At 64.4% G+C, this 57,671-nt stretch carries 49 protein-coding genes (2 of these 49 cut by a window edge); 19 read left to right on the top strand and 30 right to left on the bottom strand.

Features of this window, described 5'->3' with window-relative positions; all coding sequences use genetic code 11:
* Positions 1-457, bottom strand: partial view of a hypothetical protein gene (locus GVM20_RS03520; protein ID WP_234031827.1) — the 5' end (the start) only. 536 nt of this gene lie to the left of the window's left edge; only the first 457 of its 993 coding nucleotides appear in the window; the start codon lies at positions 455-457; the stop codon falls past the left edge of the window.
* Between the two features lie 90 nt (positions 458-547).
* Entirely contained in the window at positions 548-2,269 is a 1,722-nt protein-coding gene (locus GVM20_RS16495; RefSeq protein ID WP_166545925.1) for an alpha/beta fold hydrolase, read from the bottom strand.
* 155 nt (positions 2,270-2,424) lie between these two features.
* Here GVM20_RS16495 and GVM20_RS03510 point away from each other — a divergent pair, with 155 nt between their 5' ends.
* From GVM20_RS03510 to GVM20_RS03495, 4 genes are all read left to right on the top strand, one after another.
* A complete protein-coding gene (locus GVM20_RS03510) occupies positions 2,425-4,548 on the top strand; it encodes a PAS domain-containing hybrid sensor histidine kinase/response regulator family protein (protein ID WP_166545924.1) in 2,124 nt (707 codons plus the stop codon).
* A gap of 314 nt (positions 4,549-4,862) precedes the next feature.
* A complete protein-coding gene (locus tag GVM20_RS03505; RefSeq protein WP_166546061.1) occupies positions 4,863-6,017 on the top strand; it encodes an efflux RND transporter periplasmic adaptor subunit in 1,155 nt (384 codons plus the stop codon).
* Positions 6,018-6,026: 9 nt separating this feature from the next.
* The gene (locus GVM20_RS03500; RefSeq protein WP_166545923.1) at positions 6,027-9,230 is read left to right on the top strand and encodes a multidrug efflux RND transporter permease subunit; all 3,204 of its coding nucleotides are present in this window, start codon (positions 6,027-6,029) and stop codon (positions 9,228-9,230) included.
* Entirely contained in the window at positions 9,227-10,681 is a 1,455-nt protein-coding gene (locus GVM20_RS03495) for an efflux transporter outer membrane subunit (RefSeq protein WP_166545922.1), read from the top strand. The genes GVM20_RS03500 and GVM20_RS03495 overlap by 4 nt, the downstream gene beginning before the upstream one ends.
* Before the next feature lie 46 nt (positions 10,682-10,727).
* Here the strand turns inward: GVM20_RS03495 and katG are convergent, their stop codons facing one another.
* The 15 genes from katG to pepN form a co-directional block, all read right to left on the bottom strand.
* On the bottom strand, positions 10,728-12,977 hold the full coding sequence (gene katG / locus GVM20_RS03490; RefSeq protein ID WP_502706184.1) for a catalase/peroxidase HPI: 2,250 nt from the start codon (positions 12,975-12,977) through the stop codon (positions 10,728-10,730).
* A gap of 237 nt (positions 12,978-13,214) precedes the next feature.
* Entirely contained in the window at positions 13,215-15,902 is a 2,688-nt protein-coding gene (locus GVM20_RS03485; RefSeq protein WP_234031826.1) for a PAS domain-containing hybrid sensor histidine kinase/response regulator, read from the bottom strand.
* A 125-nt stretch (positions 15,903-16,027) separates the two neighbouring features.
* Positions 16,028-17,833: a glycoside hydrolase family 15 protein gene (locus GVM20_RS03480; protein WP_166545919.1), complete on the bottom strand. Its 1,806-nt coding sequence runs from the start codon at positions 17,831-17,833 to the stop codon at positions 16,028-16,030.
* A gap of 212 nt (positions 17,834-18,045) precedes the next feature.
* Positions 18,046-18,471, bottom strand: a complete 426-nt coding sequence (locus tag GVM20_RS03475; protein ID WP_166545918.1) for a Na+/H+ antiporter subunit G — start codon at positions 18,469-18,471, stop codon at positions 18,046-18,048.
* Positions 18,468-18,749 (bottom strand): K+/H+ antiporter subunit F, encoded by a 282-nt coding sequence (locus GVM20_RS03470; protein ID WP_166545917.1) that lies wholly within the window; start codon positions 18,747-18,749, stop codon positions 18,468-18,470. The genes GVM20_RS03475 and GVM20_RS03470 overlap by 4 nt, the downstream gene beginning before the upstream one ends.
* The gene (locus tag GVM20_RS03465) at positions 18,746-19,234 is read right to left on the bottom strand and encodes a Na+/H+ antiporter subunit E (protein ID WP_166545916.1); all 489 of its coding nucleotides are present in this window, start codon (positions 19,232-19,234) and stop codon (positions 18,746-18,748) included. Before GVM20_RS03465 ends, GVM20_RS03470 begins: the two co-directional genes overlap by 4 nt.
* Positions 19,231-20,751 (bottom strand): monovalent cation/H+ antiporter subunit D, encoded by a 1,521-nt coding sequence (locus tag GVM20_RS03460; protein ID WP_166545915.1) that lies wholly within the window; start codon positions 20,749-20,751, stop codon positions 19,231-19,233. The genes GVM20_RS03465 and GVM20_RS03460 overlap by 4 nt, the downstream gene beginning before the upstream one ends.
* Positions 20,748-21,143: a Na+/H+ antiporter subunit C gene (locus GVM20_RS03455; protein ID WP_166545914.1), complete on the bottom strand. Its 396-nt coding sequence runs from the start codon at positions 21,141-21,143 to the stop codon at positions 20,748-20,750. The genes GVM20_RS03460 and GVM20_RS03455 overlap by 4 nt, the downstream gene beginning before the upstream one ends.
* A complete protein-coding gene (locus GVM20_RS03450; protein ID WP_166545913.1) occupies positions 21,140-23,977 on the bottom strand; it encodes a monovalent cation/H+ antiporter subunit A in 2,838 nt (945 codons plus the stop codon). Before GVM20_RS03450 ends, GVM20_RS03455 begins: the two co-directional genes overlap by 4 nt.
* Before the next feature lie 142 nt (positions 23,978-24,119).
* Positions 24,120-24,671, bottom strand: coding sequence for an adenine phosphoribosyltransferase (locus GVM20_RS03445; protein WP_166545912.1), 552 nt, complete (start codon positions 24,669-24,671; stop codon positions 24,120-24,122).
* 91 nt (positions 24,672-24,762) lie between these two features.
* Positions 24,763-25,620, bottom strand: a complete 858-nt coding sequence (locus tag GVM20_RS03440; protein WP_166545911.1) for a cytochrome c1 — start codon at positions 25,618-25,620, stop codon at positions 24,763-24,765.
* 53 nt (positions 25,621-25,673) lie between these two features.
* Positions 25,674-27,035, bottom strand: a complete 1,362-nt coding sequence (locus GVM20_RS03435) for a cytochrome b (RefSeq protein WP_166545910.1) — start codon at positions 27,033-27,035, stop codon at positions 25,674-25,676.
* 67 nt (positions 27,036-27,102) lie between these two features.
* On the bottom strand, positions 27,103-27,666 hold the full coding sequence (gene petA / locus GVM20_RS03430; protein WP_166545909.1) for a ubiquinol-cytochrome c reductase iron-sulfur subunit: 564 nt from the start codon (positions 27,664-27,666) through the stop codon (positions 27,103-27,105).
* A 229-nt stretch (positions 27,667-27,895) separates the two neighbouring features.
* A complete protein-coding gene (pgeF, locus tag GVM20_RS03425) occupies positions 27,896-28,648 on the bottom strand; it encodes a peptidoglycan editing factor PgeF (protein WP_166545908.1) in 753 nt (250 codons plus the stop codon).
* Between the two features lies 1 nt (position 28,649).
* Positions 28,650-31,313: an aminopeptidase N gene (gene pepN / locus GVM20_RS03420; protein ID WP_166545907.1), complete on the bottom strand. Its 2,664-nt coding sequence runs from the start codon at positions 31,311-31,313 to the stop codon at positions 28,650-28,652.
* A gap of 115 nt (positions 31,314-31,428) precedes the next feature.
* Between pepN and GVM20_RS03415 the strand changes: the two genes are divergently transcribed.
* Positions 31,429-32,223: a Rossmann-fold NAD(P)-binding domain-containing protein gene (locus tag GVM20_RS03415; RefSeq protein ID WP_166545906.1), complete on the top strand. Its 795-nt coding sequence runs from the start codon at positions 31,429-31,431 to the stop codon at positions 32,221-32,223.
* 108 nt (positions 32,224-32,331) lie between these two features.
* On the opposite strand, the gene GVM20_RS03410 is transcribed toward GVM20_RS03415, so the two are convergent.
* Both GVM20_RS03410 and GVM20_RS03405 read right to left on the bottom strand, forming a co-directional pair.
* Positions 32,332-33,246 (bottom strand): DMT family transporter, encoded by a 915-nt coding sequence (locus tag GVM20_RS03410; protein ID WP_234031825.1) that lies wholly within the window; start codon positions 33,244-33,246, stop codon positions 32,332-32,334.
* Positions 33,243-34,277 carry a threonine aldolase family protein gene (locus GVM20_RS03405; protein ID WP_166545905.1) on the bottom strand — a complete coding sequence of 345 codons (1,035 nt, stop codon included), beginning with the start codon at positions 34,275-34,277 and terminating at the stop codon, positions 33,243-33,245. Before GVM20_RS03405 ends, GVM20_RS03410 begins: the two co-directional genes overlap by 4 nt.
* A gap of 52 nt (positions 34,278-34,329) precedes the next feature.
* Here GVM20_RS03405 and GVM20_RS03400 point away from each other — a divergent pair, with 52 nt between their 5' ends.
* Positions 34,330-34,647, top strand: coding sequence for a GNAT family N-acetyltransferase (locus GVM20_RS03400; RefSeq protein ID WP_166545904.1), 318 nt, complete (start codon positions 34,330-34,332; stop codon positions 34,645-34,647).
* Here GVM20_RS03400 and GVM20_RS03395 read toward each other — a convergent pair.
* Positions 34,593-36,152: a PH domain-containing protein gene (locus GVM20_RS03395; RefSeq protein ID WP_166545903.1), complete on the bottom strand. Its 1,560-nt coding sequence runs from the start codon at positions 36,150-36,152 to the stop codon at positions 34,593-34,595. The two genes, GVM20_RS03400 and GVM20_RS03395, sit on opposite strands and share 55 nt — an antisense overlap.
* Positions 36,149-36,667, bottom strand: a complete 519-nt coding sequence (locus GVM20_RS03390) for a PH domain-containing protein (RefSeq protein ID WP_166545902.1) — start codon at positions 36,665-36,667, stop codon at positions 36,149-36,151. The genes GVM20_RS03395 and GVM20_RS03390 overlap by 4 nt, the downstream gene beginning before the upstream one ends.
* A 109-nt stretch (positions 36,668-36,776) precedes the next feature.
* Here GVM20_RS03390 and GVM20_RS03385 point away from each other — a divergent pair, with 109 nt between their 5' ends.
* Both GVM20_RS03385 and GVM20_RS03380 read left to right on the top strand, forming a co-directional pair.
* Positions 36,777-37,424, top strand: coding sequence for a glutathione S-transferase family protein (locus GVM20_RS03385; protein WP_166545901.1), 648 nt, complete (start codon positions 36,777-36,779; stop codon positions 37,422-37,424).
* Positions 37,424-38,203, top strand: coding sequence for an SDR family NAD(P)-dependent oxidoreductase (locus tag GVM20_RS03380; RefSeq protein WP_166545900.1), 780 nt, complete (start codon positions 37,424-37,426; stop codon positions 38,201-38,203). The genes GVM20_RS03385 and GVM20_RS03380 overlap by 1 nt, the downstream gene beginning before the upstream one ends.
* Here GVM20_RS03380 and GVM20_RS03375 read toward each other — a convergent pair whose 3' ends face one another.
* Both GVM20_RS03375 and GVM20_RS03370 read right to left on the bottom strand, forming a co-directional pair.
* A complete protein-coding gene (locus GVM20_RS03375) occupies positions 38,204-39,538 on the bottom strand; it encodes a spinster family MFS transporter (RefSeq protein ID WP_166545899.1) in 1,335 nt (444 codons plus the stop codon).
* Positions 39,510-40,289, bottom strand: a complete 780-nt coding sequence (locus GVM20_RS03370; protein ID WP_166545898.1) for an SDR family NAD(P)-dependent oxidoreductase — start codon at positions 40,287-40,289, stop codon at positions 39,510-39,512. Before GVM20_RS03370 ends, GVM20_RS03375 begins: the two co-directional genes overlap by 29 nt.
* Before the next feature lie 130 nt (positions 40,290-40,419).
* On the opposite strand from GVM20_RS03370, the gene GVM20_RS03365 reads away from it, so the two are divergent.
* The 4 genes from GVM20_RS03365 to GVM20_RS03350 all read left to right on the top strand — a co-directional run bounded on the left by GVM20_RS03365 (position 40,420) and on the right by GVM20_RS03350 (position 46,365).
* Entirely contained in the window at positions 40,420-41,745 is a 1,326-nt protein-coding gene (locus GVM20_RS03365) for an aromatic ring-hydroxylating oxygenase subunit alpha (protein WP_234031824.1), read from the top strand.
* Between the two features lie 212 nt (positions 41,746-41,957).
* Positions 41,958-44,405: a TonB-dependent receptor gene (locus tag GVM20_RS03360; protein WP_166545897.1), complete on the top strand. Its 2,448-nt coding sequence runs from the start codon at positions 41,958-41,960 to the stop codon at positions 44,403-44,405.
* Between the two features lie 150 nt (positions 44,406-44,555).
* The gene (locus tag GVM20_RS03355) at positions 44,556-45,785 is read left to right on the top strand and encodes an aromatic ring-hydroxylating oxygenase subunit alpha (RefSeq protein WP_166545896.1); all 1,230 of its coding nucleotides are present in this window, start codon (positions 44,556-44,558) and stop codon (positions 45,783-45,785) included.
* Between the two features lie 268 nt (positions 45,786-46,053).
* Complete coding sequence (locus GVM20_RS03350; RefSeq protein ID WP_166545895.1) at positions 46,054-46,365, top strand: GIY-YIG nuclease family protein; 312 nt, start codon at positions 46,054-46,056, stop codon at positions 46,363-46,365.
* 725 nt (positions 46,366-47,090) lie between these two features.
* Here the strand turns inward: GVM20_RS03350 and GVM20_RS03345 are convergent.
* The gene (locus GVM20_RS03345) at positions 47,091-48,038 is read right to left on the bottom strand and encodes an SDR family oxidoreductase (RefSeq protein WP_166545894.1); all 948 of its coding nucleotides are present in this window, start codon (positions 48,036-48,038) and stop codon (positions 47,091-47,093) included.
* A gap of 145 nt (positions 48,039-48,183) precedes the next feature.
* Here GVM20_RS03345 and GVM20_RS03340 point away from each other — a divergent pair, with 145 nt between their 5' ends.
* Positions 48,184-49,185: an NADP-dependent oxidoreductase gene (locus GVM20_RS03340; RefSeq protein ID WP_166545893.1), complete on the top strand. Its 1,002-nt coding sequence runs from the start codon at positions 48,184-48,186 to the stop codon at positions 49,183-49,185.
* On the top strand, positions 49,182-49,721 hold the full coding sequence (locus GVM20_RS03335; protein WP_166545892.1) for a nuclear transport factor 2 family protein: 540 nt from the start codon (positions 49,182-49,184) through the stop codon (positions 49,719-49,721). Before GVM20_RS03340 ends, GVM20_RS03335 begins: the two co-directional genes overlap by 4 nt.
* A 217-nt stretch (positions 49,722-49,938) precedes the next feature.
* On the opposite strand, the gene GVM20_RS03330 is transcribed toward GVM20_RS03335, so the two are convergent.
* Complete coding sequence (locus tag GVM20_RS03330) at positions 49,939-50,343, bottom strand: PaaI family thioesterase (RefSeq protein ID WP_166545891.1); 405 nt, start codon at positions 50,341-50,343, stop codon at positions 49,939-49,941.
* Between the two features lie 85 nt (positions 50,344-50,428).
* Here GVM20_RS03330 and GVM20_RS03325 point away from each other — a divergent pair, with 85 nt between their 5' ends.
* Together GVM20_RS03325 and GVM20_RS03320 are read left to right on the top strand one after the other, a co-directional pair.
* Complete coding sequence (locus tag GVM20_RS03325; RefSeq protein WP_166545890.1) at positions 50,429-52,021, top strand: fatty acid--CoA ligase; 1,593 nt, start codon at positions 50,429-50,431, stop codon at positions 52,019-52,021.
* A 1-nt stretch (position 52,022) separates the two neighbouring features.
* Entirely contained in the window at positions 52,023-52,541 is a 519-nt protein-coding gene (locus GVM20_RS03320) for a VOC family protein (protein WP_166545889.1), read from the top strand.
* Positions 52,542-52,656: 115 nt separating this feature from the next.
* Here the strand turns inward: GVM20_RS03320 and GVM20_RS03315 are convergent, their stop codons facing one another.
* Both GVM20_RS03315 and GVM20_RS03310 read right to left on the bottom strand, forming a co-directional pair.
* Positions 52,657-53,025: a hypothetical protein gene (locus GVM20_RS03315; RefSeq protein ID WP_166545888.1), complete on the bottom strand. Its 369-nt coding sequence runs from the start codon at positions 53,023-53,025 to the stop codon at positions 52,657-52,659.
* Positions 53,022-53,555 (bottom strand): carboxymuconolactone decarboxylase family protein, encoded by a 534-nt coding sequence (locus tag GVM20_RS03310; RefSeq protein WP_166545887.1) that lies wholly within the window; start codon positions 53,553-53,555, stop codon positions 53,022-53,024. The genes GVM20_RS03315 and GVM20_RS03310 overlap by 4 nt, the downstream gene beginning before the upstream one ends.
* A 123-nt stretch (positions 53,556-53,678) precedes the next feature.
* Between GVM20_RS03310 and GVM20_RS03305 the strand changes: the two genes are divergently transcribed.
* Positions 53,679-54,032 carry a nuclear transport factor 2 family protein gene (locus GVM20_RS03305; RefSeq protein ID WP_166545886.1) on the top strand — a complete coding sequence of 118 codons (354 nt, stop codon included), beginning with the start codon at positions 53,679-53,681 and terminating at the stop codon, positions 54,030-54,032.
* A 150-nt stretch (positions 54,033-54,182) separates the two neighbouring features.
* Here the strand turns inward: GVM20_RS03305 and GVM20_RS03300 are convergent, their stop codons facing one another.
* Genes GVM20_RS03300 through GVM20_RS03290 form a run of 3 tightly spaced genes read right to left on the bottom strand, consistent with a single transcriptional unit; the run spans position 54,183 to position 56,427 of the window.
* A complete protein-coding gene (locus tag GVM20_RS03300; RefSeq protein WP_166545885.1) occupies positions 54,183-54,704 on the bottom strand; it encodes a nuclear transport factor 2 family protein in 522 nt (173 codons plus the stop codon).
* Positions 54,701-55,102 (bottom strand): putative quinol monooxygenase, encoded by a 402-nt coding sequence (locus GVM20_RS03295; protein ID WP_166545884.1) that lies wholly within the window; start codon positions 55,100-55,102, stop codon positions 54,701-54,703. Before GVM20_RS03295 ends, GVM20_RS03300 begins: the two co-directional genes overlap by 4 nt.
* Positions 55,103-55,116: 14 nt before the next feature.
* Positions 55,117-56,427, bottom strand: a complete 1,311-nt coding sequence (locus GVM20_RS03290) for a cytochrome P450 (protein ID WP_166545883.1) — start codon at positions 56,425-56,427, stop codon at positions 55,117-55,119.
* A 128-nt stretch (positions 56,428-56,555) separates the two neighbouring features.
* Here GVM20_RS03290 and GVM20_RS03285 point away from each other — a divergent pair, with 128 nt between their 5' ends.
* Entirely contained in the window at positions 56,556-57,143 is a 588-nt protein-coding gene (locus GVM20_RS03285) for a carboxymuconolactone decarboxylase family protein (RefSeq protein WP_166545882.1), read from the top strand.
* On the top strand, positions 57,143-57,671 hold the 5' end (the start) of the coding sequence (locus GVM20_RS03280) for a cytochrome P450 (protein WP_166545881.1). 737 nt of this gene lie beyond the right edge of the window; only the first 529 of its 1,266 coding nucleotides appear in the window; its start codon is at positions 57,143-57,145; the stop codon falls past the right edge of the window. The genes GVM20_RS03285 and GVM20_RS03280 overlap by 1 nt, the downstream gene beginning before the upstream one ends.

The raw sequence follows: 57,671 nt of genomic DNA, 5'->3' as shown, positions 1-57,671 counted from the left end.
CAAACAGCCGGGCCTCGGCTTTGGAATCGCGGCCAAGGATGAGGTCCTTTTCTGCGCCATTCTCCTGAGCCTTGGCGCCGCCTTCAGTGACTGCGGCCAGCACCTGTGCGCGATCCGCGACAGTGTAGCCCGCCGCCGTTATCTGCCGTTCGAAATCGGCGTAGGCCGCATCGGTCGCGGCCTGAAAGTCGGCGTCAGTCAGTCCGGCCAAGGTGCTGCGGGCCGAAGATTTGCCCCCGAAACCCGAGCCCAGTAACCCGCCGCCAGCTTTGGCGCTGTCTCGCCGTTCAATGAGGAAGGCGACCACAAAGCTGCCGACCACCACCTGCTTCGACGCATTCATTGCGGCAGGCTTGTCGATCTTGATGGCCGGCTTGGGGTCCGCACCTTGGGCTGGCAGCGCCAAAGGCCCCGCTACCATGATGGCCAATACTGCGATTGCTAGATACCGTTTCATTCCATTCCCCATTCGACAATCCTGCGCATAGCGCCGGACGTTAATCAGGCGCGAAAGCGGCGGCATATCCGTTTGGGGGGATTGGGGCGGTTAAACCGCGGATTGCCGGATGGCTGGCTGGCGGCTGAGCGCCCTGACGACCAGTTCGGGGTGACTGAAGCTCATGAAACGCCCTGCACCGGGTACCATTGCGATGTGCGCGTCGGGTAGAACCTTTCGCCAATATCGCATTGTTTCATGCGGATCGTGGATGCTGTCCTGATCGCCCACCAGCAGCGTCAGCCGTTGGGTCCCGCGCAGCGGTTGCGGCATGCCCACGGTCGCCAGAGCCGTCTGTTCACGCACGAAGCCATCGAGCTTGCCTTCGCGGAAGGCCGTGACGCCCCGATAATAGTCTTGCATGTGCAAAGGATCGGCCATGATCTTTTCATCGGCCGGACAGCCCGCGGCCGAGCGCAGGACGTTGTCGCGCACCCGTGCGAAGGTCAGCGATTGCACAGCCCAGCGCGACATCATCCCGGCCGCCCATGGCCGCCGCACAAAGTTGCGCTTCATCGCAGCCAGAAAGCCGCTTCGCTTGGAGCTCGACATGGCATCGGGATCGGGATTCATGATCACGGCCGCTGCGATCAATTCGGGGCATAGCCGATGCAGTGCGACGATGATCTGCGCCGCCCCGCGCGACACCAGTTTGATGTGCGCCCAGCCCTTGGCTTCGCAGACATCGACGATGTCGCGTGCGGCGAGGTTGAAATAGTCGTCACCCCGGCAGTCCTCCGGCGCTGCATCGGTTCCGCCAAAGCCGGGCCGGTCGATGGCAATCGGCCGATAGCCATTGTTCTGCAGCGCTTCCACCAGCGCGCGATTGACCGGGCGATTGGTCATGCTGGAATGCAGCACCAAGAGCGGCTCGCCCGAGCGCGGGCCATAGTCGCTCGCCATGATCACCCGGCCATCGCGCGCGGTGAGGGTGAGAACGTGGTGAACCGCCTCGGGGAAAGGGTCGTGTCCGTCATGAAGGTTGGTCGCGATCGCGAGCAGCCGGAACTCCACCATCGTGCGCGCCAGGGCCGCCGCATTGGTGACATCGACGGCGGCGAAGATATGCGCGAGCTCTTTCTTCACCAGGGCTTCGGACACCCCCAGCGTGCGCGCCACTGCCTGCCGCGCAGCGCCATTGGCGATCAGGCCCGCGATCTGGGTCTGCCTTTCGGACAAGCCGTACGCGTAGGCGAGCAAAGCGTCGCTTTCTTCCGCATTTCTCCCGGTTCGGGCGATCCCCAGACCGATGAGCGTGATGAGATTCTGAAGGTTCGTCGCGCCCACCATCTGGCGCGCTGCGCCGAGATATTCGCGCGCGGTTTCATAGGCCAGCCCCGCGCGTGCCGCCGCCGCCCGGACATCGCCCGACTGGAACAAGGCCACGACCAGCCGGGTGACCGATGGCGACATCCCGAAATCCTGGGTGAAGCCGTGCAATTGTGCCTCGATCAGATTCCAGTCTGGCCGCAACACGCAGAGGCTACCTGCCGGCACTGGATCGGTCATCAATGCGGGATCGAAAATGATCCGACGCATTGCCGGGCTGTCTCCGACAATGACGATCGACGGCCCGAAGCGCTTGTCGTCGTAGGTTTCGAACCAGAACCCCTCGGTCTGCGCTTCAAGCCGTGCGAACTGCACCTGCAACCAGCCGTCGTCAGAGCCAATCGCGTCGGGGCCGCCCGTGAATTGATCCGGAAGGATGACATCGACCTTATGCACTGCGTTGCCGCCCTCTGGTGGAACGATGTGGGTGATAGGCTTGCGCACCGCCACGCGACATCCCCCTAAATGGGTTAAATCAACCGGGCAGTATCATGCTAACCAGTAAGCGGCCCGGCGGGCAAAAGGCGCTGAGACGCACGAAAATTTTAGGCCAATGCGTTATTCTGTAAATTCGGCATCACCCTGAAGGCAGCCCGGGCATGAACGATACGGATATCAGCCGCTTCAGTTACCGCCGCAGGCAAGCGCAGAACTCGGTCAGATTATCGCTGATCATTGCATTTGTCGGGGCAATGCTGGGGACGGTTGTTGCCGTCGGCCTCGGCAACATATCCGGTCCGGAGTCCTGGGTGCTGGGCATTGCTGCCGTCGTAACCGGCAGCCTGTTGGTCGCAATGTCGATCCGGCCAGCGATGGCGACAGGTGTGATCACGGGATGCCTCACAATCTATTACTGTGTGCACCTCAACGCAGGGGCGATCATCGCCTACGCCACCACTGATCAGATTTCCCGGACCCTGCCTTACATGGCCTGGTTCTTCCCGTTGGTTGTGTTCCACCACTTCACCAATTTTGGCTTTTACAAACGCCCGATCGGACTTCTGGTAAACATCGGCCCCGCGCCGATGATCGTGTTCATGATGGCCGATCTGACGGACGCGGTCGGCATTGCCACCGTCTTGGCTTACACGATCAGCTACTTTGCTTTTGTGGCTTTCATCGGCTTGTTCACGGAACACCGCGATCAGGAGATCAGACGTGCTGCGCTTGCCGAGGAGACTGAACGGAGCGCCGCTGCGCTCCGCGTGAGCGAGGAACGCTTCCGCTTGCTCAGCCTCGCGACCAATGATCTTGTCTGCGACATTGACCTTGTCGAAGGCACGGTGTGGTGGAACGAAAAGCTCTTAGACAGCTACGGCTATGACCCGCGCGAATTCGCGACAGATCCGCAGGCCCGCGAGAACTGGATCCATCCCGACGACCGCGAGCGTGTCGTCAAAAGCCTGCGGGCAGCCATCGCAAACGGCCAAGGGACATGGCTGTGCAAGTTCCGGTTTGTTTGCGCCGATGGCGAAGTTGTCGACATGGTCGAACGCGCCATGATCCTGCATGATGCCGAAGGAAAGCCCACCCGGATTATCGGCAGTTCCACCGATGTGTCGGAATTCAATGCTCTGGAAAAGAAGTTGCGTCAGGCCCACAAGATGGAAGCTGTGGGCCAGCTGACAGGCGGGTTGGCGCATGATTTCAACAATCTGCTTACGATCATACTCGGCAATGCGGAGGAGCTCGCGCAAATCCATGCTGCGGACGCGGATTCGCGCTGGCTGGCGGAAACCACGATGCAGGCAGCAGAGCGCGGAGCCATGCTCACGAGCAGATTGCTCTCCTTCGCGCGGCTTCAGACCTTGTCTCCCACCAAGCTTCATCTCAGCGGATTGTTCGCAGGCATCGAAACGCTGGTCCGCCGGACCATTCCTGAAAACATCACGATATCGCTGACAGCTGATCCCGATGTCTGGTCGGTCGAGGTTGATCCGGGCCAGTTGGAGAATGCCATTCTGAACCTCGTGATCAATGCGCGCGATGCCATGCCCAATGGCGGTGAAATCATCATCACGGCATCGAACATCATCATTGGTGCGGATGATCCGCGGCGCCATGAAGACTGCGTTGGTGACCGCTATGTCATGATCACTGTCGCGGATGATGGCTGCGGGATGCCGCCACAGGATATCGAACGTGCGTTCGAACCATTCTTCACGACCAAGGAGGTGGGCCAGGGATCAGGTCTTGGCCTCTCGATGGTGTGGGGGTTTGTGCGTCAGTCGCACGGGTTCGCCGAGATCGCTTCGGAGCTCATGAATGGCACCACGATCAGCCTCTATTTCCCTGCAACCGATGATGATGAAATCCAGCTTGCCCCACCCGAAGCGCAGCAGGTCCCAACGGGCCGGGCGGAGCGCATTCTGGTGGTCGAGGATGATGTTCTGGTTCGGCAGAGCCTTGTCGTCCAGCTGGAACGGCTCAGCTACACCATCGTGGCCGCAGGATCGGCCGCAGACGCGTTGCAGATCATATCGGAAAGCCCGCCCTTCGATCTGCTTTTCACAGACGTCGTCATGCCCGGCGAGATGAACGGCAGGCAGTTGGTGGAGGTTGCCCTGGAACAACAACCGGGACTGAAGGTGCTACTGGCATCAGGCTACAGCGAAGACCCGCTGATGCGGGAACGACGCCTGCAAAACCCATTGAGCGTCTTGAGCAAGCCCTTCCGCCGGACAGAATTGGCCGAAACCATTCGCAAGCTTCTGGATCAATAGCGGCTCAATGCATGCGCCTCTGACGGACACAGCGGCAGAGTGGCGGGATAAGAGGCGCTCACCGGGAATCGTGGGGTCAAAAGCAAACGGCTCGTCGCAGAAAACGATAGGTTTGCATATTTGCATGCTGGCCACCGGGCGTTTCAGGTGCAAGGAAGCTTCGTGGTGACGCGAAGGAAAAACAAGGCAGGTCGCGCGCGGCACCCAAAGCCTACCATGGATCAATGCCGTAGCTAGGGGCCACCAACGGCCCTCATGCGGCCAATTTCTGCGAGACTGCTATCTCTCTCCCTGCCCAGACCAAACCACCGCACATCTTCCGTTTCGCTGTCGCCGGGCTCGCTGCGCTGGCGCTGGCTGGTTGTTCGGGTGATGCGGGCGATGGAGCGCGCGAGCGGCCTGTGCCGGAGGTCGGCTATGTCGTGGTCAAGGCCAGTTCCGTGCCGGTTCCGGTCGAACTGGCGGGACGTGTCACGGCGTTCGAGATGTCCGAGGTGCGGCCGCAGGTCAGCGGACTGATCCGCCGCCGGTTCTTTACCGAAGGGGCCTTGGTACAGGCGGGGCAGACCCTTTACGAGATCGACCCGCGTCTGTTTCGTGCTGGCGCAGCAGAGGCTAACGCCAACCTCAACAGTGCTCTCGCCAATGCGGAAGCCACCCGCGTCCGTGCCGAGCGGTTGAAGCCGCTGGCCGAAGCGCAGGCAGTGGCGATGCAGGACTATACTGATGCGCAGGCGGCCGCACGTCAGGCAGCAGCGTCGGTGCAGCAGGCGCGCGCGCAGCTGCAGACGGCCAATATCAACCTCCAGTTCACCCGCGTGCCCGCTCCGATCACCGGCCGCATCGGCCGTTCACTGTTCACGGTGGGCGCGCTGGTCACCGGCAATCAGGCCGAGCCGCTCGTAGTGATCCAGGGCGTGGATCCGGTGTTTGTCGATATCCAGCAATCAAGCGCCGATCTTCTCGCGCTGCGCAAGTCACTGGTGCAAGGCGGCGCTGTGCCGGCCAGCACGGCGGTGCGCCTGATCCTTGAGGACGGGACCGAGTATGGCCCGCAAGGGGTCGTCCAGTTCTCCGAAGTGATGGTCAATCCGGAGACGGGCACGGTGACGCTGCGCGCCCGCTTCCCCAATCCGAACGGATTGTTGCTGCCCGGAATGTTCGTGCGGGCGCGCTTCGATCAGGCGATCGATACCGGCGCGATCCTCGTTCCGCAGGCGGCCGTGACCCGCAATGCCCGGGGCGAGGCGAGCGTTTTCGTTGTCGATGCCGGCAACAAGGCCGCCGAACGCAAGGTCGAGGCGACCCGTGCGGTTGGCTCTGACTGGGTGGTGACGGGCGGACTGAAACCGGGCGACAAGGTGATCGTCCAAGGCGTCGCCAAGATCAAGCCGGGCGCGCCGATCCGCCCTGTTCCGGCCAGCAAGCCGCAGGTGATCGCTGCCCCCAAGCCCGATACGAAGGGTTGAGGCGCGGCCATGTCGCGCATTTTCATCGAACGGCCGATCTTTGCCTGGGTGCTGGCGATCATTACGATGCTGGCAGGCATCGGATCGATCACCCTGCTGCCGATCGAGCAATATCCCGACGTCGCGCCGCCACAGGTCAACATCCGCGCGACCTTCCCCGGTGCCTCGGCCGAGACGCTGGAAAACAGCGTCACCCAGATCATCGAGCAGCAACTGACCGGGATCGACGGGCTGCTCTATTTCAATTCCAGCTCCACATCGCGCGGACAGGTGACGATCAGCGCCACCTTCGAGAAGGGAACCGATCCCGACATTGCTCAGGTTCAGGTGCAGAACCAGGTGCAACAGGCGCTCGCCCGCTTGCCGCAACAGGTGCAGCAACAGGGGCTGCGCGTCACCAAATCCAACCCCGATTTCCTGATGATCGTCGGCGTCTATGACGAAACCGACCGCAGCACGAACATCGATGTGTCCGATTTTCTGGTTTCGAACCTTCAGGACGAACTTTCGCGGATCGAAGGCGTGGGAGAAACCAACGTGTTCGGATCGCCTTACGCGATGCGGGTCTGGCTCGATCCGGACCGGCTTGCCGCGGTCGGGCTGATGCCGGGCGACATCGTCACCGCGATCCGCAACCAGAACACCGAAGTCGCGGCCGGAGAAGTCGGCGGGGTGCCGCAACCGGACAGCAACCAGCTCAATGCCACGGTCACCTCGCAATCGCGCTTGCGCACCGTGGACGAATTCAAGGCGATCATCCTCAAGTCCGAACAGAGCGGCGCGATCGTGCGGCTCAGCGATGTCGCACGGGTTGAGCTGGGCGCGGAAAACTATTCGGCATCCAGCCGGATCAACGGACACCCGGGGGCTGGCCTCGCCATCTCGCTTGCGCCGGGCGCCGACGCGCTTGCCACTGCCGATCTTGTCAAACAGGCCGTCGCCGATGCCAAGCCGAGCTTTCCGCCGGGCTATAATGTCGATTATGCCAATGACACCACGGCCTTCATCCGCCTGTCGATTGACGAGGTGGTGCAGACGCTGATCGAAGCGATCCTGCTGGTCGTGCTCGTCATGTTCGTGTTCCTGCAAAGCTGGCGCGCGACCCTGATCCCCACCATTGCCGTGCCGGTGGTGTTGCTGGGTACTTTCGCGATCTTCTATGTCGCAGGGTTCTCGATCAACACCTTGACGCTGTTCGGGCTGGTGCTGGCAATCGGCCTGCTGGTCGACGATGCGATCGTGGTGGTCGAGAATGTCGAGCGCCTGCTCGAAGAAAACCCCGACATGACGCCCAAGGAAGCGACGATCCAGTCGATGGGCGAGATCCAGGTGGCGCTGGTCGCCATTGCGGTCGTGCTGTCCGCGGTGTTCCTGCCCATGGCGTTCTTCGGCGGATCGACGGGCGTGATCTATCGCCAGTTCTCGATCACGATCGTATCGGCGATGGTGCTGTCGGCGCTGGTCGCCTTGATCCTCAGTCCGGCGCTGACCGCAACGCTGTTGCGGCAGAAGCAGCATGCCGTCGACGATCACCCAAGCCGTCTGCAACGCGCTTGGCCTCGCGGGGCTGAAGCTCTGGCAAAGGCCCAGTCGTGGTTCAACACCACCTTTGCGCGCGGCACTGACAAGTATGTGGTGGCCGTGGGCCGGGTGGTCGACCGCAAATGGCTGTTCCTCGCGATCTACGCGATTGTGCTGGTTCTGCTGGCCGTGCTGTTTGTGCGCCTGCCGACCGGCTTCCTGCCGACCGAGGATCAAGGATCGGTGCGCCTTCAGTACCGCTTGCCCGCCGGTGCGACGCTGGGGCGCACGCGCGAGGTGCAGCTCGCCATCGAGAAATACATGCTGGAAGATGAGCGCAAGAACATCGCGGTCATGTTCAGCGTTGCGGGCGGCGGACAGGGTGCGGCCGGGCAGAACACCGGACAGGGCTTCGTCAATTTCGTCGACTGGTCGAAGCGCGAAGGCGAGGAGAATTCTGCCGACGGGATCAGTGAGCGGGCCAACAAGGCGTTCGCCGGGTTCCGCGATGCGCAGGTCAATGTCCTTGTCCCTGCCGCCATCCGCGGCCTTGGCCAGACCAACGGCTTCAGCCTCCAGCTCCAGAACACCAGCGGGATGAGCCGCGAGGAATTCATCGCCGCGCGTGACAAGCTGCTCGCGGCGGCGGAGGGGGATCCCGCCCTCGCCGGTGTGCGACTGGGCGAGTTGCCCGATGTGCAGACCTTGCAGGTGGATATCGACCAGCCCAAGCTCGCCGCCTTGGGGCTCAATCAGGCGGATGTGAACGCCACCCTGTCAGCTGCGTGGGGCGGGCAATATGTCAACGACTTCATTGATCGCGGGCGGGTGAAGCGCGTCTTCGTGCAAGCCGATGCGCCCTACCGCGCGACGCCCGACGATATCGGCCGGTGGTTCGTACGCGGCGATAATGGGCAGATGGCGCCCTTTTCCTCTTTTGCCCGCACCCGCTGGTCGACCACGCCGACCACGCTGTCCCGCTTTCAGGGTTATCCCAGTTTCCAGTTCGACGGTCAGGCCGCGCCGGGCGAAAGTTCGGGTGCGGCGATGGACCGGATCGAGGCGCTGGCCAAGGACATACCGGGCGTCAGCGTCGCATGGTCGGGCCTGTCGTTCCAGGAGCGGCTGTCCTCCGGTCAGGCACCCCTGCTCTATGCTCTGTCGCTGCTGGTGGTCTTCCTGTGCCTTGCCGCGCTCTATGAAAGCTGGACCATCCCGGTGGCGGTGATGCTGGTGATTCCGCTGGGTCTGGTCGGTGCGGTCTTCGCCGTAACGCTGCGGGGGCTTGAGAACGACGTCTTCCTCCAGATCGGGCTCCTGACCACGATGGGTCTGGCGGCGAAGAACGCCATCCTTGTGATCGAATTTGCCGAACAGGCCGAAAAGCGCGGCGCAAGGGTGATTGATGCCGCGCTTGAGGCGGCCCGCCTGCGCCTGCGTCCGATCCTGATGACCAGCCTCGCCTTCATCTTTGGCGTGTTGCCGCTGGCGCTGTCGAGCGGGGCCGGCGCCAACAGCCGCATCGCGATCGGCACATCGGTAATCGGCGGGATGCTGACCGCGACGGTGCTGGCGATCTTCTTCATCCCGCTGTTCTTCGTAATCGTGCGCCGCACGACCCGCGACACGCTCAAGAAGCTGCATCTCGGCCCAAGCTCGCCGCCTGCTGCAACCGAAGGAGGCACGGCATGAGAAGCGGGGCATTGATCGCGCTGGCGTTGCTTTCGGGCTGTTCGATGGCGCCCAAATATGTGCAGCCCGCCCTGCCCGTCCCGGCATCGTGGCCGGTAGGCGATGCCTATTTTGCGCAGAGCGAGGCCGCGCTGCCGGTGATGACCTACCGCGAGGTCTTCGCCGATCCGCGGCTCGCACAGGTCATAGAACGGGCGCTCGCCAATAATCGCGACCTGCGCGTGGCCGCCGCCAACATCGCCACAGCGCGTGCGCAGTTCCGCATCCAGCGCGCGGGCCAATTGCCGCAGGTCGGCGTAGGCGCGGGCCGCACCCAGTTCGACAACGGCACAGCCAACCAGAACCGCAATCAGGACGTCGACATCGGCAATGATCCGTCGGCCAGCCGCTCGACCGCCGGGGTGCGCTACACCGCCGATGTGAGCACGACGGCGTTCGAGGTCGACCTGTTCGGACGGTTGCAGTCGCTGTCCGATGCCGCGCTCAATCGCTATTTCGGCACGGAGGCGGCGGCCCGGGCAACGCGGCTGACGCTGATTGGCGATGTCGCCGATGCGTGGCTGACCTATGCTGCCGATTGCTCCCTGCTGAAGCTTGCCGAGGATACGGCGGCCAATGCGCGCGAGCAGGTGAAGCTGACCCGGCTGCGGCTCGACGGCGGTATCGCGCCGCGCACCGATCTGCGCCAGGCGGAACAGATCCTTGCCACCGCCGAAGCCGATATCGCGCAGCAGAAAACCGCTCTGGCGCAGGACATCAACGCGCTGCAACTGCTGGTCGGCGCGCCGGTGGACGACGCGCTGCTGCCGCAATCGCTCGCCGATGCGGGCGAGGCGGTGCGCACGCTGCCGGCTGGCCTCGATTCCGCGATCCTACTGCGCCGACCCGATGTGATGCAGGCGGAATACGAACTGCGCGCCGCCAATGCCGAGATTGGCGCGGCGCGCGCGGCGCTGTTCCCGCGGATCACGCTGACCGGGCTTGCAGGCTTTGCGAGCAATGCGCTGTCCACCTTGTTCACGGGCGCGGCGTTCAATTATTCAGCGGGCGCCAATGTGCGCTATTCGCTGTTCGCAGGCGGCGCCGCGCAGGCCGGTGTGGCTCAGACCGAGGCGCAGCGCGAAGCGGCGGTCGCAGGCTATGAGCGCGCCATACAGGCCGCCTTCCGCGATGTTGCCGACGCGCTCGCACGCCGCGGCACGATCACCGAACAGCTGCGCGCCAACCGCGCCTTTGTCGATGCGGCCGAGGATAACTTCAGTCTTGCCGACCTGCGCTATCGCGGCGGGATCGATTCCTTCCTTGCCAGCCTCGATGCACAGCGCGCGTCCTATGCGGCACAGCGCACGCTTCTCGCGACCCAGCTGATCGAAGCCAGCAACCGGGTCGCCCTATACCGCGCCCTGGGAGGCGAGACGGTGGACGAGCGGCGAACGGACGGGCAGCCCTGACAGGAGGCGCCGGACCATAGGCCCGGCGCCTCGCAGTCGTTTTGCCTTACCGCAGATCGAAGCGGTCGAGCATCATCACCTTGTTCCAGGCCTTGGCAAAGTCCTGCGCGAACTTTGCTTCGCCGCCCTTCACGGCATAGGTTTCCGCCACGGCGCGCAGTTCCGAATTGGAGCCGAACACCAGATCGACTTCGGTGGCGGTCCACTTCAGCGACCCGGTCGCCCGGTCACGACCTTCATAGACGCCCTTGGTCTCAGCCGGCTTCCAGGTGTTGCCCATGTCGAGCAGGTTCACGAAGAAGTCGTTGCTCAGCGTGCCGGGGCGATCGGTGAACACCCCATGCTTGGCGCCGCCGCTATTGGCGTCGAGCATCCGCATCCCGGCCAGCAGCACGGTCATTTCCGGCACAGTCAGGCCCAGGGTGTCAGCCTGATCGATCAACATCTGGGTTGGCGTCAGACGGGCCTTGTCGCTGTAGAAATTGCGGAAGGCGTCGGCTGCCGGACGCAGCAGCTCGAAGCTCTTGGCGTCGGTGTGGGCGTCGGTTGCATCGACCCGGCCCGGAGTGAAGGGCACGGTGACCGGTTGCCCCGCCGCCTTGGCTGCGTCCTCGACAGCGACCACGCCGCCGAGCACCACGAGATCGGCGATCGACACCTTCTTGGCACCCGCGCCAGCGTTGAACTTCGCCTGCACGGCTTCCAGCGCGGTGACCACTTTGGCGAGCGTGGCGGGATCGTTCACGCCCCAGTCCTTCTGCGGCGCAAGCCGGATGCGCGCGCCGTTGGCACCGCCGCGCATATCGGTGTCACGGAAAGTGACTGCCGAGGCCCATGCGGTGCGCACCAGATCGGAGCGGCTGAGCCCGGTGGCGCGGATCGCTTGCTTGAGCTGGGCGATGTCGCCCGCTTCGATCATGGCGTAATCGGCCTTTGGCAGCGGGTCCTGCCAGATGAGGTCTTCAGCCGGAACTTCCGGCCCGACATAGCGGGCCTTGGGGCCAAGATCGCGGTGGGTGAGCTTGAACCATGCACGGGCGAAGGCTGCGTCCATCGCCTTGGGGTCCTTGGCCCAGCGGCTCGTGATCGCGCCATAGGCCGGGTCATAGCGGAGCGCGAGGTCGGTCGTCAGCATGACCGGCGAATGCGTGACGTTGGGGTCGAACGCGTCGGGGACGACCTTCACGTCTGCCGCATTGACCGGCTCCCACTGCTTGGCACCGGCCGGGCTGGTGGTCTGCTTCCATTCGAAGCCATAGAGGTTTTCGAGGTAGTTGCTGCTCCACTGGATCGGCGTGACCGTCCATGCGCCTTCAAGGCCGCTGGTGGTCGCATCCTTGCCGACGCCGGTGCCGCAGGTGTTCTTCCAGCCCAGGCCCTGCGCCTCGACGCCTTCGGCAGCGGGCTCCTTGCCGACGCAATCGGCCGCCTTGCGCGCACCGTGCATCTTGCCGATCGTGTGCCCGCCGATCACCAGCGCGGCGGTTTCCTCGTCATTCATTCCCATCCGACCGAAGGTGGTGCGGATCTGCTGAGCGGACTTGAGGATATCGGGGTTGCCTTCCGGCCCTTCGGGATTGACGTAGATCAGGCCCATTTCCGAAGCAGCGAGCGGGGCGTCGAGGTTTTCGCCTTCGGCGTTGCGTTCCGAGGTCAGGAACTTGGTTTCCGGGCCCCAATAGACCAGCTCCGGCTCCCACGCATCGGCACGGCCACCGGCAAAGCCGAAGGTTGTGAAGCCGGTGTTTTCGAGCGCGACATTGCCTGCCAGGATGATGAGGTCTGACCACGAAAGCGCCGCGCCGTACTTCTGCTTCACCGGCCACAGCACACGGTGGGCCTTGTCGAGGTTGCCGTTGTCGGGCCAGGAGTTGAGCGGTTCAAACCGGATCTGCCCGCCATCCGAACCGCCGCGCCCGTCACCCGAACGATAGGTGCCCGCCGAGTGCCAGGCGAGGCGGATGAACAGCCCGGCGTAATTGCCATAATCGGCCGGCCACCACTCCTGAGAGTCCGTGAGCGCAGCGTTGATATCGGCCTTCACCGCCTTCAGATCGAGCTTGGCGAATTCGGCTGCGTAATCGAAATCCGCGCCGTTGGGGTCGGGGTTGTATTCGTTCTGGCGCAGGCGATTGAGGTCGACCACATTGGGCCACCAGCCCTGCACATTGCGCGGCGCAGCTTCGGTCTGCGGCATCGCCGCGCGGCCCATGCCGGGCTCGTTAAACCCCGGAGGCGTGGCCGCCGCAGGCAAGGCAAGCATCAGGCTGGAGGACAGGAGCAACAGCTCCTTCATTTTGCTAATCATATATGGCCCCGTTATGGTCTGTTGATCATCACGCACCGCGAGACGTTGTCAGAACCGTTGTTCTCGTCCGATAGCGATGCGTGCCGGGGGCCACATAAGGCGGCGCGCCAAACGAGAAAAACGGCTTGTCGCGATAACTGTGATGCGGTGCGTCGATGATCCGCACGGCTTCGGCGTCGATTTTTACGAGGGGTGGAAAGTCCCCAACCGACCCCAAAGCTGCGCTCAGGCGTCGAATATCTCTGCGAGGACAGCGGTGAGTTCCGTTGACCTGTAAGGCTTCTTGAGAAGCTTTACGTGCTCAATCTCATCCAGCTGCAAGTGTTCGAAGGCAAAGGCGGGATAGCCGGACGTGAACAGCACCTTCATACGAGGATCGCGTTTCCTGACTGCTTCAGCGAGCTGCTGCCCATTTATTCCGCCGGGCATGATCACATCGGTGAACAGGAGATCAAACGTCATCCCGCGATCGAGCAACGAAAGCGCCTGCTTCCCGTCCTCCGCAGCGGTGACGAGGTAGCCCATTTTGGTGAGCATTTTCTCGACATGGGCCCTGAGTTCAGCTTGGTCCTCGACAAGCAGAATCCGCTGTCCGTTTCCGGGGCGCGCCTTTTCGGTTTCGGTCTTGTGTTCCTGTTCCGCTGCCGGCTCGAGGAAACGGGGAAGGAACAGCTTGATCGTCGTGCCCTGATTGGGCTCGCTGTGGATGGTCACGTGTCCATCGGATTGCTTGGCAAAGCCGTAGACCGTGCTCAGACCGAGTCCGGTTCCCTTGCCCACGTCCTTGGTTGTGAAGAAGGGTTCGAACACTTTTGCGAGAACGTCAGGCGGCATGCCTGCACCATTGTCGCTTACCGCGACGACGACATAATCGCCCGGTGCAAGTTCCGATTGAAAGGGCTGCCTATCGTGCGAGATCGTTACATTCTCGCAGCTGATGACAATGTCGCCGCCGGCCGGCATCGCGTCCCGGGCATTGACGGCTAGGTTCACGATCGCCTGTTCCAGCGCGTTGGCATCGGCCTTCGCTTGCCAGATTTCTGACGGAATCCGGCACTGGATGGTGATGGACTCCGGTATGCCCGCCCTGAGCAGGGCGACCGTCGACGGCACCAATCTGGTCAGATCGACGCGCCCCGTCTGCAAATGCGATTGGCGGGAGAAGGAGAGCAGCCGCTGGGTGAGGTCGGCTGCACTCCCGCATGCCTGATAGATGAGCGCAACGGACTCGGCCTGCTCTTCATTGAGGCCGCTCATTTCCAGAAACTCGGCATTGCCCTGAATGATCATGAGCTGGTTGTTGAAGTCGTGTGCCACGCCGCCCGTCAGCTGGCCCACCGCTTCGAGCGCACGCGCGCGCGAATAGCCTTCCTGTTGACGCTTCTCGATTGTCACGTTGCGGGCATTGCCCAGCATGCGTTGGGCCCTACCGTCTGGATTGCGCAGGATCGCCGCCTTGACCGCCATATCGATCTTGGTCCCATCGCTGCCGATCAGGACGTATTGTATCTCCCATTGCGCTGCATCAGACTTGACGGCGTCACGGAACGAATGCTGCACCCGTAAAGCATCTTCAGGCTCGACGTGGTCGAGAAAGAACCGCTCTTGGCTTACATCGGGATCAATGGCGACACCAAGCCGGTGGGGCCAGTCCGGGGTGACCCAAGTGACATTGGTTTCGAAATCGCGATCCCACAACACGTCGCTGACGGTGTCGGCGATGATCCGGAATCGCTCCTCCGATGCCTCAAGCGCGTGCATGGCATCGGTCAACTGGCCGATATCGGTACCGGTGCCGATGATCCGGAGCGGCTTGCCGGTCTCGTCGCGCACGATTGAGCCGCGCACAGCCGCACGGCCCTGCGAACCATCGGGGCGTACAAACCCGTAATCGAGGGCATAGCGTTCCTTGCCGGATTCAATGGCGTCGAGCGTCACGCGGCGCACGAGATCATGATCGGCTTCCACCGCGCTGATGGCGCTGAGCCTATCGAGACTGACATGGCTCGGTGCCGGATAGCCATAGATCGTTTCAAAGGATTCGTTGGCCCAATATGCGCCGGTTTCGATGTCCCATTCGAAGACCACATCCTGGGTCGCCCGCGCCGCCAGTTCAAAGCGCTCCTGGTAGATCTTCGTCTCTCGCTCAGCTTCCTTGATTTGCGTTATCTCGGTGAAGCTGGTGAGGACCTTGTCGACATTGCCATGGGTATCCAGCAAGGGAAACGCGTTGCAGATGAGCCAGATGAGCTTCCCGTCGCTGTCGCGCTTATTGCCGAACACCATACCGCGGATCGGCTTTCGCTCAGCCATGGCGCGATTTACCGGATACTCATCGACGGGCAAAAGCGAGTGGTCTTCTCGTATGAAAGACCAGAGCGGATCCGTGTTCACGGCTCCAAAGGCAGAATCCTGATCCACCCCAAGTAACTCAAGCGCTCTCGGATTTGCGTAGATGATTTCCGTAGTGGCATTGTGCAGTACCACGCCCGAGAGGACGTTCTCCATCATGAACTGATGATCGAGTTCGAGCTGTTCCGCCTTGATTTCGGCGCTCTTTTGTTGGGTGATGTCCCGCACGACGCCGATGAAATGGCGAAATGACCCATCGGCGTTGCATTCAGGCCTGAAGGAGAGGTCGTACCAGATGGCCTCTTCCGACTTGCGGCAGTTCCGCAGCTCCCCGGAAAAGGGTTGCCGCGCCTCAATTGCTGACTCGATGGCCGTAATGGCCGCGCAGTCCGTATCGGACCCCTGCATGATGCCACGCAAGGCGCCCGCCATTTCGGACCGATCGTTTCCGGTGATGTCGAGAAATGCCTGATTACAATACACGATCTCGCGATCGGCACTGAACACAACCACGCCCTGCGAAACCGTATCGAGAAGAGTCGTAAGCGTGCTACTATCCATAACCTGTCGCTAAAGCCGTCCCGAAATACCTAAACTATGTTAGTATTAGCAGGTCTCGAATTGAATGGAACGGAGGCCCGGTGCTATTTCTCAGGGCCCAGTCCGCGAACGTCAGTCAGGCCCCGTTACCGCACGTCGCTCCACGGCTTGGACAGCAGCCCGGCGCAGTTGATCACACCGACCAGCGAGTAGGTCTGCGGGAAGTTGCCCCACAATTCGCCATCGTTGTAGTCCAAGTCTTCGCTCAGTAGCCCTGAGTGGGTGGTATGGCTCAACATTGTTTCGAACAGGCGGCGGGCCTCGTCACCTCGGCCGGCCATGTGGAGCGCTTCGATCAGCCAGAAGGTGCAGACGTTGAAGGCGGTTTCGGGTGCGCCGAAATCATCTTCGGCGGCGTAGCGCAGCATGAAATCGCCGCGGCGCAGCTGCCGTTCGACCGCTGCGAAGGTGGACAGAAAGCGCGGATTGTCTGGGGCGAGAAAGCGCAGTTCGACCATCTGGAGCAGGCTCGCGTCAAGATAGTCGCTTTCAAAGCTCGCGCCGTAGTGGCCCCCTTCCGCGCCATTCTCGACCCACGCATCCTGCTCGATGCGCGCCCGGATCGCGTCGGCACGTTCCCGCCAGAGGTTCGCGCGATCCGCCTTGCCGAGCCAGTCTGCCGTCATCGCCAGCCGGTCACACGCGGCCCAGCTCATCACGGCCGAATAGGTGTGGACCTCCTGCCGGGTGCGGAATTCCCATAGGCCCGCGTCGGGCTGATCATGCATCGCCCACGCCATCTCGCCGACCTGTTCGAGGCTCTCGAAATCCCGGCCGTCGGCGATGCGCAGGAGGCGCTGGTCGATGAAGGCCTGCACCGTCGGCAGAACGATCTGGCCGTAGCAGTCATGCTGCACCTGCTTGTAGGCCGCGTTGCCGACCCTGACCGGCCCCATGCCGCGATAGCCCGGAAGCGCGGGGGCGGTGGCTTCGCCCAGTTCAGCCACACCCATCACCGAATAAAGCGGCTGGATCTGCCCGCCCTTGGCCCCGTCAACGATATTGCGCAAATAGCCGAGATACTTCTCCAGCACATCAAGCGCGCCCAGCCGGTTCAAGGCCTGCACGGTGTAGTAGGAATCGCGGATCCAGCAGTAGCGGTAGTCCCAATTGCGCTCCGAATGGGGTGCTTCGGGGATCGAGGTGGTCAGCGCCGCAACGATCGCGCCGGTTTCCTCGTGCTGGCACAGCTTGAGGGTAATGGCGCAGCGGATCACCTCCTGTTGCCATTGGAACGGCGTGGCCAGCCCGCGCACCCAGCGCTGCCAGTAGTTGCGGGTGGCCTGCTCCATCCGGCGGGTCTCCTCGCGCAGATTGCCGTCGAACGGTTCGTCCGGGCCGAGGAAGAAGTGCATGTCCTGTTCGAGGCGGAAGACCCGCTGTTCAAGGATATAGCCGACTGGCGCGTCGGTGCTGAGGCGCAGGGCTTGCGGGCCGATGAGATAGCGGATGTGGTTGGAACCGTGGGTGGTCTCGGCCAGCGCCGCGCCATAGTCACGCATCGGGCGGAGCACCACGCGGATGCGCGGACTACCCGCCACCGGGCGCACGATCCGGCTGATCGCCACAGGTCGGTACATCCGGCCCTTGCCCTCATAGCGCGGGCAGAAATCGAGCACTTCGACTGCGCTGCCATCGTCCGCCTCAAGCCGGGTGACGAGGATTGGCGTGTTGCGGATATATTCCTGGGTGGCGCTGACCTGCCCGACCAGTTCGAACCGCCAGATGCCGGTCTCGCGGTTGTCTCCGTTGAGCAGTGAGCAGAACACCGGATCGCCATCGACCCGCGGGACACAAGCCCACACAACCGCGCCTTCACGGTCGACCAGCGCGCTGACCTGGCAATTGCCGATCGGCCAGAGTTCGAGATCGGGCGTCGTTGTTCCAACCATGGGGGCGTGTCCTTCTGTCGTTGCAAGGGAAAAGCGCGGCGCAGCCAAAGGCCGCTCGCCAACCGCAATCCCGGAAAGCCGCCGTGCTGTTCGCAGGCGACAAAGCTGTCCTCGCCAGTAACATTATCGCGGATGAACACAGGCTTGGCGGGCGGGTCCGCAGTTGCGAGCGCGAAAGCTCGGCTCATCGCTGATGGGAAGATGCCTGTCGGCTAGTCGCCCACGAAGTCGCCCGGCGTGCCTTGGTGTGGCGCTTCATGGGTTGCCCAGTCGGCTGCGCCCGGTGGCGGTTCGGGGGTGCCAGCAGGGCCAGCACCCTTGCTTACCTCGCCCTGCCGCAGCCGGTGAAGGTGAACCTTGGCGATCATATTGGCGCTGATCGGCGCTGTGACGAACAGGAACACCGAGACCAGCAGCTCATGCGTGGTCCACACCCCCTCGGCCAGTTGGAACCACACCACCGATCCGACCAGCATCGCCCCCAGCCCCAGGGTCGTCGCCTTGGTCGGGCCATGGAGCCGCTCCATCAGCGAAGGCAGGCGCACCAGACCCCAACTACCGATCAGCGCAAATGCGCCGCCCAGCACCACCAGCGCGCTGACAATCAGATCGGCAGAGGCGGGTGCGGCACCGCTCATTCGATGATGTCCCCGCGCAGCAGGAACTTGGCATAGGACACCGTGCCGACAAACCCGACCATCGCCAGCAGCAACGCGGCTTCAAAGGACGTGCCGCTGCCCGAAGCGATGCCGGTGAGCACGATGATCCCGATCACATTGATCACCATCGTATCAAGCGCGAGGATGCGGTCGGCCACCCCCGGCCCCTTGAACAGCCGCCACAGGTTCAGCGCCAGCGCCGCACCCAGCGCAGCAAAACCGAAGGCGAGCGCCCACGGAAGCAGGGGGCCGATCATCGGAAAATCTCCTTCAGCCGCGCCTCATACCGCGCCTTGACCTTGGCGATCTCACCCGCCGGATCGGGCGCGTGGAGGGCATGGACCAGCAGATATTGGCCGCAAGCCGAGATATCGCTCGAAACCGTGCCCGGCGTCAGGCTGATCGTGCCCGCAAACACCGTGATCGCTTCGGGCGAGGTCAGATCGAGCGGGATGGTCAGCCATGCGGGCTTGAGGTTGCGATTGGGCTTGAACAGGATGATCGCGGCCACGTGGAAATTGGCGACCACGATGTCCCACAGCACGATCCCGAGATAGCCGAGCGCAGGCACAAACCGCACCGGCGGCCGCTCAGGCCACCACGGCGCGGTGAAGATCGGCACCAGAATGCCGAACACGATGCCGAGGAACAGCGTACCGAAGGTGAGATCGCTCACCATCACCACCCACATCACCACCAGCAACAGGCTGAGACCGGGATGCGGCAAGAGGCGGTTCATCATTGTCCCGCCTCCGTCAGCACAGCACGCGCGCTTTGCGCGGGATCGAGCACCTGCGCGGCGGCGGCATCGGCATAGACGCTTGCCCAACCCGCTCCCGCCGCCAGCGCAACAAGCAGCCCCAATGCGATGGCCGGCGCACCGAGGTCGGCACGAGTGGCAGGGCCAGCGGGTGCCGTACCCTCGCCAGCCGTCTTCCAGAACACCGCGCTCCCCACCCGCGCGAACCCGACCACGCCAATGAAGGTCGTCCCGAGGATCACACCCCAGGCCCAGCCCCAGTCCGGGAGAGCGGCGACGGACTTGAGGATCAGCAGCTTGCCGATGAAGCCGGACAGGGGCGGCAGACCAGTCGCCGCAATCGCTGCGGCCATGAACAACAGCGCCACCCCGCCGCGCTGCGCGAAGACCGGGCCGGGGCTGGCATTGTCCCCAAAGGCCCCCCGCCGCCGCGCGACCACATCCGCCACCAGAAACAGCGCCGCCGCCGCAAGCGTCGAATGGGCGAGGTAATAGAGGCCCGCGCCAAGGCTCCCGGCGCTCCATCCGGCGACCGCGATCAGCAGCGTGCCGGTCGATCCGATCACGGCATAGGCGGCCTGCTCGGACAGGCTGCGTGCCACGAACACGCCCGCAAAGCCGATCACGGCGCTCACGATCGCGGCGGGCAGCAGATAGGGTGCCGGCACCCACGCTGCCGCGCCCGCGCCCTCGCCGAAGACCTGCGGCACCACCCGGATCAGCGAATAGACGCCGACCTTGGTCATGATCGCAAACAGCGCCGCCACCGCCGGAGTCGAAACCGCATAGGTGCGCGGCAACCACAGGTGCAGCGGCGCCACCGCCGCCTTCAGCGCGAACACGCTTACCAGCAGCAGCGCGGCGATCCGCAGCAGGCCCTGATCCTCCGGCGGCACCGCGGCCACGCGCAGGCCCATGTCGGCCATATTGAGCGTGCCGGTCAGCGCATAGAGCATCCCCAGCGCGATCAGGAACAGCGACGAACCGACCAGGTTCACCACCACATATTGCACGCCGGCCTTAAGCCGCGCCGACCCCTGGCCGTGGAGCATCAGGCCGTAGGAGGCGATCAGCAGCACCTCGAAGAACACGAACAGGTTGAACAGATCGCCTGTCAGGAACGCGCCGTTGAGGCCCATCAGCTGGAACTGGAACAGGGCGAGAAAGTGCCAACCCTTGCGGTCAGCGCGGGTCACCAACGCGTGCAACAGCGCGATCAGCGCAAGGCTCGCAGTCAGCACCAGCATCATCGCCGCCAGCCGGTCTGCCACCAGCACGATCCCGAAGGGCGCGGCCCACTCGCCCACGGCATAGGCGAGGATCGTGCCGTCGCTCACTTGCACCATCATCGCAAGCGCGGTGGCCAGCATTGTCAGGCACGAGGCCACCGAGACGACAACGCCCAGCACTGGCCGCCGTCGCATCACCAGCAGCACGATGGGCGCGGCCAGCGCCGGGATGATGACCGGCAGGATCGGGAGATGATCGGCGAGCGTCACGGGCGCGTGTCCTCCCCGTCTTCGGCGATGCTGCCAGCCATGCCGTCCTGCGCGTCACACGGCACCTTGTCGCCATCGACATGATCGCTGCCGGTCTCAAGGAAGCTGCGCAGGCTCAGGATCACGACGAAGGCGGTCATGCCAAAGGTGATGACGATCGCCGTCAGCACCAGCGCCTGCGGCAGGGGGTCGGTGTAATCGCTCACCGCCTTGTCCCAGATCGGCGGGCGTCCCACCACCAGCCGCCCTGAGGCGAACAGGAACAGGTTGACCGCGTAGGAGATCAGCGTGAGGCCCAGCACCACCTGAAAAGTCCGAGCCCGCAGGGCCAGGTAGATGCCACCGGCCACCAGCACGCCAATCGCGCTTGCGACGAGGAATTCGTAGCTCATGCTCCGCCCTCCCCGCCTTTGCGGGCGGCGCGGGCCGCACGCTGGGCGATGTGGCTCAATTGCGCGAGCGCCAGCATGACGGCACCAAACACGGTGAGGAACACGCCGATATCAAACAGCATCGCGCTGGCGAGCTCGAATGTGCCGATCAGCGGCAGGGTGAAATAGCCGAAGGTCGAAGTCATGAACTTCGCCCCGAACAGGAACGAGCCGAGCCCTGTCGCCATCGCCACCAGCACGCCCCATGCGATCAGCTGATGCTCTCCGAACCGCTTGCGCGCCTCGGACCAGTCGAACCCGGCGGCGAGGTATTGGACGAGGAAGGCGATCGCGGCCACCAGTGCAGCAATGAACCCGCCGCCCGGCTGGTTATGCCCGCGCAGGAACAGATAGATCGCCACAGTCAGCGTCAACGGCAGGACGATGCGGCTGGCGACCACCAGCATCATCGGATGGCGCTCGGGCGAATGGGGCATATCCTCCCGCCACGCCCGCAGCCGCGCGCCCGCCGCGCCGGTGGCGGTGCTTTCCAGCAGCGCGAAGATGCCGAGCCCGGCGATGCCGAGCACGATGATTTCCCCCAGCGTATCAAAGGCGCGGAAATCGACGAGGATGACGTTGACCACATTGGTCCCGCCCCCGCCCGATTTGGCATTGGCGAGGTGATAGGCGGCAATGCTCGGCCCCGGATCGCGGGTCAGCATGGCCCAGGCAATCCCGCCGACCAAGACTCCGCCGGTGATCGCCAGCGCGCCGTCACGCCATTTGCGCGAGGCGGTCGAGAGCAGCGGCGGACTTTTGGGGAGGAGATTGAGCGCCAGCAGTAGCAGCAGGATCGTCACCACCTCGACCGAAATCTGGGTGAGCGCGAGATCGGGCGCGGAGAATTGCACAAAGGTGAGACTGACCACGAGGCCAATGACGCTGACATAAATCAGCACGCGCAACCGGTTGCGGGAATCGTTTACCACAGCCGCAGTCGCCGCGATCAGCAGCACCCATGCGACGACCGCGACCGGCGTGGCGGGCAGGAGCGCGCGGCCACCGGTCAACACTCCGCCGCCCGCCTGCGCACCATCGATGACCAGCAGCACGATCACGCTGAAGCTCGCCAGCAGCATCCGTTGCAGCGAGGGCGTGTGGGTGGCGACAATCGCCTTGCGCACCCATTTGTCGGCGAAGGCGAAGCTGCCTTCGAACATGCGCTTGGCATCGGGCAGGCTGGCACGCTCCCATGCGGCAAGCAGGGGCTTGTGCTGCCACAGCAGCAGCGCGCCGCCCGCGACCGCGATCAGGCTGAGGATCAGCGCGAGGTTCACTCCGTGCCACAGAGCAAGGTCGAATTTGGGCGCTGGCGCTCCGGTGACGGCTGCGGTCACCGCGCCCACCAGCGGGCCTGCGAGAAGCATCGGGATCAGGCCGAGCAGCACCGCCAGCGTGGTGAGCAGCGCCGGTGCGATCCACATGCCAGCACCCGGATCATGCGCGCGGGCAAAGGGCTCTGCCTCGCGCGGTTGGCCGAAGAACAGATGCGCAGCCAGCCGCAGCGAATAGCCGACCGAAAAGGTCGCGCCCAACGTCGCCAGCAGCGGCAGCAGCCACGGCAAGCCCAGCAGCGCGAGCTTGGGCGTTTCGTAGAGCATCAGCTCCTTGGAGATGAACCCGCCCAGCGGCGGCAGGCCGGCCATCGAGGCGGCGGCGAGCGTGGCGATCATCGCGGTGATCGGCATCGCCTTTGCCAGCCCGCCGAGCCTGCGGATGTCGCGGGTGCCGGTCTCATGCTCGACGATCCCGGCGCTCATGAACAGGGCCGCCTTGAACGCCGCGTGGTTGAGGATGTGCAGCACCGCCGCCAGCGCCGCAGCCTCGAGCGAAAACCCGAGCAGCATCACCAGCATTCCGAGCTGCGAGATGGTGGAATAGGCAAGGATGCTCTTCAGATCGTGCCGGAACAGCGCCACCACCGCGCCGAAGATCATCGTGGTCAGGCCCACGCTCGTGACGATGCCGGTGTAAAGCCCGGTCCCCGCCAGCACCGGCCACAGCCGCGCAAGCAGGAAGACACCCGCCTTCACCATCGTCGCCGAATGCAGATAGGCGCTCACCGGCGTCGGCGCGGCCATCGCGTGGGGGAGCCAGAAGTGGAACGGAAACTGCGCCGACTTGGTGAAGCACCCGAGCAGGATCAGCCCCAGCAGCACGGGGTAGAGTGGCGATGCGCGAACGATGTCGCCGCGCTCTAAGATAGTCGCGAGGTCGAAGCTTCCCGCAACCAGCCCCAGCAACACCATCCCGCCGATCAGCGCGAGGCCCCCGCCGCCTGTGACCGCCAGCGCCATGCGTGCGCCTTGCCGCGCCTCCGCCTTGTGCTGCCAGAACCCGATCAGCAGGAAAGAGGCGAGGCTGGTCATCTCCCAGAACACAAGGAGCAACAGCACATTGCCCGCGATCACGATGCCCAGCATCGCGCCCTGAAACAGCATCAGGCTGGCAAAGAAGCGCCCGGTGGCCTCACCCGCATAGAGGTAGAAATGGCCGAAGATCACCACCAGCAAGCCGATGCCGAGGATCAATCCGGCGAACATCAACCCCAGCGGATCGACCATCAGCGTCAGATCGAGGCCCAACGCAGGCACCCATGCCCAGCTGGCCGACGGCACCTCGCCACCAAGCACCGGCGCGGAAAGCATCGCCAGCAGCGCCAGGCCACCCCCGCTCGCCCCTGCCGCAATGCCGGAATGCAACGCACGCCCGGCGTCATGCAGCAGCGCAATCGCCAGCGCGGCCACAAACGGAAGCGCCACCAGCGTCAAAAGCGTCAAGGCAATAGCCATTGGCGGCCCCGGTGGTCCTTACTCAAACAATTGGGCGTTGCGGCGGGACGATCATGCTCGTCCCCATCAGGCATAGACGAGGGCTTTGCCCCAGCACAACCCAAACCGGCCCGCGCTGCCGCGCCTGCCGAGGGAGCGAAGGTCAATCGCCTTCGAACGCCATCAAGGCGTTGACCGCGATCCCCGCGCTGCGCAGCCGCTCCGCGCCGCCGAGGTCGGGCAGGTCGATCACGAACAGGGCCTGCTCGACAACCGCCCCCGCCATGCGCAGCAGCTCGGCCGAGGCGAGCGCTGTGCCGCCGGTGGCGATGAGGTCGTCAACCATCACCACCTTCTGCCCCGGCTCGATAGCGCCGGGGTCCATCTCGAGCCGGTCTGTGCCGTATTCGAGCGCGTAGTCGATGCCGATGGTATGGATCGGGAGCTTGCCCGGCTTGCGCACCGGCACGAAGCCGATCCCGAGCTGCACCGCAACCGCCGCCCCGAAGATGAAGCCGCGCGCTTCCATGCCAGCGATCTTGTGCGCCCCCGCAGCATCGGCGAGTTCGGCGAGGTGATGCACGCTTGCCGCCATGCCCTGATGGTGGCCGATCAGCGTGGTGATGTCGCGGAACTGGATGCCCGGATGCGGGAAGTCCGGCACGGTTCGCACCAGCGCCTTGAGCTCTGCGGGAGAGAGATGCGGTGCAGTCATGTCGGCGGGCCCCTTTCGCGCCCCTCAAAGCAGAGCGCCCCGCCATCCGCAAGGGATGACGGGGCGCTACTGCGTTTCGAGGGGGGTAGGCTTAGCCCTTCTTCGGCTTCAGCCCGGCCCAGATCTGCTTGTAGCTGAGGAAGGCCAGCACGGTGGCGAACAGCAGGAAGCCGATCACGAACCAACCGGTCTGCTTGCGCTCCACCAGCGAGGGTTCAGCGGTCCAGGTGAGGAAGGCCGCCACGTCCGTGGCCATCTGCGGGATGGTCGAGGCCGTGCCGTCAGCGAAGGTCACCTGACCATCCACCGCAAGCGGCGGGGCCATGGCAATGTTCACGTTCGGGAAGTGCTTGTTGAAATAGAGGCCATCAGGGGTTTCGAAGCCAACCTTGGCGGCCTTGGCCGGATCGGCCTCGCCATAGCCGGTCAGCAGCGAATAGACGTAGTTCGAACCGTCATGACGCGCCTTGGTGATCAGCGAAAGATCAGGCGGGATCGCGTTGTTGTTGGCAGCCGCCGCGGCGATGGCGTTGGGGAACGGCATCGGGAAGTAATCGGTCGGCTCGCCCGGACGGGTGGTCGTCTCGCCGGTGGCGGGATCGATGCCCGGAACGGTCCAGCTCGCGGCTTCGGCGTCAACTTCAGCCTCGGTGTAGCCGAGATCCTGGAGATTGCGGAACGCGACGAACTTCAGGCTGTGGCAGGCCGAGCAGACCTCCTTGTAGACCTGATAGCCGCGTTGCAGCTGGGCATAGTCCCACTTGCCGAACGCGCCGTCGAACGAGAAGCCGCCCGCCGGGCCTTCACCATGCTCGTAGAAGGCATAGGACGGCTGCTTTTCCGGCGCCGGGCCGAAGGCGAAATTGTAGACACCGGGTGCAAGTGACCAGAGCACCAGAACTAGGGTGATGGCCAGGCCTGCAATGATGCCGCCGAGACGAATAGACATGACTGAACTCTTTCTCGTTGTCGGTTCAGATAGCTTGGGACTGCCCCGGCCGATTACTCGGCCGGTTGCAGCGAACCATCAGTGGCGGTGCCAGCGTCGGTGCCGTCAACCGTTCCGGCGCGCGGAGCTTCCACGGCCTTATCCTTGCCGAGCACCGCTTCGGTGATCGAGAAGGGCAGCGGCTTGGGCACTTCGATCTGGCTGATGATCGGCAAGATCACCAGGAAGTGCATGAAGTAGTAAGCCGTGAAGATCTGGCTGAGCATGATGTACGGCTCTTCCGCGTGGGCACCGCCCAGGTAGAACAGCGCCGCCATGGTCGGGATCAGGCCGAACCAGAAGAACTTGCGGAACAGCGGACGATAGTGACCCGAACGCACCGGGCTCTTGTCCAGCCAGGGCAGGATGAACCACACCAGGATCGAACCGAACATCGCGATCACGCCCAACAGCTTGGCGGGGATCAGCACGATACCGGTGAACGGAATGGTGAGGTCACCGGTGAAGGCACGCAGGATCGCGTAGAACGGATAGAAATACCATTCCGGAACGATCAGCGCCGGGGTCGAGAGCGGGTTCGCTTCGATGTAGTTATCCGGGTGACCCAGCGCGTTGGGCAGGAAGAACACCATCGTGGTGAAAAGGATCATGAACACGCCGAGCCCGAAGCCGTCCTTCGCCGTGTAGTAGGGGTGGAACGGCACGGTGTCCGATTCCTGCTTCACTTCCACACCGGTCGGGTTCGACGAGCCGGGAATGTGCAGCGCCCAGATGTGCAGGATCACAACACCGGCAATCACGAAGGGCAGCAGGAAGTGCAGCGAGAAGAAGCGGTTCAGCGCGGCGTTGTCCGGCGCGAAGCCGCCCAGCAGCCATACCTGCAACGGCTCACCCACCAGCGGGATCGCGGTGAACAGGCCGGTGATGACCTGCGCGCCCCAGAAGCTCATCTGGCCCCACGGCAGCACGTAGCCCATGAAGGCGGTCGCCATCATCAGCAGGAAGATCACCACGCCCAGCAGCCAGATCATCTCGCGCGGGGCCTTGTAGGACGAATAGAAGAACCCGCGGAAGATGTGCAGGTAGATCACGATGAAGAAGAAGCTCGCGCCGTTGGCGTGGGCGTAACGCAGCATCCAACCATAGTTGACGTTGCGCATGATGTGCTCGACCGTGCCGAACGCAACCGCCTGGTTGGCGGCATAATGCATCGCCAGCACGACGCCGGTGACGATCTGCAACATCAGACAGAAGCCGGCGAGGACGCCGAAATTCCACATGTAGTTGAGGTTGCGCGGCACCGGATAACCGGCACCTACCGCGTTATAGACGAGCCGCGGAAACGGCAACTTCTCGTCCAGCCACTTGGTGAAAGCGGACTGCGGTTCATACTGCTTGGCCCAGGCGAAACTCATGGCGTTCTCTCGGCTTGATCTGAGTTAAAGAAACAGACGATTATCATTATCGTTCAGATACGAAGGCTCACCCGACGCGGACGACGGTGTCTGACGAAAAACTATATTCCGGCACCTTCAGGTTGAGCGGCGCGGGGCCTTTGCGGATGCGGCCGGCCACGTCGTAGTGCGAACCGTGGCAGGGGCAGAAGTACCCGCCGAATTCACCCTTGTTCTCGCCCTCGGCCGCGCCCAGCGGCACGCAGCCGAGGTGGGTGCAGACGCCCATGGTGATCAGAATGTCTTCGTGACCTTCCTTGGTGCGCGAGGCGAGTGTCGCGGGGTCACGCATGTCGGCCGCATCGTCCTTCTTGGCGGCGGCGATTTCTTCCGGCGTGAGACGCTTCACGAACAGCGGCTGCTTGCGGAACGTGGTCTTGATGCTCTGACCCGGCTGGATCGCGCCGACGTCGACATCGGTGCTGCTCGCGGCGAGCACGTCTTCCGACGGTGCCATCTGGCTGATCAGCGGAAACAGCAGCGATGCGCCGCCGACGCCCGCCGTGCTCAGTGCGGCAATGTGGATCCAGTCGCGACGGCGCACGCCTTCATCGGTGCTGAGTGCGCTGGTACCGGCCGTGTTAATAGCCATTTCGTCTTACCCTGCTCGTTCTGCCGCGACGGAGTAATGGCCCGCGCGGCGTTGTGTTCCACTGCCGGGGCTCGCGCCCCGATTCAATTCCGTCGATTGATCCCTGCTTCGGACCCGGTGCGCCTTTGAGCGCACCTCACCCGAAACTTGCGCGGGGCAATTAACGGCAATCCTGCGAGAATCCAACCGTGTTTTAAACAAGCCGCGTTCGCCTGCGTGCAAGCCTGTGTCAGGGCAGCGCGATCATACTGATCTGCCGACCATAATTGGCCTCACCCGCTTGGCTAGAGCGCCTGTGGGAGTGGTAACGCGCGACATGGGAGAATGTATCCCGCCCCAAATCCGCAATTTTGCTAAGGCCTGACGCTTCTAACTGCGCCACAATGAAGCCGGGCAAATCGAAATGCCACCGGGGTGTGCCATCACGCTCCGGCGCGGCCGAGAAGAACGGCTCGGCATCGGCGGCGAAATGCGCGCGGAACGGCGCATCGACCTCGTAGCTCGACTGCGCGATGGTCGGTCCGAGCACGGCGGCGATACGCTCCCGCTGCGCGCCGAGCGCTTCCATCGCGGCAATGGTGTTTTCGAGCACCCCGTCCACCGCGCCGCGCCAGCCGGCATGGGCCGCACCGATCACGCCCGCTTGCGCGTCGGCAAACAGGATCGGGCCGCAGTCGGCGGTGACGATCCCGAGCACGATGCCCGGTGTGGCCGTCACCACCGCATCGGCGACCGGGCGGCCCGCGGCGGAATCGTCCCAGCTTTCGTCCACCACCACCACATCGGGCGAATGCACCTGATGCGGCGCGGCAAGACGTCCGCTCGCACGGATCGCGTCGGCAGCGGCAGCGCGCAGTGCTTGCACCTCCGCCGGATCGCCCGGACCGCCAAAGCCGAACTGATGCGCCCCGCCTGCGCTGCCGAAGAAGCCATGCGGCACGCCTTCGAGCAGCGCGGAGCGTTCGATCTGGAAGCCTGCCACGTCAGTCTTCCAGACTGCGGCTGACCTGCTCGAAAGTATCGCGCGACAGATTGCCCGCCGCCATGATGCGCTCCAGCTCACCCTTCATCAGCGCCGCCCGGCCCGGCTCGATCCGCCGCCAGCGGCCCAGCGCAGGCACGAAGCGCGCCGCCGTCTGCGGGTTGATCGGATCAAGCGCGAGGATCACATCGGCGACCATGCGGTATCCCTCCCCATCGGCCTTGTGGAAGCCCTTGGGGTTGCCCGCAAAGGCCATGTGCAGGGACCGCACGCGGTTGGGGTTCTTGATGGTGAAATCGGGATGCTCGGCAAGTGTGCGGACGTGTGCGATCACATTGGGGTGGAGCGAGAGCGCCTGCAAGGTGAACCACTTGTCCACCACCAGCGCATTGTCGCGGTAGCGGGCGTAGAAATCCGCCAGCTTGGCTTCACGCTCCGGACCGTCGAGCCCGCAGAGCACCATCAAGGCGCCCTGCCGGTCGGTCATGTTGTCCGCTGCGTCATATTGCGTCGCCGCCAGATGCGCAGCCCGCGCCGGGTCGGCAGCGGCGATCAGGCCAAGCGCGATGGTCTTGACCTTGCGCGCGCCGCGTCCTGCCGGATCGTCCAGCGTCACCGCCGAGGCCCGCGCATGAAGCGCATGCAATTCGTCCGCCAGCGCCGTGCCGATTGCGGCCTTCAGCCCTTCACGCGCCGTGTGGATCGCGCCGGGATCGGCCTTGCGGTCGCCGGTCGCCATGACCTCGAACAGATAGGTTTCGGACGGGAGCACCATCAATTCGCCGCGCATGGCATCGTCGAGCGCATTGTCAGCAAGGCTCGACCGGAACGCACCGATGATCGCCGCTTCGCCCGCCGCCCGTTCGCCCGCTGCCAGCGACCCGCTCGCCGTGCCGACAAGATGCCCGACGGCGAGTTCCTGCAAGGCTTCCGAGCGCGCAAAGGGATCATCGTCATGCGCGGCGAGGAACACGAGGTCTTCGCGCTGCAAGGCCCGCTCGATCACCACCGGGGCAGTGAAGCCGCGGTTGATCGAGACCACCGGATCGGGGCCGGTCAGCGGGAGGGAGAAACTTTGCTCCTCATCGGTCAGCACGATCAGCTGTTCTTCGCCCAGTACCCCCTGCCCGCGCGAATGCACAGCAACCCGCAGCGGGATCGGCATCGGCAGCTTGTCGGGCTGGCCCGGCGTGACGGGGACGGTCTGCTTGAGGGTCAGCTTGAGCGTGTCACCCTCAACCGCCTGCGACACCGCAACGCGTGGGGTACCTGCCTGGCTGTACCAACGCCGGAACTGCGTAAGGTCGATCCCCGCCCCGTCCTCGATCGCCTTGATGAAATCTTCGCAAGTCGCCGCCTCGCCATCATGGCGGTCGAAATAGAGATCGGTGCCCGCACGGAACCGCTCCACTCCCACCATCGCGCGCATCATGCGGATGACTTCGGCGCCCTTGTTGTAGACGGTCGCGGTGTAGAAGTTGCTGATCTCGCGATAGGAGTCAGGCCGGATCGGGTGGGCAAGCGGCCCGGCATCCTCGGGGAATTGTGCCGCGCGCAGGATGCGCACATCCTCGATCCGCTTGACAGCCTCGCCCCGCATATCCTGCGAGAACAGCTGATCGCGTAGCACCGTGAAGCCCTCTTTCAACGAGAGCTGGAACCAGTCGCGGCAGGTCACGCGGTTGCCCGACCAGTTGTGGAAGTATTCATGCGCGATCACGCCCTCGACCGCGTCGAAGTCGCCATCGGTGGCGGTGTCGGGATCGGCCAGCACGTATTTCGTGTTGAAGACGTTGAGCCCCTTGTTCTCCATCGCCCCCATGTTGAAATCGGAGACGGCGACGATGTTGTAGAGATCAAGGTCATATTCGCGGCCGAACACGTCTTCGTCCCATGTCATCGACCGGTGGAGCGATTCCAGCGCGTGGTCGGTGCGGCCAAGGTCTTCCGCACGCACCCAGACATTGCACTCGACCTGGCGGCCCGAGACCGTGACGAAGGGCTTGGAGTTCGCCACCAGATCGCCAGCCACCAAAGCGAAGAGGTAGGACGGCTTCGGCCAGGGATCGTGCCACTCGGCCCAATGGGTGCCGTCGGAATTCTCGCCCGCATCGGTGCGGTTGCCGTTACACAGCAGGATCGGGAAGAGCGTCTTGTCCCCCTCCATCCGCACCGCATAGGTCGAAAGCACGTCCGGGCGGTCGGGGAAGAAGGTGATGCGCCGGAAGCCTTCCGATTCGCATTGGGTGCAGAGCATCCCGTTCGACGCATAGAGGCCCATCAGCTGGGTGTTGGCGCTGGGGTTGATCGCAGTGACGATGGTGACGCTGTGCGCGTCGCCCGGCAGGGTCACGATCAGATCGGGGCCGTGCATCCGCCAGTCAGCCGGGCCGCCGTCGACCGTGACGCTTTGTGCGGTCAGGCTATCGCCGTTGAGACAAAGCTCGCGGCTTGCTGCGGCAGCGGGGTTGCGTTCGACCTGCAAGGTCGCTGTCACGGTGGTCGCCTCCAGCCCCAGGCGGAAGTCGAGCTGCGTGTTCGGCACCAGCCACGCAAACGGCTGGTAATCCTCGCGCCGGATGACCGGCGGCTCGTGCGGGGTGGGGGCAGCGTCGGCGAGTTCGGGGTTGCCGTCGGGGGTGATGGGAGTGGTTGCGATGTCCATGCCCCGCTCTCTACCCGCTCGTGTCGAGCGTAGTCGAGACACATTCGCCGGGTCTCTCGAGTTCAACCTGCGGTTGTGCGTTGCAACCGCTCGAGACGAACGGCACTAAAGGGGAATGACTCATCTCTTGATCTTCGGCCTCGGCTACACGGCGGGACGCATTGCCGAAGCGATGCGGACGCGCGGCTGGCACGTAACCGCCACCGGCAGCGCGGGCGATCTCGCCTTTGCCGACCGGGCGGCCGTGCTGACGGCGCTGGGCGCGGCGACCCACATCCTCTCCTCCGTCCCGCCGGATCGGGCGAGCGGCAGCGATCCTGTGCTGGATGCCTATGGCGCGGCGCTGAAGGGGCGGGAGCTGTTCTACCTCTCCTCCACCGGCGTCTATGGCGACCGGGCAGGAGCGTGGGTCGACGAGGCGACGCCCACCATCGCGCAATCGGGAGAAGGCCGCCGCAATGCCCGCGCCGAGGCTGATCTCGCGTGGCTCACCATGGGCGCGCGGGTGTTCCGCCTGCCGGGGATCTACGGACCGGGCAGGAGCGCGCTCGACCGGGTGCGGGAAGGTCAGGCGCGGCGGATCGACCTGCCGGGGCAGGTGTTCAGCCGTGTCCATGTTGACGACATCGTCAGCGGCGTGGTTGCCGCCCTGACACAGGCTTCGCCCGCAGAGGCCTACAATCTCGGCGATGATTGGCCGTGCAGCGGCAACGAGGTCACCGAACACGCTTGCCGCCTGCTCGGGCTGCCTCTGCCGCCGCTCGAAACGCTGGAGGACGCCAACCTCTCCGAGATGGCGCGCGGGTTTTATATGGAGAACCGCCGGGTCGCCAATGGCAAGGCCAAGCGGGTGCTCGGGTGGATGCCGCGCTATCCGACCTATGTCGAGGGCTTGGCGGCGCTCCTCTGACTCGTCATTGCGAGCGGAGCGAAGCAATCCATGGACTGATCTTCCGTCATGGCGCGAGGGCTGGCCATGGATTGCTTCGTCGCCTGCGGCTCCTCGCAATGACGAAGCTTACTTCTTCTTCTGCTTTGACCTGAGCGCCAGCCCCATGCCCACCAGCGCCAGCGCCATGCCGCCTGCTGACAGCGCGTCCCACTTGAAGCCCTCGAACAAGGTCGACAGCCCCATCGCCACGCACACCGTCACGATCCCGTTATAGGCCGTGCGCCCAGCGCCGATCTCGCGCACCAGATTGTAATGCAGCGGGAAGGTCACCACCGAACCGATGATCGCGAGGTACGCCGTGCCCGCCCAGAACTGCCATGCGCTCGGCACCTGCGGCGGGCCGACCGTCACCAGCGCGTAGACCAGATCGAACGCAGTGCCATAGACCATCGCCCAGGCGAGAAAGCTCACCATCGGCACGCCGCGCCCGGTGGGGTTGGCCTGCACTACATTGGCGATCGAGGCCGCCAGCATCCCGCCAATTGCCAGCACGATGCCGAGCCCCACGTTCCCGCCGAGCGGCGCCGCATTCCATTCATGCACCAGCAGCATCGCCACGCCCGCAATCGCCACAAGGCTCCCGCCGATAAAGCCGCCCTGCACTGTCTCGCCGATGAAGATTTTGGCGAAGACCGCGTTCGGCACCATCAGCAGCGCAAACATCACTGCGACGATGCCGGAGGTGATGTGGCTTTCGGCATGGTAGACGAACAGGAAGTTGCCACTGAACTGCGCGATGCCGACGCCGAGCGCCAAGAGATGCTCGGGCCGGTTCAGCTTCAACCTATTGCCCATCACCACGGCCAGCACGAACAGCGCCGGAGTGGCCAGCATGAAGCGGTAGAACACGCCCCACGCGGCCGGAACGTCGGAAATCTGTCCGGTGATGACGAACCAGGTCGACCCCCAGATCGTGCCGGTCAGCATGAAGGGGATCAGCACCTTGGGGCTGAGCATCGACGGCGCGGACACCCCGCTCATAGCGCGGCGATGGCCTTGCCCAGCGCCTGCGCGTCCTCGGGCCGGGTGTTCCAGGCGGTGACGAAGCGGGCGGAGTTTGCACCCCAATCGTAGAAGGCAAAGTCCTGCGCCCGCAACGCCGCGCGCTCGGCCTCGGAAAGCTGCACGAACAGCTCGTTGGCCTCGACCGGGTGAAGCAGCCGGTCGCCGCAGCCCGCCGCCACTTCCTGCGCCGCCGCATTGGCGTGGGCGGCATTGGCGAGCCACAAGCCATCGTCCAGCATCGCGAGAATCTGCGCCGCGAGATAGCGGCCCTTGCATTGCAGGTGGCCGGCGCGCTTGCGGCGGTAGCGCACTTGCATCGCCGCCTCGGGATCGAACAGCACCACGGCTTCGGCCCCCATCCCACCGTTCTTGATGAAACCAAAGGCGAGACTATCGACCGGGCCGCTCGCTGCCCGCGCAGCCGCTTTGGGCGAGCCGCCCAGAAACGCCGCCGCATTGGCAAACCGCGCCCCGTCCATGTGCAGGCCGAGCCGCCGCTCCTTGGCGAAGGCTCCCAGCGCCGCCAGCTCTGCTGACGAATAGGCGCGACCATATTCGCTCGCCTGGGTGATCGCGATCGCGTGGGGCTGCACCTGATGCACATCATTGCGGATCGGGTCGATCACCGCCGCGATGTCCTCAGGCGTCAGCTTTGCGCCTTCGCCATCGGCGTGCATCAGCTTCGCGCCGTGGAGGAAGAACCCCGGCGCGCCGCCTTCATCAACCTCGATATGCGCCTCGCGGTGGCATACCACCCCGCCGTGGGGCGCGCACATCGTAGCGAGCGCCAGACAATTCGCCGCCGTACCGGTTGCCACCCACAGCGCTGCACATTCGCGCCCGAACAGCGCGGTGAACCGCGCGTCCAGTTCGGCCGACAGCGCGTCCCCGTCGTACGGGTTGTCCGGTTCATCGGCCTTGCGCATCGCCTCCCACAGCCGGGGGTGGACGGGCGCGGCGTTGTCGGACAGGAAGGGTTTGAATGCGAAGGTTTGGGCTGGGGTCATCGGCCAACGCCTCTAACCGCCAGCGCAGCCATTACAAGCAGGAGTAACGTGAGTGAGCGAGGAACCGACAAAGCTGACAATCACCCACCACGTGGCGGGTCAGGGCGGACGCTATGTCGCGGTGGTCGAAGGCGCTTCGGAAGAAGGCTATCTCGAATGGGAACCCGGCGGGGAGCGTGACGGCGTCGAGATTCGCGTCGCGGCCCACACCATCGTGCCGCGCGCCATCGGCGGACGCGGCGTGGCGGGCGCGCTGGTAGACCGACTGGTCGATGATGCGCAGCGTCAGGGCTTCCTGATCCGCCCCGATTGTTCCTACGTCGCCAAGAAGTTCTCGGAAAACGCCGACTGGGGCTCGCTCAAGGCCTGATCCTGAGGGGCCTGATCCAGCCGCGAGAAATCGGTTGCGGCAATGGTTTCCAGCACGCTCGCCCGCAAGGCCCGCGCTTCGGCGAGCGGCACGCCCTGCATCGCGAACGTCCCTCCCGCCAGCCCGAGATGCACCGTCGCATAGCCGCGTAGACGGGCAAGCGGCCCCTGTGCGATCTCGACCGAATGGAGCTTGAGCCGGGTCGCGATCTGGCGGGTCGGCGAAAAGAACCCGTGGCTGGCATAGACCTGCGACGCGTCGATCGCGTGGCGGCGGAACTCCCAGGCATAAAGGTTTGCGCCCGCCGCCAGCACCGCTGCTCCGAGCGGCACGAGGAACAGGCCAAAGGGCGCGAAAATCGCGACCGGGATCGCCGCCAGTACGAACACCGCCGAACCGAACACCACGGTATCGGTGCGCTGGCGCTTGCTGGCGCGGTGCCACTGTGTCGTCTCGTCTGGCAGGCGGAAGCCCGCCGCGCTGACGATGGGCGCGATCTCCTCCATCTTGGCGAAGGGCGCGACGATGTGGCTCTCGCCTTCCGCATCCTGCGCGAGACTGACGAAGCTCAATCCGTGCCAGCCGAACCGGTACCGCACGAGACCGGTGCCAATCACCAGCCCCTGCACCCGGTGGGCGGGCATCACCACATCGGTGCGGGTGAGCAGCCCGCGTTGCCGCCGGAACCCGCGCGCCGAACGGGTCAGGGTAAAGCCCCAATCGCGCAGCACGGTGCGCACCACGCCGGTCGCCATGCCGATCACGACCAGCCCCAGCAGCCCCGCAACCACCGCCGCTGCCTGCACAATCAGGCCAAGGCTCGCCACCGTGCTGCCCTGCTCGCTCAGCCAGCCGCGCCACAGATCGACATTCCACACGTCAATACTGGAGACATTGTCGACATATTGCAGCGCGCCGCCCAGCACCGCGAACACCGCGAGCGAGAATTCGAACAGACCAAAGGTGAGCAGGCGCCCGGGCGTCAGCGCATAGAGCACTTCGCCAGTCTCAGGCTCGCTGCGAAGCGGCGCCTCCGGATCGGCGATGCTGACCGCTGCCTCATCATCGCGGCGCTCACGCACCAGCTGGCGCAGGGCTTCGCCTTGGGCATCGGTGAGGTATTGCAGCGCGAGGTCATCGGCCCCGCCTGCCCCGGTCTCGAACTTGACCGCCACCAGCCCGAACAGGCGCGGCAGCGGCTTGGCTTCGAGGCTGACATCCTGAATGCGCTCATAGGGCACAGAACGGGCCGAACGGCTGAACAGGCCGCTTTCGACCCGGATGTCGGTCTCCCCAATGGTGTAGGTCAGCCGCCGCCAATGGGCATAGCTGAAGGCGGTGCCGATCACGACCGACGCCAGACCGACGCCGAGCGCGATCAGAAACCGCCCGTCGCCGCCGATCCCTGAAAAGGCAATCGCGATGGCCGGGAAAATCGCGCTGCGAAGGCTGCCGATTGCGCCGAGGATGACGCTGATCGGCGCCGTGCGCTGCGGCTCGCTCATACCGTCTCGCGGCGGATATGGGCGCGGATCTCCTCCCGCATCTCGCGCGCCAGCTCCTCGCCGAGGCCGGGGAGCGACACGCTGGCATTGTGATTGCCCGCGGTGTGGAGCGTCAGCGTGGCGATGCCGAAGAACCGGTCGAGCGGCCCTTGATGCACATCGATATGCTGCACCCGCCCGAACGGCACCACCGTGTCCGACCGGAACAGCAATCCGCGCACCACCCGCAGCCGGTCAGCACTGATCTGATATCCGCGGGCGTTGTATCGTGTCGTCGGCACGCGGATGATGAGGGCGAGCGCGATCACCAGCACCGTCCCGGCGATGATACCCTGCGGGATCAGCGCGAGATCGCGGATCGCCGCTTCAGCCACGAGCGCCCCGAGCAGGAACGGGATCGCGGTCAATGTGGTGCGCAGCCGCAGCGCACGGGCGTAACCGGGATGCAGCTTGGTCAGCTCCCCCTCGTCGTCGAGCGGGTGACCGGCAGGCGGAATTGCGAGCGTGTGATCCATGGTGCCTTAGTGGCGCAATACAGCGCGCTTGCCTAGCGCATTTATGAGGGCGACGGGCGGGCTTCGCGCCCCTAGAACTGTGGCAAAATCACTCCGGGAGAGAACATCCATGACCACGCTCCATTCCAGCCTCGGCCCCAATCCGCGCCTCGTGCGGATGTTCATGATCGAAAAGGGTCTGGAAGAAGGGCGCGATTTCACCCGCGTCCATTACGACATCATCACCGGCCAGAACCGGCAGGATGCGGGCTACATGGGCAAGAACCCGCAAGGCACCACGCCAACGCTGGAGCTGGATGACGGCACCTGCCTCACCGAAAGCTGGCCGATCTGCGAATATGTCGAGGAACTGCACCCCGCACCCAACCTGTTCGGCGAAACCCCGGTGGAGCGCGCGACAGTGCGCAAGTGGGCGCGGCTGTTCGATCAGGAGGTCGTCGTGCCGATGACGATGGGCTTCCGCGCCACCACGGGCCGCCCGATGTTCGAACCGCGCATGACCGTCGTCTCGCCCGAGGCGGGCGCGGAGCTGTTCGCACTGGCCGACGAGAAGTGGCGGATGTTCGATGCCTATCTGGGCACGAGCAACCACATCGCGCTGGGCCGCTTCACCTTTGCCGACCTCATCATGTTCGCCTTTGCCAATTTCGGATTCACGGTGGGCTGGAAGCTGCCTGAGGGGACAGACAATCTTGCCCGCTTCGTTGAAACCCACAACCAGCGCCCCTGCGCCGTGATCTGGACGATGGCCGAGTAATGCCTGACCTTAGCGGCAAGGTCGCCATCGTCACCGGCTGCGCCAGCGGCATAGGCGCGGCGGCTGTGCGGCGCTTGCGGGCCGACGGGGCCGCGGTGCTCGGCACGGATCTTGATGCCGCCGCTGGCGAAGCCCTGTGCGGCGAAGTGGGCGCAGAGTTCGCCGTGCAGGACGTGTCCGACCGCGCGCTGTGGCCGCAGATCGTGGCGCGTGCGGTGGCGGCCTTCGGGCGGCTCGACATCCTCGTCAACAATGCCGGGATGGTCTCGGGCGCAGGCATCGGCGATCTCGATGACGAGGCGATGTTCGCCGCGTGGGACCGGGTGCTCGCCGTCAACCTCTCCGGCACGATGGCAGGGTGCCGCGCGGCGATTGCGGCGATGCGTGACAATCCCGGCGGATCGAAAGGCGCGATCGTCAACATCGCCTCGACCACCGCGATGGCGCCGCTGCCCACCGATGTCGGCTATTCGGCCAGCAAGGGCGCGGTGCGGGTGCTGTCGAAGTCCGTGGCCACGTGGTGCGCCCAGCGCGGCCTCAACATTCGCTGCAACACCGTGATCCCCGGCGCGACAATGACCGGAATTCTTGAAGCGGCGGAAGTCCAGACCCCCGGCCTGATCGCAGCCGTAGCGAAAACCTCACCACTGAACCGCCTCGCCGATCCATCGGAAACGGCGGCAGCGATTGCTTTCCTCGCCAGTGACGAATGCCCGTTCATGACCGGAGCAGAGATGCTGGTGGATGGCGCGATGATGGCGATCCATCCGGGGTTCTGATCAGCCCCCGCGCATCTTCTCCAGATAGCCGGTCGGCCCCATCTGCGCCGCGGTCCACACGAAGATCGCCAGCGACAGCAGGCCCGACACAAGGCACACGCCGAACACCGCCACGGCCAGCGAACTATCGCCGTAAGCGGGGCCCATTGCGTCGCTCACCGCACCGATTACGGCGAGCCCCAACGCCTGCCCGACCAGATTGTTGAAGAACAGCGCGATCGCCACGGCAAAGCCCCGGCTGGCAGGCTCAACCGCCGCCTGAATGCCCGACATGATCCCCGCCTGGCTTGCCACGTAAATCGCGTAAGCGACCCCGAACCAGCCGAGAAACGCGGTGAACCCGGTCGAGGTCAGGCTCAGCGCCAGCGGTGCCACGCAGCCCAGGCTCACCAAACCCGGCAGCCACGCGCGCCAGCGTTCGTCACGCAAGGTCAGCCAATGGGTGAGGTATCCGCCGATGAGCGGCCCCGGTATCCCGCCGAGGAAGAAGGTCAGCCCGAGATAGAGCCCGACATCCCCGGTCGAAATCGGGAACTGCCGCAGCATCACCGCCGCCATCCAGAAGGCGAGCGCATAGCCGATCATGATCTGCACCGCCCAGCCGAGCGCCAGGCCCATGAACACCCGATTGGTGATGAGGCTCATGATCGTGCGGCCCAGCGGCAGCTGCGCCATATCGGTGCCCGCCGGCGCATAGCGCCCGCGCTTGGGCTCGCGCACAGTGAGGAAGATCACGAGGCCGAGCAGCAGTCCTGGCAGGCCCATCAGGATGAAGGCCCAGCGCCAGTTGAAAATCTCCGCCAACTGCCCGCCAAACACCAGACCCGACGCCGTGCCAACGGTCGACCCCAAAGTCAGATAGCCCATCGCCTTGGCGAGTTCATGGCGCGCAAAGAAATCGGCGACGAGGCTTTGCGAGGATGGCCCGGAACAGCCCTCCCCCACCCCGACCCCGGTGCGCGCGGCGAACAAGGTCCAGAACCCCGTGGCCATCCCGCAGGCGGCGGTCATCAGGCTCCAGAAGCTGATCGCGCTCGCGACGATGTTCTTGCGGGTCGATCGGTCCGCCAGCCGCGCCGCCGGGAAGCCTGCGAGCACATAGACCAGCGAAAACGCCGCGCCGCCCAGCAGGCCAAGCTCGAAATCCGACAGCGCGAACTCAGCCTTGATGTCCTCGACCAGAATGCCGAACACCAGCCGGTCCGCAACGCTGAACGCACTTGTCAGCGTCAACAGCGCGAGCACGTACCAGCGATAACCGCCCGGCTGATCGCCGGGCTTTGGCCAGCGATAGCCGCCTGAAGCGTCAGTGGTGGGGACGGGCGTAGAGGCCATTGTCCACCGGGATCGTCAGGCCATTGAGAAAGCGCGCTTCGTCCGAAGCAAGGAACAGCACGCAACCCGCGACATCCTTGGGATGGCCGAGCGCATCCATCGCCAGCGGGCCTTCGGGAATATCCATCGGCTTTTCGCCGCCGCGCCCCGAAATGCCCATCACCATCGGGGTTTCAATCCCCCCCGGTGCCAGCGCATTGACGCGGATGCCGTAGCCTTTGTCCTGGAAATCGACCGCAAGGCTGCGGGTCATGCCCGCGATCCCCGCCTTGGACGCGGCATAGGCCGGGATATTGCCATAGCCCATCAGCGCCGCGGTCGATGCCATGTTGATGATCGACGAGCCGCCCCCGCCAACCACTTGGTGGCGATGCTTCATCAGCGGCACGGCATATTTGCAGCCGAGAAAGGTGCCGACCACATGGATGTCGAGATGCAGCTTGAAGTGCGCCAGGCTGCAATCCTCGATGCTCTCGAAGATCACATTGCCCGCGTTGTTGACGAGAATATCCAGCCCGCCGTGACGCTCCTTCACGGCGCGCATCACGTCGATCCATTGCTCTTCGTTGGTGACATCCAGCGCCATCGCGTCGCCGCCGATCGCCGCTGCCACCTGATGGGCGAGTTCGGCATCGCGGTCCGTAACGATCACCTTTGCGCCTTCGCGCGCCAGTGCCTCGCAATCGGCCTTGCCCAGACCCATCGCCCCGCCTGTCACGAGCGCTACCTTGCCCGCTACCCGTCCCGCCATATGCTCTCTCCCAAAAGCTTTTTTGATATGTCGCCAGCCTATCGGGCGGGCAGGTCCGTGCCACTGTCGAAAGCGCGAGGACGCTGGCGGCAAGCAGCGGTGGTACCTGCGCAGCCGAGGAGAGGCGGAAATGATGGAGCCGGAAGAAATCGCGCGGCTGAAGGCGCTGATGGAATGGGAAGGCCAGCGCACCGCGCCGCCTGAAGGCTTCCCGGTCCTGCCCGATATGCCCGCCGGGCGCTACACCTCGCCCGAATACTTCGCGCTCGAACAGCAACACGTGTTCCGCAAGAGCTGGCTGTTTGCCGGGCATCTGGACGAGATACCCGAGCCGGGGTGCTATATGCGCTGGCACAATGCCGGCGATCCGATCGTGATCGTGCACGGCATGGACGGCACAGTGCGCGCGTTCCACAACACCTGCCGCCACCGCGGCGCGCCGGTGGTGACCGAGGATCGCGGCAAATCCTCGCGCCTCATGTGCGGCTATCACAACTGGACCTACAAGACCGACGGGAGCCTGGTGGGCGTGCCCGAACGGCGCGACTTCCCGGCCGATTTCGACATGAGCTGCCGCGGGCTGCTGCCCGTCAGGTGCGAGCTGTTCGGCAAGATCATCTACGTCAATTTCGACATGGACGCGATGCCGCTGCTCGACTGGCTCGGCCCCTTGGCGCGCGAATGGGAGGAGTTCGCCTTCGATCGCATCCGGCTCGCCGCGCGGCACTCCTTCGATCTCCAGTGCAACTGGAAGGTTGCGATGGAGGCCAACATGGAGGTCTACCATGTGCCCTTCATCCACCCGAACACGGTCGCGCCGCTGGTGGACAGCAGCCGCAACCTCAACACCATCTATCCTAACGGGCACGCCCGGATGCTCGCCCCGCCGCCGCGCACCACGAACCGTGAGCACGTGCGCGCGATCGACAGCCCGCCCGGCTGGCGACAGATCGAAAGCGTGGGGGAGTTGGGGCGCACCTGCACCCAGAGCTACACGCTGTTCCCCAATTGGGTCTCACCGCTCAGCAACTACTTCGTGCCGCCGCTGGTGTTCTGGCCGACCTCGCTTGGCACCACCCGCTTGGAGCTGGTGACGATGGCGCTGGATTGGGGCGACGCGCCCGCGCCCGATCTGTGGACGGTCCCTGATGCCAGCCAGCCCAACGGCCGCCAGATGAGCCCGATCATCCTTGAGGACACCCAGTTCGGCGAGGCGATCCAGCAATCGATGCAAGGCTCGGCCTTCCGGTCCGTGCCGCTGTCCTATCAGGAAGCGCGGATCTATTCGTTCCACCAGAGCCTCGACCGGATGATCGGGCCGGAGAATGTGCCCGCGCATCTGAGGGTCGAACCGGTGATCGGCGCCGAATGGGTGTGGCCCAATGATCCGCGTGCCAGCCAGATGGAGCGCGAAACCGCACATGCAGGATCGCACGCCACAGCGGCGGCCGAATGACGTTACGGCATCAATCGGTTTTGGCCGCTTTGCCGAGCCCGTGTGACGTTTTTGCCGCAGTTTGAGAGGCTCACTATCGCTTTTGCGAATGGCGCGCTCGCCGCCGTAACATAGACCCGCGAGACATACCGAAAGGCGTGAGGAGACACGCTGACGGGTTGGGGAAGTACTGGGCACGCGGGATAGCCGCGGTCCGAAGGGGAGAGACGACCATGAATACATTTCGTGCCCGAATTGCATCTGGCGTCCGCGTGGACGGCCTACGCCGCGCCCTGCTGTGCGGCGCCGCGCTGAGCGGTTTTGCCGCAATGCCGAGCACTGCCTTCGCGCAGGATGCGGCGGCTGAAGCGGATACTGTCGAGAACGATCAGGTGATCGTGGTGCAGGCCCGCCGCCAGAACGAAACCCTGCAAGAAGTCCCCGTGACCGTCACCGCGATTGGCGGCGAAACGCTTCAGCGCTTCAATATCGACCAGGTCGCCGACGTGACCAGCCGCGTGCCGACACTCAATGTGCAGGTCGGCGGTTCGGGTTCGGGCGGCCAGCTCTCGCTTCGCGGCGTGGGCTCGTCGAACATCTCGGCAGCCTTCGATTCCGCCGTGGCCTTCGAATATGACGGCGTCGTCGTGTCGACGATGCGCATGGTGCAGGCCGGCTTCTTCGATGTCGAGCAGATCGACGTGCTGCGCGGGCCGCAGTCGCTGTTCTTCGGCAAGTCGGCGACGGCGGGCGTGCTCTCGCTGCGTTCGGCCAACCCCACCTCCGACTGGGAAGTCGGGATGCGTGCCAACTATGAGTTCGAAGAGAAGGGCTACCTGCTCAACGGCTACATTTCCGGTCCGCTGTCTGACACGCTGGGCATTCGCATTGCCGCCCAGTTCAACGATATCGACGAATTCCAGCTGGCCCAGCCCGGCTCTCCGGCGGTCAACCAGAAGCGCGGCCTGACCGACTTCATCGGCCGCGTGACCCTCGACTGGCAGCCGTCGGACATGTTCCGCGCCAACCTCAAGGTGCAATACACCAAGCACGAGAACGATGGTGCGCTGGGTACGGGCGAAGTGTCCTGCGGTGCGAACGGCGTTGCGGATTCGATCTTCCTGCTCGGCGGTGCGGTGAACCTGCCGGCGGGCTATAACTGCAACGTCACTGACCAGCGCTACTACTTCACCGACGCCGCTGCGCCGCTCGCCAGCGGCGTGCCGACCCCGTCGAAAGCCGCTGGCCGCAACGGCGTGCCGTTCGGCGAGACGGACATCTGGTTCGGCCGTCTGCAATTCGAACTCGACCTGTCCGAAACACTCCAGCTGACCTCGGTCACCGGCCTGCTCAACATGAAGGCGGTCGATTTCGAGAGCTATTCCTATGGCGGCTTCATCCCCGGCCCCAATGGCACCCGCCTGCCGGGCGGCGCGGGTTCGTCCGACCCGATCAACAACCTGGAACAATACACCCAGGAACTGCGCCTCGCCTCGGACTTCGACGGGGCCTTCAACTTCATGCTCGGCGCGTTCTACGAAGACCGCACGATCACCTTCGACACCTCGCAACAGGGCGTGAACATCTCGTTCCTCGGGCCTGACCCGGCGACCGGCTTCACCTATGACTGGGACAAGACCCACCTCACCAAGACCGAAGCCCTGTCGTTCTTCGGCAGCGCGATGATCGACCTCACGGAAAAGCTGGAACTGTCGGGCGGGATCCGCTGGACGGACGAGCAGAAGGTCCAGACCATCAGCGTGCCGTACGTTCACACCTTCCTGTTCGGGCCGACCTTCGTGCGGCCGGGCTTCTTCTCGGGCCCGATCAACTTCGCCGATGACAACTTCTCGCCCGAAGTGACGCTGAAGTACCAGGCGAACGAAGATTTCAACATCTTCGCCTCGTTCAAGACCGGCTTCAAGTCGGGCGGGATCGACAACTCCGCACTGCCGTCCAACAGCCTCAGCGCGGCGGCGGCGAGCGGCGACTTCAGCTCGCTGATCTTCAAGTCGGAAGAGGCAATCGGCGGCGAAATCGGCTTCAAGTCGCAGTGGTCGAACCGCGACATCACGCTGAACATGACGGCCTACCAATACGTGTTCAAGGATCTGCAAGTGCAGAACTTCAACGCGCAGACGGTGCAGTTCATCACCAGCAACGCGGGCGAGCTGACCACCAAGGGCGTCGACATGGAAGCCAAGTGGCGCACCCCGGTTGACGGGCTGAGCTTCTCGTCGAACATCTCCTACCTCGATGCCAAGTACACCGACGACTTCCTCCAGCCGGGCGGCCAGGGCGGCACGATCAACCTCAAGGGTCGTCGTGGCAGCCAGGCCCCCGAATGGTCGGGCAACGTCGCGGCCGATTGGGCCATCCCGCTCAGCAACAGCCTTGAGTTGTTCCTGTCGGGCAACGCGGCCTACAATGATGGCTACATCACGGACGAAACGTCGCTCAACGATTTCCGGCAGCCGAGCTTCTGGCTGTTTGATGCCAACGTCTCGATCGGTCATCCGGATGGCAACTGGAAGCTTTCGCTGGTTGGTCAGAACCTGACCGACAAGGTCTTCGTCATCACCAGCGGCGGGCGTCCGTTCCTGTCGCCCACCGGTGACGACATCTTCCTCACCCAGAACCGCGGCCGTCAGATCTTTGCGGAAATCAGCTTCAAGTTCTGATCGTTCCAGCAGGGGAATGCGGGGGGCAGGCCAGCGATGGCCCGCCCCTTTGCTTTTACGCCGCCCCGCCCCGCCGGCTCTGCCAAAAGTGAGCATTGCCCCGGCAGGCTGTAAGGCGGATGCTTCCCGCAACAGTCCGGGAGAACAAGCATGTCACGCGAAACGCTGGTCGAAATGACCCGCAGTCTGGTCGCCCACGGCGCGGCCGATACGATGGAATATGCCGACGATATCGTCCGCATTCCCGCCAGCGCCTATACCGACCCTGATCTGTTCGAGCTGGAAAAGAAGCAGATCTTCCGCCGCCTGCCGCTGATGGTCGCGCCGTCGTGCGAGCTGCCCAATCCCGGCGATTTCAAGGCGATGGACATCTGCGGCGTGCCGCTGCTGCTCTCCCGTCAGAAGGACGGCAGCATGGGCGCCTTTCTCAACATGTGCACCCACCGCGGCAACCCGCTGGCGGCCGGCTGTGGCAATGCCAGCCGCTTCACCTGCGGCTATCACGGGTGGACCTTCAAGGCCGATGGCGACCTGATCGGCGTGGCGGATTCGCAGGATTTCGGCAAGATCGACAAGAGCCAGCATTGTCTGACCAAGTTCCCGGTCCACGAAGCGGCGGGGCTGATCTGGGTGACGCTCGATCCCAATTCCAAGCTCAGCATTCCCGATTACCTGTGCGGGTATGACGATCTGCTCAAGGCCTTCGAGTTCGACGGCTGGACGCTGTTCGCCCAGCGCACGATTCCCGGGCCGAACTGGAAGACAGCCTATGACGGCTATCTCGATTTCTACCACCTGCCGGTGCTGCACAAGGACACCTTCGGGGCGGACTTCTACAACCGCGCCAATTACTTCGCTTTCGGCCCGCACCAGCGCCTGTCGACCCCATCGAAGTTCGCGATCAAGGTGCAGGGGGATGACGATCAGGCGCTCGATCTCGAAGCGCTGGCCGATGACGAATTGCCTCAGGAAGTGCTGGTGCAGGGCGTGTGGACGATCTTCCCGCACATCTCGATCGCCAGCTTCTACGGCGGCGGGCAGCGCGGGGCGCTGGTCAGCCAGCTGTTCCCCGGCGCCACGGTCGGTGAAAGCTATACCACCCAGTACTACGTCATGGAAAACCAGCCCGAAACGCCCGAGCAGGTGCAGGCGGCGCACGACCAGTTCAACTTCCTCGAAATCGTGGTGCGGGACGAGGATTACGCCACCGGCAAGCGCCAGCATCAGGCGCTGCAATCAGGGCTGATGAAAGAGGTGCTGTTCGGCCGCAACGAGAAAGGCGGACAGGTCTTCCACCAATGGGCCGAGCGTCTGACGCGCGCGAGCGACGAGGAGCTGGTGGCGATCTTCGCTCAGGAACAGCGTCAGGCGGCGGAGTAGGGTTGCCACTCTTCGTCATCCCAGCGGTTGCGAAGCACAACCGAAGGTTGAACGCTGGGGTGACGGTCAGGGCTGGTTAGGGGTCGATACCCGAACGGCAGGAACTTTCCAGGATCGAGGCAAAAACCGCCACGCCGCTTTGGGGATCAAGCCGGGGTGCCGCTCATGACCGGAAGTGGGTGGGAAGCTGCCTTCCACTAAAGCGTCACCCCGTGCTTGACACGGGGCTTGGCTTTTCTTCCTCAACCAATGCCGCGATAACGGGCGCATGGAGAAGGGCGGCTGGGTCTACATCTTGGCGAACCGCTATCGCGGTGGGATGTATGTCGGGGTGACCGCAGATGCGCTCGCCCGCGTCTACCGGCACCGCGAGGGAACCGGTTCGCGCCATGTCGCTGATTTCGCAAAGACGCGGCTTGTCTATGTCGAACACCATGACACCATCGAGGGCGCCATCGCCCGCGAAAAGCTCGTCAAGAAATGGCGGCGCGAATGGAAGTTCGCGCTGATCGAGAAGGATAATCCCGATTGGGTCGATCTGTGGGAGCAATGGTTCGCACCAGACGCGCCGCAGAAGTAGCCAAACCCCGTGTCAAGCACGGGGCGACGAGGTGAGGTATGTCCGCAATGGGGTCGATTGCAGAAGGGCAGGAATTTTTCGCGAGCAGGGCAATGCCGACGTGCCGCTTTCGGGATCGCGCATCAGCCCTGCTCACGGCCGCTTGTGGGTGGAAAGCGGTCAATCATCTTTCGCGGATGTCGCCGCATAGAGGCCTGCCCATGCCAAGGCTTCTGCGGCAAAGATTATGATCGCCGAAGTCTTGGACCCAGACCACCAAAGCAGCGTGCCGACAATGAGACCGATGAGAAGGCACGATACGGCCGGGCTAGACATCTTCATGTAATGACAGATGACACAATGGACATGACGGCAGCAATGGGGTCGCTTCCCGAATGGGAGCTTTCGGCAGCGCGGCCGCGATAAACGACATTTTCCTACATGCCCGCCAGCCGCTACAGTCCGTCTCGGTTCTTTTGGCATTGTGATCGGCGCGGCACCGGGGCCGCACGTGCGCGGGGCGGGATGCGTTTTCTCTCGCGGAAAATTTGTTTGTCCGCTCAAGAAATTCGGAACAAGCCTATGTATTTCATGAAGAATAGGACAAGTTGGGAAAGTGACACGGTGTCACCTTTGTCCGGTTTCTGGAGCAATCCGGGGCGGTAGGCTGGTCACACGCAGCGGGCGCAGCGCTGCTGCGCGCCTAGCGAGGACGGGGGCGCCTCCGCGCCCCCGCCTCAAAAGCATCACCCAAACGCCGGGCGATAATTGCTCTCGCCCCATTCCTGACGCTTGGTCCATTCGCCCAGCGGCTCGAGCTTGCCTTCGAGTTCCGGGAAGCGCTCGTAAACGTGGTCCATGTCGACCGCGAAAGGCTTGGTCGGGGCTTCGTTGTTGTATTCGTAGAAGGCCTGAATGCCCTTGGCGAATTGGTCGCGCATTTCCGGGGCCATGGTGTCACCGGCGGCTTCGACCAGATAGCGGCCGAATTCTTCAGGGGTGCAGGGATCATACTTGATCTCCTTGCCCAAAGCTTCGGACAGGCACTGCGTCACCTGCTTGCCGACCAGCCGCTCCGGCCCGCCGATGTTCAGCCACGCGCCTTCCATGTCCGGGCGCTCAAGGCTCGCCAGCATGAAGCGGGCGACGTCATCGAGGCTGATCCAGTTCGCCTGGAGGTTGGGGTTGTGCGGGTACACATACCGGCCCTCATTGACGATGAAGGGCCGCGCCCAGTTGGTCAGCAGGTTGTCCATGAACAGCACGGACCCGAACACTGTCCCCGGCGCGCCCGAACGCCACAGCGCGTTGATGCCCTTGGTGTTCTCGCCATAGGTGAAGGGATCGCCCGGCTTGTCCGGAATCCAGCTCGAGGTGTTCCACACCACGCGCTTCACGCCGATATGCGCAGCGGCCTTGCCGACCTCGCCGATCAGATAGGCGCGGTCGGCGCGGGCTTGCAGCGGGTGGGTGTAGAAGATGTAGTCACTGCCTTCGAGCGCGTCGACGAAGGTTGAGGTGTCGTAGAGATCCATCGGCCGCACCTCGACCCGCTCCACGCCCTCGACCGGCGCGCCCTCCAGCGCGTCCGGGCGGCGCGAGATGGCGCGCACATCGTACCCTGCGGCAAGCGCCTGCCGCACCTGCGCCAGACCTTGCCGGCCGCTTGCTCCGATCACTGTGATAAGTGCCATTCGTGTCTCTCCCGTATTATGATTGCCGGGCAGACTAGGAAGCGCCCCGCCCTCACGCACCGCGCCAATTTGATAGCCAGCGCCTTTTCCCCCCTAGCGAAAAGGCGGGGTTGCCGTAGCGGCGCAGCGCCCGGAATGTGCCGGGATGCAGAACCGTTTCTGGCGCATCGCGCGCCGCCCCGAAGGCACCGACTTCGCCGCCGCGCTGGAGCTGGACGAGGCGCCGCTCGCCCCGCTGGGGGCAGGCGAAATCCGCATTCGCAATTCGCACCTGTCGATGGATGCCGGCACCCGGATGTGGCTGACCGACCGCGAGGACGGGTATCAGCCGCCGCTCCCGCTCGGCATCCCGATGTCGGGGCTGGTGCTGGGCGAAGTGACGGAAAGCCGCGCCGATGGCTTCGCGCCCGGCGATCTGGTGCGCGCCTTCGGGCAGTGGGCCGATGTCAGCACGGTCGATGCAGTGATGTCGGGCGCGATTGTGCTCGATCCGACCGTCACTGACCGCCGCGCGTGGTTCGGCCCGCTCGGCATGAACGGCTGGACCGCACTGTGGGGCGTGGAACAGACCGGCGCGGCCAAGCCGGGCGAGCGGGTGCTGGTCTCCGCCGCCGCGGGCGCCACCGGGATACTCGCGGTGCAGGTCGCCAAGCTGCTCGGCTGCGAGGCGTGGGGCATTGCCGGGGGCGTAGCCAAGTGCGCTTACCTGACCGACGAATTGGGGATCGCCGGGGCGGTCGATTACAAGGCTGCGGATGTGGGCGGGCAGCTTGATGCGGCTGGCGGGTTCGACATCTATTTCGACAATGTCGGCGGAGCGCTGCTCGATCGGGTGCTCACCCGGATGAACCACTATGGCCGCATCGCGGTGTGCGGCTTGCTCGCCGACTACACCGGCGGGGGGCGCACAAGCCCGCGCGAATTCGATCAGGTGCTGATGCGGCGCCTGCGGATCGAGGGGTTCTTCTCGCCCGACTTCATGCATGAAGGCCCCGCCCTCACCCGCCGCTTGCGCGAGTGGACCGAGGTGGGCGAGCTCGTCATGCCCTATGACGTGACGCGGGGGCTGGAAAACACCCTTACCGCCTATGCCAAGCTGTTCACCGGCGGCAATATCGGCAAGGTGATCGTGGAGCTTGACGCATGACCGGAACCCTTGAAGACCGCGAAGCCATCCGCGACATCCTCGCCGCTTATGCCCATGCGATTGACCGGCGGCGGTGGGGGATGATGGAGCATCTGTTTCACGCGGACGCGATGTTCCGCTTCGGCACGATCGAGGGCGATTGGCGCGGGTTTGTGGATCAGGCGCGCGCGGTGATCGACCCGTGCCTTGCGACCCAGCACCAGCTTGGCCAGACGATCTTCGGCTTCGATGGCGCAGACGTCTGCCACACCGAAACCTATATGACCGCAATGCACACCGTCCCGCCGGGCTATCCGCTGGCGGCGGTGTTTCCCGACAAGGGCATGATCTATTCCGCGATCGTGGCGGGCCGCTATGTCGACCGCTTCGAGAAGCGGGACGGCGCATGGCGCATCGCCCAGCGCACCGGCCTCTATGACTGGCGCGAGTTCCGGGTGATGGAGGGCGTTGACCTCTCCGACACGCCCGAAGGCGCGGCCGGATACCACGACGAGCGCGATCCCTCGACGGCAGCCGTGAGGCGGTGGTTGGGGTAGTAGAAAGGAGTTTCTCGCAAAGACCGCGGAGGAAAGGAGACCGCAGAGGCGTTGCTCCCGCCGCGGTAGCGGCGCTTTGATCATGGTTCGCGCCAAGTCGCCAAGGGGCCAAGAGGGAGCGCATGGCCGCGATGACATCCAACATCTTGGCCTCTTTGCGGCTTAGCGTGAGCCAATCTGCGGCCTCTGCTCCCCTGCGGTCTCTGCGCGAACCCGATCAACGCCGGATCGCAAATACCCCGCTCATCGTCGCGATCTGCTCATCGCCGCGCCACACCCCGCCTGACGTATAGGCCGTACGCCCGCCCAGCCGGTCGATCCGCACCCGCGCCTCCAGCCAGTCGCCCAGCCGCGTGCCGCTGAGGTAGTTGACCGTCAGCGTCACGGTCGAGGGCGACAGCCGCGGCCGCTCGGCATCGTAGACTGCGTGGCTTAAGGCAACATCGGCGAAGGTCGAGATCACCCCGCCATGCGCGCCGTCCTGATAGTTGATATGGTGCGGGCAGATCAGCAAACCGACCACCCGTACGCCCTCCCAAGCAGGCCCGAGATAGTACGGCCCGCCATGGTCGAGAAAGCCGGGGGTGAAACCGGCCGGTGCAAAGCCCGAAGGAATGTCCATCCCCGCACCCTAACGCCGCCTGTCGCGCGCGCCGCTATGAATTGTGCCAATGACAGGCGCAGCGCCAGGGCCTATCCTTGCCCGCATGGGAGAGAACACAGCATTGGCAGCGGAGTCCTTTTGCGACGTCGTGCGCGATCACGCGCGCGTTCAGGGGGACGTTATCGCCTTCACCTACGCGGGCGAGGAGATCAGCTTCGCCGAACTCGATGAAGGCGCCAACCGGGCGGCGAACGGGCTGGCGGCACTGGGCGTCAAGCCGGGTGAGCGCGTGGCCTTCCTCGGCAAGAACCATCCGCTCTATTTCGAAGCCTTCCTCGGCGCGGCGCGCATCGGGGCGGTGATGACCCCGGTCAACTGGCGCCTCGCCGCGCCGGAAGTCGCCTATATCCTCGACAATTGTCAGGCCCGCGTGGTGTTCATCGGCGAAGGCTTTGCCGAAGTGCTCGCCGGCATCCGCGCAGACTGCCCGCGGCTGGAGCAGGTGATCGGCATCGACGCGCCGGACTTCGCAGGCACCGATTATCGCACCTGGCGCGACGGCTTCCCCGCCACGCCGCCCGCCCACCGTGTCCGGGCTGAAGACGATGCGCTGCAACTCTACACCTCGGGCACCACCGGCAAGCCCAAAGGGGCGGTGATGACCCATGGCTCGATCCTGTCGAGCCGCGATGCCACAGCCGCGGCAGACGAGATGCGCGGCTGGCAGGAGCCGATCCCGGGCGATGTCACGCTGCTCGCCATGCCGTGCTTCCACATCAGCGGCACCGGCACTGGCATCGGCACGATGGTCGCGGGGACCAATTCCATCGTCCTGCCGGAATATGATCCGACCAAGGCACTGGACCTGATCGCCAATTTCAACATCTCCAAGATCTTCCTCGTCCCCGCCGCGATCCAGATTCTGCTCAACCACCCGCGCGTGGCCGAGACCGATTTCAGCCGCCTCAAATACATCACCTACGGCGCCTCACCGATCCCGCTCGAACTGATGCGCGAGGCGATGCGGGTGATCGGCTGCGGCTTTGTGCAGATGTACGGGATGACCGAGACCAGCGGCACGATCGTCGCGCTCGATCCCGAGGATCACGTGCCCGAGGGCTCGCCCCGGATGCGCAGCGTCGGCAAGCCGCTGGCAGGAGTCGAGCTCAAGATCATCGACGAGGCGGGCAACCCGGTCCCGGTGGGCACCGTGGGCGAGATCGCAACGCGTTCAAGCAAGAACATGCGTGGGTACTGGAACAACCCCGAAGCCACCGCTGCGACCATCGATGCCGAAGGCTGGCTGCGCACGGGCGACGCCGGATACCTTGACGAGGACGGCTATCTCTACATCCACGACCGGGTGAAGGACATGATCATCTCGGGCGGCGAGAACGTCTATCCAGCCGAGGTCGAGAACGCGCTCTATTCGCACCCCAAGGTGGCGGATGTCGCCGTGATCGGCGTGCCCGACCCCAAGTGGGGCGAGGCGGTGAAGGCCTGCGTGGTGGTGAAGCCGGGCGAAACCCTGACCGAGGCAGAACTGATCGCCCACGCCCGCACGCTGATCGCGGGCTACAAGTGCCCCAAGACGGTCGATTTCATTGCCGCTCTGCCGCGGAACCCTTCGGGCAAGATCCTGCGCCGCGAGCTGCGCGCGCCCTATTGGGTGGGCAAGGACCGGGCGGTCAACTGAGGTGCTGCCGGTCAGGCAACTGGCCTACAAGGTCAATGATCTTGAAGCGGCAGCAGCGGCGCATCACCGGCAGTTCGGCTCGGGGCCGTTCTTCGTGCTGCGCCATGTCGCGCTCGCGTCATCGCAGCATCGCGGGGAGGCGCGGCCCTTCGACCATTCCAGCGCCTATGGCCAATGGGGCAGCGTGATGGTGGAACTGGTGGTGCAGCACAATCCCGATCCATCCGCGCTGCACGACATGTTTCCGCATGGGTCTGGGAAAGAGGGGCTGCATCACGCGGCGCTGTTCGTCGATGACCTTGAGGCCGAGATGGCCCGCTTCAAAGCCGAGGGCGCGCCCCTTGCGCAGCTTTCGGTGACGCAGACGGGCACCGCCTTCGCCTTTGTCGATACCCGCGCGAGCCTGGGGCATATGCTGGAATTGTATGAGCCGACGCCGCAACTGACGGGGTTCTACGATTTCGTCGCGGCGGCGGCTCAGGGGTGGGATGGGCGCGATCTGCTGCGGGAGTTGGGTTAGTCCCTCCTCGTCATTGCGAGCGTAGCGAAGCAATCCATGGCCGCATCATGCAATTGCAATCAGCGGTCCATGGATTGCCGCGTCGCCTGCGGCTCCTCGCAATGACGAAGACAGACTAGGCACCCGCCAGCTCCGCCAACCCCACCAACTCCGCGCGGCATTCTGCATCCGCCAGCGCTGTCACCACTGAGAAAGCGACAAACCCCGGCTCGCCCAGATGCGCGACCATTGCGGCGGCTTCGGCGTCGGTGATCGCGGTATGCTCGAACGGCATCCGCCGCGCATAGGCGATGGCCGCGCGGGTTCCGGCGTCGAGCGCGCTTTCTTCGATCGGCGCGCTGTCGATACCATGCACCTGCGCCACTGCTTGCCGGACCAGCGCCACCAGCGCGGGGTCGAGCGCGCCTTCGGCTTTCGCGCGGAAATCGGCGTAGTGGGCAGCCAGCACCGGAGCGGCGGCCAGCGCGGCGCAGACGGCGGTCATTCTGCGGCCTCCAGCACGGCAGGCGTGGGCAGCACGGTGCGGTCCATCACCTCCGGCTCCAGCCCCATGGTGATCAGCGCCTTGGCGAGCGCGAGGAACAGCGTCACCCCCAGCCCCAACTCGGCGATCTGCGGCGGGGTAAGGTGCCGCTGCAAAGCCGCCTTCGCGTCGCCGGTCAGCAGCTCGGGATCGTGGATCAGCGCGTCGGTGAACTTGAGCACCGCTTTCTCGGTGTCGGTCAGCCGGTCGGAGGTCTCGTAGCCATCGGTGATGTCGTCCACCACCTCCTCGCCCAGCCCCTCGGCCACCGCCTTGTCGAAGCGGACATTGCGGCAGAACCCGCATTCGGTGACGCGGGCGTTGCGCATCCGCGCGACCTCCTTGATCCGCGCCGCCAGCACGTCCGAGCCCCAGAACCGCCCGTAAAGCGCGAAGAAACTTGCCGCGATGGCGGGCTGGTGCGCGAGCACGCTCCCGAAATGCGCCGGTTCGCCAGCAATGGCCGAGGATACGCGCGGAGTGGTCGACATGAAGCTCTCTCCTTCACGATCAGACTAGCCCGAGCCCGCCGTTACGGCACCCTCGCCATTTTCGCAGGGGCGGGGGCGCGGACCTGCATGGCAGATTGCGTGAAACATCGAGGGAGAAACGCCATGCCCGGCGAAGCACAGCGCGTGATCGAGGACTTCTGGCGCATTCAGGACAGCGGTGATTACACGAAGCTGGTCGACCTCTTCGCCGAGGACGCCTTTCTCGAAGATCCGATCTGGGGGCAATACCGGGGCCGCGAGGCGATCCTCGGCTTCATGACGACGATGGTAAAGGAGATGGGGGACCGGAAAGTCCACTTCACCGTCGACGAGATCTGCGGGGACGATCACGCGGTGTGGGCGCGCTGGACGATGCACATGGACGGCCATCCGCCGCGCGGCGGAGTGGGCATCTACAAGGTCAGCGGCGGCAAGATGACCTATTACCGCGATTACTTGGACCCAGTGGGGGAGTAAGCCTGAGTCCCTCCCCGTTCGCCCGGCGAATGGGGAGGTGGCAGCCCGAAGGGCTGACGGAGGGGTAAATCGCTGCCGGAGGATTACCCCTCCGTCACCGCTGCGCGGTGCCACCTCCTCATCCCTCGCAGGACGGGGAGGGATTTCACATCACATCGCCCGGTAATCGGGATGCCCGCTTTCGCGCAGGTCCAGCATCGGCAGCGGGAATTCGGCGTTGGGGCTGGCGTCGGGCTGGTCGGGCATCGCCATCGTCCAGTCCATGATGTAGCGGCGGCTCGAAATCCGCCATTCCCCGTCCCGCTTCTCATACTGGTCGAGATAGCGCCCGCCATACATATTGCCGCGATACGGTTCGGCCTCATCCTCGCGACGGAAGCCCAATGCGATGCCGTAGCATTCGCCCTCCGCCGTGGTGGCCGAGGTCAGATTCACCGCCAGCGACGACAGCAGGTGCCAGCGCCGCCCGGTCGAGCGTTCCACCGCCATCACCACCGGCACGAAGTCCGCTGCGGTGCCCTTGAAGAAGCCGTAGTCGATCGCCGCATCGGGCCAGTAGCAGTCCGCCTGCCCCGCATCATCGACCCAGTCCAAAGTGCGCGAATAGCGCGCGATCAGCTCCTGGATCGCTTGCTTGTCGAGCAGTTCCTGAAGCACGGCCTCGACGTTCATGCCCGCGCGCTCCACCAAGCGGGAATGGCGAGCGGGAAGCGTTCCTGCGCTGTCCGCATCGCCTCGCTCGCATCGGCCGGCAGCGCCGGGTGTTCGGTCGGCGGTAGCCCCCCGCCCGCGCCTTCGACGGGGTCGATGTATTCCAGCTTTATCCCCGCCAGCACATCGGCAAAATCGTGACCTTCGTGGTGGTCGGACATTTGGTGGTGATAGAACGCCCACTTGTCCTTGAAGCTGAGCAGGCAGTAGTAGCTCAGCGGCTCCTGCCCCTTCCAGTATTCGTAGCGGATCACCCCTTCCTCGGTACCGAAGGTGTGGTGGACCATGTCGCGCATGATCGCTTCCCACTTCTCCTCCTTGCCGGGCTGGATCTGGATATGGGCGAGCAATGTGGCCATCGAAGCGTCTCCGTTCAGGCGGGTGTGAGGTTGAGCAACAGCCGGTGGATGCCGAGCATGATCCCGCCCTGATGGCGGAAGTCGTTGCCGGGCGCGTAGGCGAGATCGGCGAAGGCATCGCACAGACGCTCCCACGCGATCATCTGTTCGAGCCGCGAGATGTTGGAGCCGGGACACGACCGCGGCCCCTGACTGAAGGCCAGGTGGCGGGTCGCCGCCTTGCGATCCAGCTTCAGGTCGAGCGGGTCTTCGAACTCGTCCGCATCAATATTCGCCGCCGCCCAGCGCAGGTGGAGCATGGAGCCGGCAGGAACGTGGACGCCCTGGAACACCTCGTCATGCGCGCAGATGCGCGTCGAGAGGCCTTGGGTGGGTGAGCGTAGCCGCATCCCTTCTTCGATGAAGGTGCGGATCGCCGCCCGGTCGCCGCGCAGTTGTGCGAACATCCCCGGCCGGTCGCACAGCAGTTGCGCCTGTTCGGCGATGGCATATTGGGTGGTTTCCAGCCCGCCGATCACCATCGCATAGACCACGCCGTTGATCTCATCATCGGTGAGCTTGCGGCCCAGCGGGGCATATTCGACCTGGGTGAGGAAGCTCACCATGTCGTCCTGCGGAGCGGCGCGTTTCTCGCGGGTTTTCTCCGCCACATATTCCTTCATCCCCGCCAGCAGCCGGAACTTCTCGGCGCTCTGTTCGGGGGTGAGGATGTTCTTGTGCGTCGTCCCGATCACATAGGACATGACCTGCGCATTGCCCCATTGCTCCAGCCGCGGGATGTCTCCGTGCGGGAAGCCCAGCACATCGGCCATCACCCGCTGCGGCAGGGGGCGAGCGAAATCGGCGACGAAATCGACCGCCTCCCCGCGCCTCGCCTTGGCCAGCATCCCGGCGATCAGATCGTCGACATGGGCCGTGATCATCGCCGCATGGCGGGTGCAGCCCGGCCCGACCCACGGATCGGTCAGCTCCTTGCGATGCGCGCGCCATGTGTCCGGATCGGGCCGCAGCGACACGATCGAGGCGACCATCGCGTCGATATCGGGAATGTGGGTGGGCATCTCGCCCGATTGCTGGATATGCGCGACCAGCAGCGACAATGTCGGCGGGAAGCGGTCCCAATCGCGCACCACCCGCTTGATGTCATCATATTTGGTGAGGACGAAGGCGTCGCTATCGGGCGTCAGACCCTCTCCGGGCAGGCGCTGCACCGGGGCCTCGGCATGGAGGATCGCATAGGCCGCGTACCAGTGTTCCTGCGCACCGGGGGCGAACAGATCGACCTCGGCGAGGCTTTGCGGCGCGCCTTCGATACCAGACTGCACAGCCGCCTCTCCCATCGCGGGGCGCTTCGCTTAGCGAATCCGCCAATTGCTCCTATTCACCTTGTCCCGCAGCGTCGACCTTACGGAAACGGGCTATTTTGTGAGGCCCGCCAATGGGAGAGACCGCTGTGAGCCGAATTGCCAAACTGGCGCCGGAGCAATGGGACGAACGGCTGGTCACAGCGATCCAGCCCGACAACCTGACCGATCTCGAACAGGGTCTGACCCGCTATTTCGCGCATTGCCCGGAACAGGCGCTGGGCCTGATGGGCTTTGGCGGCGCGTTGAAGCGCAATCGCACCCTGCCTGACCGGCTGGTGGAGCTGGTGCGGCTGCGAGTCGCGTTCTTCAATCAGTGCCGTTCGTGCATGGCGATCCGCTACTCCGATGCTGTGGCCGATGGCGTGACCGAGGGGTTGGTGTGCTCGCTCGAACGCCCGCAAGAGGCCGAAAACCTCACCGCCGCCGAGAAGGTCGCGATCCGCTACGGCGAGCTGATGGCGACCGATCATCTGGCGATCGACGACGCGATCTATGCCGATCTGCGCGCGCATTTCTCTGAGGCGCAGATTGTCGAACTGGGCATGACGGTGGCGTTCTTCGTCGGCTTCGGCAGGCTGGCCGCGACGTATCACATGGTCGAGGAACTGCCCGAAGCCTTTAAAACTGCCGACAAAATCGCGCCTTGGGGTGCCGAAAAGATTCAGGTGCGCTGATGAATTCGCAGCCCCAGATCAACCTGTTCGACCCCGCGCTCCAGCAGTGCCCCTATGACGCGTACAAAACCCTGCGCGACGAGGCCCCGGTCTACAACATTCCCGGCACGCAAATCTTCGTCGTCAGCCGGTATGACCACGTGCGCGAGGTGCTGATGGACCCTGCGCGCTTCCCCTCGACCGCTGCCAACGAGTTGATGCGCGCGAACCCCACCGACATGGAACGCGGACGCAAGGTCGCCGAACGGTTCCGGGAGAAAGGCTGGCTCCCCGCACCCACGCTGGCGGGCCGCGATGACCCCAACCACAAGCAGATGCGCGCCATGTTCAACGAGGCGTTCAAGCCCAGCCGCATCAAGGCAATCGACCCGCGGGTCGAAAACCTCGCCTACGAGCTGATCGACGAATTCGTCGACGATGGCCACTGCGACTGGGTGCGCCAGTTCTGCGTTCCCCTGCCGCTGTTCATCATCGGCGAACAGATGGGCGCCGCGCGCGAGGATATGTGGCGGATCAAGGGCTGGACCG

The organism is Porphyrobacter sp. SLTP, assembly GCF_009905735.1.
In the GTDB taxonomy this organism is placed as follows: domain Bacteria; phylum Pseudomonadota; class Alphaproteobacteria; order Sphingomonadales; family Sphingomonadaceae; genus Erythrobacter.
Note: the sequence above shows the minus strand (reverse complement) of the source record. Positions and strands in the feature narration are given on the sequence as shown.

What these genes read in the sequence shown, in the direction of transcription:
- GVM20_RS03405 (WP_166545905.1), bottom strand. Translation starts at nt 34,277, where the DNA reads ATGACCCCAGCCCAAACCTTCGCATTCAAACCCTTCCTGTCCGACAAC.
- GVM20_RS03510 (WP_166545924.1), top strand. Translation starts at nt 2,425, where the DNA reads ATGAACGATACGGATATCAGCCGCTTCAGTTACCGCCGCAGGCAAGCG.
- petA (WP_166545909.1), bottom strand. Translation starts at nt 27,666, where the DNA reads ATGGCTATTAACACGGCCGGTACCAGCGCACTCAGCACCGATGAAGGC.
- GVM20_RS03440 (WP_166545911.1), bottom strand. Translation starts at nt 25,620, where the DNA reads ATGTCTATTCGTCTCGGCGGCATCATTGCAGGCCTGGCCATCACCCTA.
- GVM20_RS03445 (WP_166545912.1), bottom strand. Translation starts at nt 24,671, where the DNA reads ATGACTGCACCGCATCTCTCTCCCGCAGAGCTCAAGGCGCTGGTGCGA.
- GVM20_RS03350 (WP_166545895.1), top strand. Translation starts at nt 46,054, where the DNA reads ATGGAGAAGGGCGGCTGGGTCTACATCTTGGCGAACCGCTATCGCGGT.
- GVM20_RS03315 (WP_166545888.1), bottom strand. Translation starts at nt 53,025, where the DNA reads ATGACCGCCGTCTGCGCCGCGCTGGCCGCCGCTCCGGTGCTGGCTGCC.
- GVM20_RS03415 (WP_166545906.1), top strand. Translation starts at nt 31,429, where the DNA reads ATGACTCATCTCTTGATCTTCGGCCTCGGCTACACGGCGGGACGCATT.
- GVM20_RS03385 (WP_166545901.1), top strand. Translation starts at nt 36,777, where the DNA reads ATGACCACGCTCCATTCCAGCCTCGGCCCCAATCCGCGCCTCGTGCGG.
- GVM20_RS03330 (WP_166545891.1), bottom strand. Translation starts at nt 50,343, where the DNA reads ATGGACATTCCTTCGGGCTTTGCACCGGCCGGTTTCACCCCCGGCTTT.
- GVM20_RS03390 (WP_166545902.1), bottom strand. Translation starts at nt 36,667, where the DNA reads ATGGATCACACGCTCGCAATTCCGCCTGCCGGTCACCCGCTCGACGAC.
- GVM20_RS03455 (WP_166545914.1), bottom strand. Translation starts at nt 21,143, where the DNA reads ATGAGCTACGAATTCCTCGTCGCAAGCGCGATTGGCGTGCTGGTGGCC.
- GVM20_RS03335 (WP_166545892.1), top strand. Translation starts at nt 49,182, where the DNA reads ATGACCGGAACCCTTGAAGACCGCGAAGCCATCCGCGACATCCTCGCC.
- GVM20_RS03365 (WP_234031824.1), top strand. Translation starts at nt 40,420, where the DNA reads ATGATGGAGCCGGAAGAAATCGCGCGGCTGAAGGCGCTGATGGAATGG.
- GVM20_RS03295 (WP_166545884.1), bottom strand. Translation starts at nt 55,102, where the DNA reads ATGGCCACATTGCTCGCCCATATCCAGATCCAGCCCGGCAAGGAGGAG.
- GVM20_RS03470 (WP_166545917.1), bottom strand. Translation starts at nt 18,749, where the DNA reads ATGATCGGCCCCCTGCTTCCGTGGGCGCTCGCCTTCGGTTTTGCTGCG.
- GVM20_RS03410 (WP_234031825.1), bottom strand. Translation starts at nt 33,246, where the DNA reads ATGAGCGGGGTGTCCGCGCCGTCGATGCTCAGCCCCAAGGTGCTGATC.
- GVM20_RS03305 (WP_166545886.1), top strand. Translation starts at nt 53,679, where the DNA reads ATGCCCGGCGAAGCACAGCGCGTGATCGAGGACTTCTGGCGCATTCAG.
- GVM20_RS03485 (WP_234031826.1), bottom strand. Translation starts at nt 15,902, where the DNA reads ATGGATAGTAGCACGCTTACGACTCTTCTCGATACGGTTTCGCAGGGC.
- GVM20_RS03300 (WP_166545885.1), bottom strand. Translation starts at nt 54,704, where the DNA reads ATGAACGTCGAGGCCGTGCTTCAGGAACTGCTCGACAAGCAAGCGATC.
- pepN (WP_166545907.1), bottom strand. Translation starts at nt 31,313, where the DNA reads ATGGACATCGCAACCACTCCCATCACCCCCGACGGCAACCCCGAACTC.
- GVM20_RS03325 (WP_166545890.1), top strand. Translation starts at nt 50,429, where the DNA reads ATGGGAGAGAACACAGCATTGGCAGCGGAGTCCTTTTGCGACGTCGTG.
- GVM20_RS03375 (WP_166545899.1), bottom strand. Translation starts at nt 39,538, where the DNA reads ATGGCCTCTACGCCCGTCCCCACCACTGACGCTTCAGGCGGCTATCGC.
- GVM20_RS03500 (WP_166545923.1), top strand. Translation starts at nt 6,027, where the DNA reads ATGTCGCGCATTTTCATCGAACGGCCGATCTTTGCCTGGGTGCTGGCG.
- GVM20_RS03475 (WP_166545918.1), bottom strand. Translation starts at nt 18,471, where the DNA reads ATGAGCGGTGCCGCACCCGCCTCTGCCGATCTGATTGTCAGCGCGCTG.
- GVM20_RS03465 (WP_166545916.1), bottom strand. Translation starts at nt 19,234, where the DNA reads ATGATGAACCGCCTCTTGCCGCATCCCGGTCTCAGCCTGTTGCTGGTG.
- GVM20_RS03480 (WP_166545919.1), bottom strand. Translation starts at nt 17,833, where the DNA reads ATGGTTGGAACAACGACGCCCGATCTCGAACTCTGGCCGATCGGCAAT.
- GVM20_RS03340 (WP_166545893.1), top strand. Translation starts at nt 48,184, where the DNA reads ATGCAGAACCGTTTCTGGCGCATCGCGCGCCGCCCCGAAGGCACCGAC.
- GVM20_RS03495 (WP_166545922.1), top strand. Translation starts at nt 9,227, where the DNA reads ATGAGAAGCGGGGCATTGATCGCGCTGGCGTTGCTTTCGGGCTGTTCG.
- GVM20_RS03370 (WP_166545898.1), bottom strand. Translation starts at nt 40,289, where the DNA reads ATGGCGGGACGGGTAGCGGGCAAGGTAGCGCTCGTGACAGGCGGGGCG.
- katG (WP_502706184.1), bottom strand. Translation starts at nt 12,977, where the DNA reads ATGAAGGAGCTGTTGCTCCTGTCCTCCAGCCTGATGCTTGCCTTGCCT.
- GVM20_RS03310 (WP_166545887.1), bottom strand. Translation starts at nt 53,555, where the DNA reads ATGTCGACCACTCCGCGCGTATCCTCGGCCATTGCTGGCGAACCGGCG.
- GVM20_RS03380 (WP_166545900.1), top strand. Translation starts at nt 37,424, where the DNA reads ATGCCTGACCTTAGCGGCAAGGTCGCCATCGTCACCGGCTGCGCCAGC.
- GVM20_RS03450 (WP_166545913.1), bottom strand. Translation starts at nt 23,977, where the DNA reads ATGGCTATTGCCTTGACGCTTTTGACGCTGGTGGCGCTTCCGTTTGTG.
- GVM20_RS03360 (WP_166545897.1), top strand. Translation starts at nt 41,958, where the DNA reads ATGAATACATTTCGTGCCCGAATTGCATCTGGCGTCCGCGTGGACGGC.
- GVM20_RS03345 (WP_166545894.1), bottom strand. Translation starts at nt 48,038, where the DNA reads ATGGCACTTATCACAGTGATCGGAGCAAGCGGCCGGCAAGGTCTGGCG.
- GVM20_RS03355 (WP_166545896.1), top strand. Translation starts at nt 44,556, where the DNA reads ATGTCACGCGAAACGCTGGTCGAAATGACCCGCAGTCTGGTCGCCCAC.
- GVM20_RS03395 (WP_166545903.1), bottom strand. Translation starts at nt 36,152, where the DNA reads ATGAGCGAGCCGCAGCGCACGGCGCCGATCAGCGTCATCCTCGGCGCA.
- GVM20_RS03435 (WP_166545910.1), bottom strand. Translation starts at nt 27,035, where the DNA reads ATGAGTTTCGCCTGGGCCAAGCAGTATGAACCGCAGTCCGCTTTCACC.